Genomic DNA, 57,671 nt, shown 5'->3' on the forward strand with positions numbered 1-57,671 from the left:
AATAGCAATGGGCCTGCCCCGAAGACATCATCAATGATTCGGTCAGCTTCAGTTTTCCCTGTCCAATGAAATGGAGATGAAGCCAAAGCGAATAGTCTCCTACCTTAATAGTCGTGAAACCTGGTGTATCGATACCGTTTTCCTTGCATTCGATCCATACGAAGTCACTAGTCTGGAATATGCGCTGACTTGCCAGTGCTACGGGAAACAACTGTCGTTCGCCTTCGGGCAAAAATGCCAGATAGCCGTCGTATTGCCTATGGGTATTTGATCGTGTATATAGCGATTGAACAAAATTGGTTTTGAGCATGCTAATAATTGGTGTATTGTTTTAAAGTTAATAACTTTATTGCTAATAACAAAGCATGGACGCTCCTATTACGTCGCAACAATTCCCATTCTATTGGAAAGGAAAATTGCCCAACCTGAACTTTTTGCTGCTAAGGTATAACGGTGATCCTGAAAAATCTCATCTATATATCGATAGACCAGAAATCAACGGGAATACAAAATTGCAAACTGTCTTCTTTAAGCATCGGTTATATTGTGTTTCATTAAAACCGATGTATTTAACATTCTACCGAAATTCAATTACGACATCGATTGCGTAAGATTATCTCGTTATTGACAAATATTAGCCCTAAATTTAACATTCAAACAAAGAAAATAATATCAGTTATGAGCATCAATTTTGAATCCCGCTATGCTATCGGGCCTAAAGAATACAAAACCTTAGATACACAAGGGCTAAGAGATAATTTTCTCATTGAAAAAGTTTTTGAAACCGACAAAATCAACTTTGTCTACACGCACTATGACCGTTATATGGCCGGTGGTGCAATGCCAGTAAATACAAAAATCAAACTAGATACCATTCCGGAACTACTAAAAGAACCTTATTTCCTTTCGAGAAGAGAGTTGGGTATCATCAATGTCGGCGGCAATGGTCAGGTCGAAGTGGATGGTGTTACTTATGATCTAAATACCAAAGAAGCACTTTATATCGGACAGGGGGCTCAAGAAGTTTATTTTGAAAGCAAAGACGCCGCTAATCCGGCAAAATTTTATTTAAACTCAACCCCCGCTCACCATAGTTATCCGACTAAAAAGGTGACCAAGGAAGATGCCAATAAAATAGAATTAGGATCACTGGAAACAGCCAACCACCGTACCATCAACCAAATGCTGCTGAATAAAGTTGTACAAACCTGTCAATTACAAATGGGAATGACAGAACTAAAGCCAGGATCGGTATGGAACACCATGCCTTCGCATACACATGATCGTCGTATGGAGGTTTATTTTTACTTTGAATTGCCGGAAGGCCAGGCGGTATCTCATTTTATGGGACCAATAGATGAAACACGTCATCTCTGGATGCATAATGATCAAGCGGTCATTTCTCCGCCCTGGTCAATTCACTCGGGGGCAGGAACGTCCAATTATACATTTATCTGGGGTATGGCTGGTGAAAACCTGGACTACGATGACATGGATAAATGTGCTATCACTGAGCTTAAGTAGTATTTTGGAGATATGAGATTGGACTTTAACAAAAATACCAAATGAAAAAAACATTCATATTAAGTATGACGCTCGGGCTTTCAAGTATCGCCTTTGCCCAAAACAATAAGACGATCACAATAAATAATCCCTCAGCGGTAACTAGAACAGAGCTAATCAGTATTCCTTATACAACGTTCGAAAAACATTTCGAACTGAAGAAAAATGTCTTTACGATTGTCAGTAGCAAGGATAAGGCTGAACTGGCTTACCAATTGGAGAAATTGGGACAGCCGGCACCGCAAAATGTACTGATACAGGTATCGATTGCCCCTAAAAGCTCGCTAACTTTTGGCATAACCGGAAATACCCCACAAGCCGTTGCTCCAAAGGCTTATGCACGTTATGTCCCCGAACGTAAGGATGACTTTGCCTGGGAAAATGACATTGCCGCATTCAGAGCTTATGGAAAAGCTTTGGAAGGTAGCTCCGAGGACGCCCAGGGATTTGATTTTTGGGCTAAACGTAGTAACGACCTTGTTATTGACGAATGGTATAAAACAGGAGATTACCACGCCGATCACGGTAAAGGTTTAGATTATTATTCTGTAGGTCAGACCCTAGGAGTGGGCGATGCAACTCCATTTATTGACCAGCAAGTAGTCTATCATAAACATTATCGTCAATATGAAGTATTGGACAATGGGCCTTTACGCACTACATTTAAACTTACTTATGAACCGGAAAATGTAAAAGGACAACAGTTACAAGTCGAAAAAACAATTTCTCTGGATGCTGGAAGTCAGCTCAACAAAATAAGTTATGCAGTCAAAAATACAAGTTCAGGCAGTACCCCAATAGTCGTTGGTCTTGCCAAACGAAAAGAGGATCAACCACAATTCTTAAACGATCCCAAAAATGGTATTTTGGCATATTGGGAGCCTGCTGAAGGAGATAAAATCACCGGAACAGCCCTGATCTTACCGAAAGTAAACTATGTATTTAAAGATAGTCCAAAACAGTTTTTATTGGCGACTACGGTAAAAAACAACCAACCTTTGGTCTATTTTGCCGGAGCAGCATTTAATAAGGCGGGTAAAATAACCAGTTTTGATCAATGGCAATCCTACATCAAAGAATTCAGAAATAATTTAAATCAACCATTAACGATAAAATACGCAAAATAATGTCTATACTGCAATCTTTTGATCTGACCGGAAAGGTCGCTTTGGTAACCGGCTGTAAAAGGGGAATAGGTAAGGCTATAGCGGAAGCATTAGCGGAAGCCGGAGCGGACATCATCGGTGTGTCGGCATCGTTGGAGGCCACGGGCTCCGCAGTGGAAAGATCTATCCGGGCATCGGGCCGCAACTTTTATGCGTATCAATGTGATTTTTCAAAAAGAACAGAATTATATAAGTTTATTGAAAAAGTAAAATCGGAGCATCCAACAATAGACATCCTATTCAACAATGCCGGGAATATCCTTCGTAAACCGGCCGCGGAACACCCTGACGAATATTGGGACGAAATCATCGAAATCAATCAGAATGCTCAATTCATTCTGACAAGGGAAATTGGAAAAGATATGATTTCACGTGGAACTGGCAAAATCGTATTCACGGCATCCCTATTGACTTTTCAAGGCGGTATCAATGTTCCGGGATATGCTGCATCCAAAGGTGCAATAGGATCGTTGGTCAAGGCTTTTGCCAACGAATGGGCCTCCAAAGGAGTCAATGTAAATGGTTTTGCGCCAGGTTATATCGCAACGGATAATACGGAAGCACTGAGAGATGATCCCGAACGCTCGAAATCCATCTTGGACCGTATCCCCGCAGGACGCTGGGGTACTCCGGAAGACTTTAAAGGACCGGCAGTGTTCCTTGCCTCAAAAGCAGCAGATTATGTACACGGTACCATTCTTACTGTCGACGGTGGATGGATGGGAAGATAAAAAATCAACCTTTTTGGATTTTTTGTTTTAAAAGTCTTTATCCTGAGTGGTAAAGGCTTTTTTTACGACCCTAAACCCAAGATTGCTGAATGAGGCGTTCGGACTAACAGAGCCAATATAAACCGTGTTGAAGGCCGAACAGCTCCTTTTGCTGCACCACCATGAACCACCTCTAGCATGAGCCACATCGCGCTCCCCATCTCTATTTAGCTTGCCCGAACAGAATTCAAATACATTACCAAATACATCGTAAAGCCCCCATGGATTCGGTTTAAAAGTCCCTACAGGAGAAGTATACATATAGCCATCCGAGTAGTCTGCTTTAAGATGATCGCTACCATGCCATATATTCGCATATTGCCCAATATTTTCTTTATTCACCCCTTCAAAATAACGACCGTCATTTCCGGCTCGCGCAGCGACTTCCCACTCCTCAAAAGTAGGTAATCTGCAATCAGCCCAAGCACAATAAGCCAATACATCTTTAAAAGATATGCAGGTAACGGGATGATCCATTTTGTCCTGTATACCGCCACGGCTTATTCCATTTGGAAAACGCCAATAAGCGGTGCTGTCCTGCAGCCACCTGAACTCCGCAAGACCGGGCTCAAATACCATGGCATTATGATAGCGTTCGGCCAAAGTCCGGTAGTTCGTTGCCAGGACAAATTTTTCAAATTCAGCATTCGTCAGTTCATAGGAAGCAATCCAAAACGACGTTATATGTACCGTTCTTCTCGGGTTATCCAGACTCATTGTGTCACCCAATTGATAGTCTCCCCCCGGAATTAAAATATATCCCTTATCCTGCCCCGCTAACGTTAAACAGTTTAATAAAAAAATAAGCAGTATGTATAACGCTTTTCTCACTGACTTGACGTTTTCTATAGCAAGCTCCAAATTTTATTTACCTTTTTTCTCATTGTAGTATCCCATTGCTCTACGATATATTAAAGTTTCATTCTCCTTATTATAGTCTAAATAGGAGTAGTAATTACTCGTCTCTCCATATAGCTTTTTGAAAGATGTGGACTTCATAAATTCACTATACTCGCCACGTTTCATCAGTAACAGCAATAAAGTCAATGCATCCTTATCTTTCGGGGTTTTCTTTGCATATTCAATGATAAATGGAATCATTTGCCAGCCATTGATCTGTTCGATCGCCTCCTTATAATTCACCCCCATTCGTTTGCTTCTCAAAACAGATTCCTGGATCAGTTTCATAACCGAATCTCTGTTTTCCTGCAAAAAATCAGTCTGTCTTTCCGACCACCAAGCTTCATTAAAACCACCGAGCAACTTACCAAATATTTTCTTGTCGATAGCTTTCTGGTTTTCTGGTATATCGCAATTCTGGGCGTACACCTCCGCATGAATCATGGTATACGTAAATTTTTCACGTAGACTTAAATTCTTAAAATCCGTTGCAGAAAGAGCAAGCACGCCAGTATCTGTCCCATCGTTATCCGCTACAGGAGATAATTTAGCAATCAAAGCTTTCACCTTTGCCAAACCATATGGAGGTATTGTCATCTTAGTCCTGAATTCAATGGCGGCAGGATCCATAATATAATCACTTTCTGTCTCATTTTCTGTCTGTGCAAAGCCATGAGTCCAGCTAATTAAGCAAATAAATAATAAAATTAAACTTCTCATAAAGTATACATAATGCTATTTAAAAGTAAGGAAATTATTCCTACCAAAAACAATTCCATTTGTTAAATCTAATACCATAAATTTTATTTCCTTCTGCGCTATAAGTGTATCACTTTTGATATATCTACATTTTCCAACGCTATATGCTACACAATTAGCTTTCTTACGACATAGAAAACAAAAATCCCCAGACTTCCTAAGAGATCCGGGGATTCGCTTTGTATATTTTGCAGTCCTTATGAATAAAGGCCCTTTTTGTCTATAAAATCAATAACTTTTTGCGGTGTAAAAAACTGAATATTCTTATTTTCTTTGATTGCCTTTCGTAAAAACGTTGAAGAAAGCTCCATTAATGGCGTATCAGTCATGGTTATAGCCGGATGATCCTTTAGTTTTCCTCCATCGTAGCCTGGCCGGGGATACACATAAATGTGATAGTCACGCAAAATAATATCGGCATTCTTCCATTTTTCCAATGATTCCAAGATATCCTCCCCCATCAGAAGCACAAATTCTCGCGTTGGATATTTTTCCTTCAGATGCGTTAAGGTATCTATGGTATAGGATGGTACGGGCAAATGGAATTCAATATCGCTCACGCGCAAATGTTCGCAATCCTCCACTGCTAGATTGAGCATTTCCAAACGATCATAAGGATCCGCTAAAGTTGACTTTTTCTTAAATGGATTTTGTGGAGATACCACAAACCAGACTTCATCCAGCCCGGTAAAATTGGCCATGTAATTTGCTATAATCAAATGCCCGACATGCACCGGATTAAAAGAACCAAAAAACAAACCAATCTTTTTCATTTAGCGTTTTATTTATTGATAAAACCCATTACAATTTCTTCTGCCTCAGCACAAGCTGTCGCTAGATCAAAATTATTCAAGATCACATCAAACTTATTCGCATAGGTTAGCTCCAGTTCCGCTTTGGCAAATCTTTCCTGCAACTTTTCTTCCGAATCTGTGCCACGTCCGGTTAAACGTTCTTTCAGCACTTCTAATGAAGGTGGCTGTACAAATATAGAGATGGCCTGATCCGGAAATTTAGATTTCAGGCGTAATCCTCCGACGACATCAATATCGAAAATAACATTTTTACCCTCTTTCCAGATACGTTCGATTTCGGAACGTAACGTACCATAAAATGTACCCGAATAGACCTCTTCAAATTCGATAAACTCCTGTTTGGCAACTTTATGCAAAAATTCTTCTTTGGACATAAAGTAGTAGTCTTTTCCATCGACCTCCTGCCCCCTTGGATCGCGGGTACTCGCAGAAATAGAAAATTCTATTTTATCCCCATGTTTACTTAAAAGGTCTCTTACTATAGTTGTTTTTCCCGCTCCTGATGGTGCCGAGAAAATAATTAATTTACCGCTCATCCTTATAATACGTTGAGCAACTGCTCTTTTATTTTTTCTAATTCTTCTTTCATTCTAACCACGATCTGTTGTATACCGGCATGATTAGCTTTGGATCCCAAGGTATTGATTTCACGGCCCATCTCTTGAGAGATAAACCCTAATTTCTTACCATTGGAATCGGCAGAATCAAAGGCTTTCAGGAAATAGTTGCAGTGGGAACGCAACCTAACTTTCTCTTCAGTGACATCTAATTTGTCTATATAGTAAACGAGCTCCTGTTCAAAACGATTCTGATCCACGTTCTCTTTACCCACACTATCATTGAGAAATTGCTCTATACGCTGTCTGATCAATGGGATACGCTCAACTTCCAGCCCTTCGACCTCACTCAAATAAGTCAAGATCAGCTCAGCTCGCTTTTTTAGATCTTGAGCCAATACATTTCCTTCGTCCTCACGGAATATATTGAAATGTTGGACCGCATCATAAAAAGCATCCATCAATACGCTGGCTTCTTCATCATCAACGGTATCATCGTTGTTGGTGACAACTTCAGGCATATTTAACGCCAATTCAAATAGATTGACATGCGTATCATTTAGCTCATTTGCGATCTGCTGCAATTGACCGTAGTATTTTTTAAGTAAATCAGCGTTGATAGATGAAGCCTTGGCCGTTTGATCAGTATATTCTACAGTTACGTTCAGATTAACTTTGCCGCGTTCAAGCAGCTTACTGCACTCTGTACGTAAGGTCAGTTCTTTGTCCGAAACGACTTTGGGCAGACGAAGATTTAATTCAAGAAATTTTGAATTTAAGGACTTTATTTCGACACTATACTTGACTTTACCGTTTTCTTTGGAAGCCGTGCCATATCCTGTCATGGATTTTATCATATGCAAAGGTATGATTTTTCATTTTCTTTACCAATCATGCTTTGCAATAATAACAACGAGATAGCTTTCATAAGGTTTGGCCCCCTTACACTTTACATAACCGATTCCGATATCATACAGCGATGCGTTCCATTTATCCATCCCTAGCAGATGCGTACGATGATGATAACCGGGGGCTTCCTTTCCAATGATTAACGCTTTTATCGCATCAGTCGCACTGGCGCGATTAGCAGCAATGGATTCAAAGTTATTGGCATTCCTTTTTTTTACCCAAGACTGATTTAAATGATATCCCGCTTCTTCAATAAAATAATTGGGTCCATAGCCCTCAGGAGAAACATGATCAAAATAAGACCGTTTAGCCATATCCTTAGCTCGGTATTCTGCTACCTCGGCAAGCTGTTTATTCCAATTAAGCTTCGTTCGGGTAATCTTATGTAAATTAAAAAGTTTCAGTTCCTTTTTATATCTCTCTGGATTTGTTCGAATTTTATTCAGCAGATCAAAGGCTTCTTTTGCTTGATGACGATCGACTTTGACACGTTGTGCCAATGCAAGCTGTGCGACAAATAAGGTAAACGCTAAAATGAAATATTTCATACCAATCCTTTAACCTTAAAAGACTGATTTTAGTATTTAACGTTTAATCTTTTTTTGACCTTTTAACAGCTAAAAACTGTATCAGCATGGGTATTAGACTGATAAATATGACCGCTAATACAACCCAGGAAAAGTTATGCCTGAAAAAAGGAATCTGTCCAAAAAAGTAACCCGCTAGAATCAATAAGGATACCCACAATATGCCTCCTATTATATTATATTTACCGAAAATGCTGTATGGCATCTTGCCAATACCCGCTACAAAGGGGGCAAAGGTCCGGACAATGGGGACAAAACGCGCATAAACAATGGTCTTAGTGCCATATTTAGCATAGAAATCCTGCGTTTTTCGAAGATAGGATGGTTTAAAAATTTTTGAGTCAGGTTTAAAAACTCGAATTCCAAAATATTTGCCGATCTCATAATTAACAAAATCGCCAGAAATCGCTGCACATATAAGAATAAACAAGAAAAGGGACAGTGAAAGATTGCTTTCCGGTCGCGCAATAATGGCACCTAAAGCGAATAAAACCGAATCTCCCGGAAGGAACGGTGTAACCACAAATCCTGTTTCAGCAAAGATAATCAAGAATAGAATGAAATAAGTCCATCCAGCATAGCTATTAACTATCTGCAATAGGTGTTGATCAATATGTAGGATAAAATCAACCAGTTGAGAAACAAACTCCATATTCGATAAATAAAACCTTCATACTCTTATAAGCTCCACAGCTATGAAAATCAACTGTGGGTTCTTTCTGACTAATAGAAACCAGACGCTTTCAGAAAAAAAGGGAGTCCTAATGAACTCCCTTTTTAGTTTTTATTTTCTCTCTTATCAACTCAAATATAATAGGTAATACTGATAGGAAAATGATCAGCAGTACCACCTTAGAAAAGTTATCTCTAATAATTGGGATATTGCCCAAAAAATAGCCCGCTAATGTAATACCTCCTACCCATAATATTGCCCCAACGACATTGTAAGTAATGAAAGTACCATAATTCATTTTTCCGATACCACCAACAAATGGTGCTAACGTGCGTACAATAGGTACAAAACGAGCAATTACAATTGTTTTACTGCCATACTTTTCATAAAAAGCGTGTGTTTTGGCAATCTGCTCATCTTTGACAACCTGTTTGCCAAAAAGCTTGAATTTGGTCAATCGCATTCCAAAATGCTTTCCGATGGAGTAATTGAGCGAATCACCAGTTACCGCAGCAATCAATAAGATCAATATCATTAACCAGACATTCAATTCATTTGGCTGTGCAGCAAGCATTCCCGCAGCAAACAATAAGGAGTCTCCGGGTAAGAAGGGCATGACAACCACTCCCGTTTCAACAAAAATGATCAGAAACAGAATAAGGTATGTCCATAGCTGATAGTCATTGACAATCTCAACCAAATGTTTATCAATATGGAGAATAAAGTCAAGAAGATGTGTAATTAGTTCCAAAGCTGATCAGAAGATTAAGCGTTATTCAACATTACAGGCATAACCAGCATCAAAATATCTTCATGATCCTCAGAAGTAGCAGGAATCAACAAGCCTGCACGATTAGGCGTACTCATTTCAATAACGACCTCTTCACTTTCAAGGTTGTTTAACATCTCAACCAAAAACTTGGCATTAAAACCTATTTCCATATCATCCCCTTCGAACTGACAGGACAAACGCTCATGTGCTTCATTGGAGAAATCCAGATCCTCAGCCGAGATATTCAATTCACTACCTGATATCTTCAACCGTACCTGGTGTGTCGTTTTATTGGCGAAAATAACAACCCTTCTTAATGTATTTAAGAAAAGCAATCTATCAACCGTCAGTTTGTTGGGATTGAGCTGGGGAATCACCGCGGCATAATCAGGATAACGCTCATCGATCAAACGACAGATCAGATTGATATTGCCAAAGCTAAAAAATGCATTGGTCTGATTATACTCAATAGATACCTTTGTATCATCCGAAGGCAATGACGATTTTAGTAAAGAAAGTGCCTTCTTAGGTAAAATAAGTGAAGCCGGTTTTTCAGCACTGATATCCGATCTGGTGTAACGTACCAATTTATGTGCATCTGTAGAGACAAAAGTCACATTTTTCTCAGCCAATTGGACCAAAACCCCAGACATCGCCGGCCTTAATTCATCATTACTTACCGCAAAGATGGTCTTGCTGATCGCTTCGGAAAGTACTGGAGCTGGCATCTGGATAATTGATCCATTATCAATTGAAGGTATTTTAGGAAAATCATCTGCATTTTCTCCGCTCAATTTATATTTACCGTCACCTGCACTGATTTCAATAGCCAATGTATTCATGTCTACCGAAAAAGCAACGGGCTGATCGGGAAGAGTTTTTAATGTTTCTATCAAGATCTTTGAAGGCATAGCTACTCTTCCTTCTTCTTTCGCCTCAATCGGTAAAGAAGTAACCATACTTGTCTGTAGATCCGTAGCAGAAATAGTCAAGTTATTGTCTTTTATTTCAAAAAGAAAGTTTTCCAGAATTGGTAAAACAGTACTTGTACTAGATGCTCCATTGATAGCTTGTAACTGCTTTAATAAAATTGATGTTGATACAATGAATCTCATTTCCTAATTACTAATTATTATGTGCAATAATACACAAATTAATCAATATTTTTCCCTTTTGTAAACGCCTTTCTTTCCACAAACAAAGATTTAGAGCACTTAATTAAGCAATTGTATTTCAATTAATAAGCACGCTTTCAAAAGTATAGAAAACAAATACGCCCTGATAAATCACAATATTTATTACATTTGTATAATAGCAATAGTGTATGCAGTTTAAAGATATCATTGGGCATAAAGACATCAAAGAACATCTTGTTCATACGGTTCATGAAAACCGCGTGAGCCATGCGCAATTATTTTTAGGCCCAGAGGGTTCAGGAAGCCTTGCACTGGCCTATGCCTATGCTCAATTTTTAAACTGTGAAAATAAACACGCTACGGATAGTTGCGGTGAATGTCCATCTTGTCGAAAATATAGCAAGCTGATTCATCCGGATTTGCATATGTCTTATCCGTTTATTGCCAAACACAAAGAAGATACAGCAGCTGATTACGCTGAAAACTGGCGAAAGTCCTTTTTGACCAACCCTTATATGGGATTGGAATACTGGCGCAATCAGCTGGATGCAGACAATAAGCAGGTCAATATCAATATTGCCGAAGCACATGGTATCATCAAAAAACTGAGCCTTAAAGCATTTGAGGCTGAATATAAAGTTTTGATCATGTGGTTGCCTGAATACTTGGATACCCAAGGCAATGCCTTATTGAAATTGATTGAAGAACCGCCCGAAAAAACGTTGTTCATTCTGGTGGCTGAAAACCAGGATAAAATATTAAACACCATTATCTCACGGACACAACTGGTCAAAATAAAAAAACTGGACCATACCGAAGTCGCACAATATTTGAAAACAACGCATCACCTGTCCGATCAGGAGGCCTCCGAAATAGCTTTTATAGCAGATGGCAACTTGCAGGAAGCGCTTAACCAGTTGAATACACAAACCAATAATCATTTTGGTATTTTGGTAAACTGGCTGCGATTTATCGTCTCGGATGCTGGCACAAATATGATCTCTTTAGTGGAAGAGGATTTATCCAAAATGGGCCGTGAAAATCAGAAAAGCTTTCTTTTTTACGCAATCAACATGATGCGACAGATTATTCTGATTAAGGAAGGCCTCTCCAGTCTTGTATTTTTACCCGCAAAAGAATTGGATTTTGTCCAAAAATTTGCAGTACATTACACAGTCGAACAAATTGAAGCAACAATAAATCTATTTGAGGAAACGCACTATTTTGTAGAAAGAAATGCAAATCCCAAAATATTATTTTTAGATTTATCTTTGCAGTTAACATTAATATACAAATACAAAACGTTTCCGAAAGGAACTCAATATATATAAATAGAAAACTATGGGATGTGGCAGTTGCTCATCCGGCGGAGGTTGCGGTACTACCACGGCAAGTGGGACACCGGCAGGATGCCAAAATAATGGCTCTTGCATGACCAGCGGATGTAATAAATTAGATGTATATGACTGGCTTTCCGATATGGATATGCCATCAAACTATAAACCATTCAATATCGTAGAAATACGGTTTAAGGGATCTCGAAAAGATTTCTTTATTAATGTAGACAACTTATACCTCGAAATGGGAGAAATGGTCGTTGTAGAACCCTCAACGGGAGGATATGACGTTGGCCACGTTTCTTTGACGGGTGAATTAGTCCGGCTGCAATTGAAAAAGAACAATGTTACCGCAGAATCGGTTACAAAAAAAATCTATCGGAAGCCAAATGAAGTGGATGTAGAAAAGTATAATGCAGCAAAAGATCTTGAATGGGAAACCATGCATAAGGCACGTAAACTTGCTTTGGATCTGGGTTTATCCATGAAAATTTCTGATGTAGACTATCAGGGCGATAAAACAAAAGCGACGTTTTATTATACCGCCGAAGGCCGTGTGGATTTTCGTGAATTGATCAAAAAGATGGCCGAAGCATTCCGTATACGGATAGAAATGCGCCAGATCGGTATGCGCCAGGAGGCAAGCCGTCTCGGGGGTATCGGATCCTGTGGCCGTGAACTTTGCTGCTCTACCTGGCTGACGGATTTTAAAACCGTATCCACTTCAGCAGCGCGCTATCAGAATCTATCGTTGAATACGTTAAAGCTAGCCGGACAATGTGGTAAATTGAAATGCTGCCTCAATTATGAATTGGATAGCTACATGGATGCGCTGAAAGACATTCCTAACAATATTGATCGTATTGAAACACTAAAAGGTGTGGCTTATCTACAGAAAACCGATATCTTCAAAAAAATGATGTGGTTTTCTTTCCCGGGAGCAGAAAACTGGATTGCGATGCCAGTTCAACAGGTCAAAGAACTTGTCGAAATGAATAAGCAGGGTATTAAACCAGAGGCCATATCAAGCGCAATAGAGACTGAAGATATCCGGGAAGAAAAGATTGTCAATTACGATTATGAAAATGTCGTCGGCCAGGATAGCTTAACACGGCTGGATGACCGAAACAAAAGAAAGAAAAAGCGGAAAACTAAAAGCAATAATAACGCTAAACCGGAAAATAAGAATGGCCAGAAAAGCGATAAAGCTGAACAAAATCCACCAAAACAGGCAGTAGCTAAACAGCAGAACAATCCGGATAGTGCTGTTACGGCAACAGCTGGCAAAGAAAATAAAGAAGCGCAAAATAATAGGCCTAAAAAACGCTTTAATCGGCATAGAAATAAAAACAGAGGCAACAACAACACTTCCTCAAAAACAGAATAAAACAAATATGCCTAATGTTAAAATGTTAGGCATATTCTATTTTTATAGATTTAAAATGAAACTAAAGGCTTTTCTTTTTGGAATTTTAAGTATTGGTTTATGGGCATCTTGTGACCAAACTGCCATTATAAATGAAAATAAACCCATTGAAAATAAGACGTGGCTGTATACTTCACATCCTAGTTTTCAATTCCATATTAGTGACAATACGAAGAAATACGATGTATATATGAATGTACGCCATACACCAGAATATGCTTTCTCCAATCTCTTTGTTTTAATCTATCAACAGCATCCCAATAAAAAAACATATACCTTCCGTAAGGAAGTTAAATTGGCAAAATCCGATGGAAAGTGGACCGGAAAATCATCGGGTAGTCTTTACAATCAGCAAGCTATTCTCCATAAAGATTATATATTTCCGGACACCGGATTATATACGATATCCATTGAACAGAATATGCGAGACAATCCTTTAAAAGAAATTACAGATATTGGATTGACAGTAATACCAAAATAATGTGGCTTTTTCTACGATATCTTCTTCTTCCTTTTTCGCTGATCTATGGATTAGTCGTATGGTTACGAAATCGGCTCTATGATTTTCAGTTGCTACCGGCTCGATCTTTCCAAATTCCTACCATCGTAATCGGTAATTTAGCTGTTGGTGGTACCGGTAAAAGTCCCATGACCGAATTTGTTGTCTCCTATCTTAGCAAGCAGTACACTATAGCTATCCTCAGCAGAGGTTACGGTCGAAAGACAAAAGGATTCCGGACCGTACAAATAGATTCTTTGGCGACAGATGTAGGCGATGAACCTTTACAATTCAAAAACAAACTTCCAAATATCACTGTAGCAGTATGCGAAGACCGTTGTACGGGCATAGAAAAACTTCAGGGGGATCATCAGCTGATTATCTTGGATGATGCTTATCAACATCGAAAATTATCACCTTTATTTAATATACTCTTATTCGATTTCCGGTCCTTTTCGCAACCGATGTTTGTATTTCCCGCCGGAAATTTCAGAGACTTATTGATGGAATCTAAACGGGCTCAGATTATAGTCATTACTAAATGTCCCGCCAATATTTCTAGTGAAGACAAAATACGTATAGAAAAAAAACTGCGCCGTTATAATAGAGAAGCTCCGATCACATTTAGCCATATTACCTATTTTGAACCAGTGAATACCAATGGAAAACAGATTGATATCCAAAATAAAGATATTGTCTTGGTGACAGGTATTGCTAAAACACAACCCTTGATAGACCATATTACCCAAAAAGCGAAATCAGTCACTCATATTTCTTTTGGGGATCACCATACATTTGACGAGGCAGACATTGACCGCATCATTAAAACATTCCACTCCCTAAATAGCGACAATAAAATAGTATTGACCACGGAGAAGGACTATCAAAGGCTAAAACCATATAAAGCGCTATTTGATACGGTAGAACTCGTTTATCTGCCGATAGGGATTAAATTTAATGACTCCCGACAAAGCACCCATTTTTGTCATATTTTAAGTGATACAGTCGCCTCAAGTGTTAATCAACCTTAAATTTTGTTAAGGGCTAATATTTTAGTAAACTTTTTCGTCAAATTTATATTCAAAATAGAAGTAGACTTAAAATATAAAGCGATGAAAAAGAAAACTTTAATGGCAATAAGCGGCCTGCTTTTGGCGACAACAGTCGCTTTTGCGCAGCAACGCCAACAACGGAGCCCAGAAGAACTGGCGAAGATGCGTGTAGAACATCTGGACAAACTACTTACACTTAATCAAGTGCAAAAAGATTCCATCTATAATCTTACATTAGCCAATGCCCAACAGCGCGCAGCGAAAAAAAATGATGGAGGAGACCGCAAAGCCAATATGGAAAAAATCAAACAGCTCCAAGAAGCTCAGGCGACCAAAATAAAGTCTTGGCTTACTCCTGATCAAATCAAATTATTTGATGAGCAGCAAGAAAAAATGAAAGATAGGATGTCTAAACGTTCTTCAAACTAATTAGCATCGAAAGGTCGGTTATTTATAATCGACCTTTTTTATGGTGCGATTATATTACATAAACATAACTATTGTTTTCTGTTACTAAATTACCCTTAATATTTAGCCATAAATACCATTATAAAGCCTTCCAGCATTATTTATCTATCCAAGCAAGCATTTCCCCAAGTTTACACTGATCGTCATTCTCAGCCCTTTATTCAAACAAAACAATAACAGGTCTATATTATACAACGTGAAAAACATTTATCAAGCTGATAATAAGAAACATATATCCAAATCTAGCGTTAAAAATTTGTTAAAGTAACATACTTGATACAATATAAATTGACTTTGATAGTTTTTATAGCAAGACATCATAGTTGTAACTTTTTAAATACAATAGATATGAAAAAGCTAATTTTAACAGGTATGGGGCTGTGTCTGGCACTGAGCCTAACATTTGCCCAACAGGTCACACCGGAGGAAACTGCGGCAAAAGCCACTACCGAACTGGTACAAAAGCTGAATCTGAACGATGAGCAGAAGACTGCCATATCCTCCATTCTATTGGATCAAGCAAAAGCAGAAGAAACAATTTTAAAAGACAGTACTTCTACTACGGCTGCGAAAGGTGAAACCCTCAATAAACTTCAAACGGAAGTAGACGGCAAAGTGAGTCAATTACTGACGGAAGATCAAAAAACCATCTATCAGAAGGTAATTGCCGAACGCCCGGCAAAAGCTGTCCCTACACGTACTGAAGCTTCTAAAACAGAACCCGGTACTAATTAAACAACCAAAAACAGACGTTAATAAATTCATTGAATAATTTCATTTAAAATTAAACATCATGAAAAAGTTATTTTTAACCGGTCTAGGATTTTTCCTGGCGATGAGTCTAACCTTCGCACAGCAAGCGACTCCAGAAGAAAATGCAACCAAAATTGTGACCGAATTAGTCACAAAGCTTACGCTGAATGACGAACAAAAAACAGCCGTATCAACAATTGTGTTGGATCAGGAGAAGGCGGTAGCGGCGCTTATACAGGATTCTACCACCACTGCCGAGGTTAAAAAAGAGCGCATTACAAAACTCCAAGGTGAATCAGATAGCAAGATTGCGCTATTATTGACTGATGAGCAAAAAGCAGCCTTTCAAAAATATATTGAAGAGCGGCCAGCAATAGACATTCCCGCAACCCCAACACCACCAACAGAACAAAAGGAAAATAATAACGAAAACAGCAATCAACAACAATAATCATTCTACTCAATTAAGAGGAATGTATTAAACCTCTGGATACGTTTAGGCGTATTCAGAGGTTTTTTATTATATCGTCCTCCCTGGTTACAAAAAAAGGCTGTCTATCTGGACAGCCTTTTTACTTTAACTCGATATCAAGCTACATTAAGATTTCAATTTCTTCATAATGTCGCTGACATAAGTTTTAAATTTCTTGTCAGTTTCAATTAAATCCTCAACGGTTTGACAGGCATAGATGACTGTTGAATGATCTCTTCCTCCGAAGAATGCACCGATCGATTTAAGTGAAGATTTTGTGTGGGCTTTTGCTAAATACATCGAAATTTGCCTGGCCTGCACGATTTCACGCTTCCTGACCTTTGACTTTACCATATCCACAGGAACTTCAAAGTATTCACAAACTAATTTCTGAATAAAATCCATTGAAATTTCCTTATGTGTATTTTTCACAAAATTCTTCAACATCGATTTTGCCAGTCCCAAATCAATTTCCTTTTTGTTCAATGTTGATTGAGCCAATAGAGACACCATTGCCCCTTCCAATTCACGAACACTGTTATCGATCTGTGTGGCTACATACTCCACGACATTTTCAGGTAACTCAATGCCGTCAGAATACATTTTTTTCTTCAAAATCGCCATTCTTGTTTCAAGATCCGGAATTTGAATATCTGCAGATAATCCCCATTTAAAACGACTGAGCAAACGTTCCTCTAAACCAGCTAAATCTTTAGGTGCCTTATCGGAAGTTAAAATGATTTGCTTTCCAGATTGATGCAAATGATTGAATATATGGAAGAAGATATCCTGTGTTTTCTCTTTACCGGCAAAATTGTGTACATCATCCATAATGATAACATCCATTGCCTGATAAAAATTTACGAAATCATTGATGGTGTTATTTTTCAATGAATCCACAAACTGCTGACAGAATTTCTCACAGGACACATAAATGACCAACTTATCGGGAAGATTTCTTTTGATTTCATTACCGATAGCCTGGGCAAGGTGTGTCTTTCCCAAACCTACATCACCATAGATCATTAAAGGGTTGAATGAAGTACCTCCCGGTTTGTTTGCTACGGCATAACCTGCAGAACGAGCAAGACGGTTACATTCACCTTCAATAAAATTCTCAAATGTGTAGTTTTGATTCAATTGCGGGTCAACCTGCAATTTCTTTAATCCAGGAATAACAAATGGATTTTTGATATCTCTATTCAAAGATACCGGCACAGGAATAGATTGTCTCTTACCCTCTGCTCCATTGCCATTCGATGGAAGATTAGTCGTATAGGGATGAGAAGCCGATGACTTCTCCACTACAATATTGTATTCCAATCTACCTTGCTCTCCCAGAAACTTCTTTACGGTCTTGCGAAGAATACCTACATAGTGCTCTTCCAGCCACTCGTAAAAAAATAAGCTAGGAACTTGAATAGTCAAAACGTCACCCTCCAAACGGACTGCTTTCACAGGTTCAAACCAGGTCTTGAAACTTTGCGCCGGTATATTATCTTTGATAATCGAAAGACAATTATTCCAGACACTTGAATACGTTTTTTCCATTCTAAAATTGTTAATAAGTTGATTTACAATACGCGACAAAAAATATGTTGATAACTTTCTCTGAGAACGAAGATGACAAAAAAAAATCAGCTAAAAAACTAAAATATAAAATAATTAATAAAAATCTATATATCAGTTAGTTAACTTGTAAAATTGTGGAAAACTTGCGCTAAAATTGATCTCTAAAAATAATTATTAACATTCCAAATTTATTTCAAAAAAAAGAACAAAAAAAGTAGTAAACATACTACAGATCAGTCTTAAAGGTCTAGAACTAAATTAACCAAAATAAAAGCGAAATACAACCTTTAGTTCATATATTTTTAATATTAAATTTATAAGAATTTAAAGTCTACTTAACAACATTACCAAATATCTTTCTAACCAATTCTGGAGCCATTGGAAAATAAAAAAATCTCGTATCAACAAGTTATTGGAAAATCATTTTGTAACATAGCCGACGTGAAAATTTAAAAAAAGACTTGGTTTTATATCATAAAAAAAGGAAACCCTCTTAAAGAATTTCCTTTTTATGGTATAAATAAAAATACTCGTATCTATCCAACCATCGTATGGGTAAATTTTCCATCACACATTTTCTTTCCCTCTTGCACAATTGCAGCGGCATCGTAATGAGAATTTCGCCATTGGGCACTCTGCTCGGCATGCTCTACAACTCGGTCGGGAATACCTAACCGTACAATCTGACTGTTGTAACCATGATCTGCCATAAATTCCAATACAGCAGCACCTATCCCCCCCTGTAGACAGCCATCTTCAACTGTGATTATCTTTTTAAATTTTTTAAAGACAAGATGCAATAAGTCTTCATCCAAAGGCTTGGCAAATCGCAGATCATAATGTGCAGGATGTATTCCCAATTCATTCAATTGTTGTACGGCTTTGACGGCTTCATTACCAATAGCGCCGAAGCTTAGAATAGCAAGTTCTTCACCTTCGGTAATCACACGCCCTTTTCCGATTTCTATTTCCGTAAATGGACGGCGCCAATCCGGCATTACTCCATTTCCTCTCGGATAGCGAATGACGAAAGGCCCCTTATCAGGCAATTGTGCAGTATACATTAAGTTTCTGAGCTCCTCTTCGTTCATCGGAGCAGAAACGGTCATATTGGGGACACAACGCATAAATGCAATATCATAAGCTCCGTGATGTGTGGCTCCGTCCGCTCCAACTACCCCCGCACGATCCAGACAGAAAACAACATTCAAATTTTGTAACGCGACGTCATGGATAACCTGATCATAGGCACGTTGCATAAACGACGAATAAATATTACAAAAAGGTAATAGCCCCTGTGTCGCCAGACCGGCACTAAATGTGACGGCATGTTGTTCAGCAATACCGACATCAAAGGCCCGATCAGGCATTGCGTTCATCATGATATTCATTGAAGAGCCTGAAGGCATCGCCGGTGTGATACCAACAATTTTTTTGTTTGCTTCAGCAAGCTCGACCATCGTATGTCCAAAAACATCCTGGTATTTGGGTGCTACCGGTTTTTCACTGGAAGATTTTTTTATCTCTCCGGTAATTTTATCAAATAAGCCAGGCGCATGCCATTTCGTCTGATCCTTTTCAGCAAGTGCGAACCCTTTTCCCTTAATTGTTACAACATGTAGCAATTTGGGACCGGGTATATGTTTAAGATCTTCAAGCGTCTTAGCTAATTTCTTTACGTCATGTCCGTCAACCGGACCAAAATATCTAAAGTTCAATGACTCAAAAAGATTAGCATTCTTTAATAAAGTCCCTTTGATACTTTTCTCCAGTTTTTTAACAATACCGAGTGCATTTGGCCCTACCTCAGAAATTTTTGTCAGCACAGCAGCGATATCATCCCTAAATCTATTGTATCGTTTTGATGTCGTAATACTTGTCAAATATTCTTTCAGCGCGCCAACATTAGGATCTATCGACATACAATTGTCATTCAGAATAACCAATAGGTTAGATTTGGAGATACCAGCATGGTTTAATGCTTCAAAAGACATTCCACCGGTCAAAGCTCCGTCCCCAATAACCGCAATATGCTGACGATCCTTTTCTCCCTTTATTTGGGAAGCAACAGCCATCCCTAAAGCTGCTGAAATTGAGGTAGAAGAATGGCCTACCCCAAATGCGTCATATTCTGATTCAAAACGGTTCGGAAAACCCGAAATACCGTTTTCAATACGATTCGTATGAAATACCTCGCGACGTCCAGTCAGAATTTTATGACCATAAGCCTGATGGCCTACATCCCATATCAATTGATCATAGGGGGTATTCATTACGTAATGTAACGCCACCGTTAACTCAACGACTCCCAAACTTGCTGCAAAGTGACCACCATTCACCGAAACCTGATCAATAATAAATTGACGTAATTCCTGGCTTAGTTGTTCTAATTGGTCTTCCTTTAGCTTTTTTAGATCAGAGGGATCGTTTATTTTACTTAATAGTTCTCCAGCCTCCAATTGCATAGTACTGCTATTTACATTAAATGTTCACACAAAGTAACGACAATTTTATTTAATCTTTAAAATAAATCGCATTTCCATATTGAGCTACAACAAATAAAAACAGCAATAGTTTTCATATGAACAATTCCAACAGATTTTATTATGTAAATTTGTAATAAGATATGCAAGTAGAAGAAGGTTACGAAATCAAGCTTCCTCAATTTGAGGGACCTTTTGATTTATTACTATTTTTTATCGAGCGGGACGAACTGAACATTCATGATATCCCTATTTCGAAAATTACGGATGATTTTTTGTCTTACGTAAGTCAGATGCAGGCACTCAATATGGAGATGGCCAGCGAATTTATTTTTGTCGCCTCTACATTGATGCGTATCAAAGCAAAGATGTTACTGCCGAGACCGGATCTGGATGAAAATGAGAACGAAATAGATCTGAGGGAAGACCTCGTTCAGAAACTTATTCTCTATAAGCAGTTCAAAGAGGTCTGCGAAGGCCTCCGGGTGATGGAAGAAAACCGTCTCCAATTATATAGCAGAGGCAATATCCATTATGATATACGCCAACAGCTTCAATTGGATGCTACAGGTGAAAACCTGGATAGCTTTGATCTATATGGCCTGATGATGATCTATGAGCAAATGATGTATCAATTTCGCAATAGGCCACCCGAGGTAACGCATACCGTTGTGAAATATCCTTATACAATCGAACAACAAAAGAAAGCGATAGCTGAGCTTATTGAAATCAATAAGAAATTAGATTTTCAGGAACTATTGAAAAACTCCGAAAACAAGGTTCAATTTGTCTATAATTTCCTGGCAATTCTAGAAATGTTACAGCAGCGTCTTCTGCAGATTGAAGTAGGATTAGGCTACAACAATTTCAATGTCGAGGAGCGAGATCCCAAGCAAGAGGATCTGGTACTCGAAGAAGAACTAAAACAATAAAAAAGGTTGTCCAGCTGGACAACCTTTTTTATTATCGACTGAATATTTTAACATCAACTTCTTCAATATTCATTCATTGAAAACTTGGCTGTTTTCTTTAGCTATCTTAATTTAATCTTTCTTTTTAAAAGCATTCCAGCCCTGCGCCGTGATTGGATAAAGATTTCCGGACTTAGAAATCATTTCACAGCCTTCTGATGCTGCCGTCATGTAGCCTATAATACTGATATCAGGTAAATTCTTGATCTTATCGTGATCTGCCTGTGCTATTGTAAACAGCAGTTCATAATCTTCCCCCCCATTTAATGCTGCAACCGTCGGGTCAATACCGAATTCACGTCCGGTATCGTAGGTCATCTGGTCCAATGGAATTTTTTCTTCATACAATCTACAACCTTTATCAGATTGTCGACAGATGTGAAGTATTTCGGAAGCTAAACCGTCAGAAATATCCATCATTGATGTAGGTAGGATATCTAATTTTGCAAATAATTCAACAATATCCTTTCGTGCTTCCGGTTTTAACTGACGTTCAACAATATAGTCTTTACCCTCCAGATCAGGCTGCACATTAGGGTTTTCCAAATAAATATCTTTTTCTCTTTCCAATAGCTGCAGTCCCATGTATGCTGCTCCCAAATCTCCGGATACACACAATAAATCGCCTTCCTTTGCACCGTTGCGATAGACAATCTTATCTGCGTCGGCATAACCTATACTCGTAACGGATATAACAAGACCTTGGGCCGAAGCCGAAGTGTCCCCCCCAACCAAATCGACATTATACTTCTTACAGGCGATCAAAGCTCCCTGATAGATCTCTTCTACGGCTTCCAGTGGAAATTTGGAAGATAACCCGATAGAAAACGTAATCTGGGAAGCTATTCCGTTCATCGCATAGATATCGCTCAAATTGACCTGTACTGCCTTATATCCCAAATGCTTTAAAGGGACATACCGCAGATCAAAATGAATACCTTCCAAAAGCAAATCAGTAGAAATCAAGGTTTTCTTTCCTTCAAAATCCAATACCGCTGCATCATCACCAATTCCCTTAATGGTAGATTTTTCGGTCAGTTCCACTGCTTTACTGATATAGTCAATCAAACCGAACTCGCCCATTTCCTCCAGACTGGTGCGTTCAGTATTATCAAAATCGAACATGTTAAAAAATTTAAAATATTAAACTATCATATAATGCCCAAACAGGTATCTCATACCGCTATGATTTAGCTTCGTTAATAGCACTATAAAAATAATAATCGATATGAAAACCAACCTGTTATCATATCGATTATCATCAAAAATTATACAATTTATTACAATCCTAAACTTGCGGATATCTCCAACATACGCTCAATAGGGCGTTGTGCGCGAAGTATGACGTCTTCAGGAAGTAAAATTTCAGGCGATTCATATTTCAAACAATTATAAAGCTTCTCAAGCGTATTAAGCTTCATGTGAGGGCAATCATTACATGCACAGGCATTGTTCGGTGGCGCAGGAATAAAAGTTTTGCCAGGACTTGCTTTCTGCATCTGATAAAGAATCCCAGATTCTGTGGCTACAATATAAGCTTGTGCATTATCTGTTTGCGTAAACTTAAGCATACCTGATGTGGAACCCACATAATCCGCCTTCGCTAAAATATGATCTTCACATTCAGGATGCGCAATAAACTTCGCTTCAGGATATTCACTCTTCAGGCGATCAATTTTATCCTGAGAAAAAATTTCATGAACCATACAAGCACCGTTCCATAATACTAGATCACGACCGGTTTTTTTCTTTACATAAGCCCCAAGATTACGATCGGGTCCAAAAATGATCTTCTGATCTATCGGAAGGCTTTCCACAATTTGAACTGCATTGCTCGACGTACATACTATATCCGAAAGTGCCTTTAATTCGGCAGTACAATTGACATAAGTGATGACCAAATGATCCGGATACTGTTCCTTAAATTTAGCAAACAAGTGTGGTGGACATGAATCCGACAGCGAACAGCCTGCTTTAGCATCCGGCAAAATAACCTTTTTTGTTGGCGAAAGTATCTTCGCTGTCTCCGCCATAAAATGTACTCCGGCAAAAACAATTAAATCGGCATCTGTTTTTGCAGCTTCCTGGGACAGGCCTAAACTATCTCCAATATAGTCTGCAATATCTTGAATTTCAGATTCCTGATAGTAATGTGCCAAAATTACAGCATTCTTTTCTTTCTTTAATCGTTGGATTTCAGCTACCAAATCCAATGAGGGGTCAATCGGAGCATCATTATATCCTTTTGCCTGAAGCTCATAATTTACAATTTCCATGCGGGTACTTTCAACAGTTTATGAACAACAAAAATACGCATTGTTACATATATAAAAGTCAATAAAAAGCAAATTAATCAAATATGTAGTCGAGCAATTGGAAAAAGATAATATAAATTTAAAATTAAATAATTATCATTAAAATAAATAAACAAAGATATGATCCATTTTAAACCTTTTTTGAGTCAGATATACAGAAAACTGCCAGGTAATATATCATATATCAAAATCTCAGCGGGTTTGTACCAAAATCTTTCCAAGGTAGAAAATGACTTTCCTTCCATTTTCCGCTTATTGAACGTTCTTAGGCATAATACAAAACAAGCAAAAATATAGCACAAACGGAAGCTTTATTTATTAACATTTCTCCCGCTGTTATGGTTTTGTGCCCTCTAGAATCTAAAATTTACCAAGAAAAAAAGAAAGAAAAAATATATGAAAAGCTCAAAGGGTTTAGTAAAAAGTTACTCTATGCTGTTTCAAACGTCAAGTACCAGATATCATTCTGTCGTATCTAACGACAGAGAATGAAATGCGAGAAGATAAGGCTGCTTCCATTATAAACTCGTTTAGAATGGAATATTTTCGTACAATAGCCTAACGGGATGCATTTAAGAAAACCTAAAGGGCTTTATTTCGATAAAATCTAAAATTTAGGTCCATAAAATTGGAAGAAAATCCATTAGCTTTCTCTTTTCAATTACCAAATCGCTATTAAAGTCTATGAGAATCGGATATTTTCAATGAATTATAGTATCATATCGTACAATTGATTGTGAGAGCACTCAAATTGAAAAATTGTAAAGCATATACTTTAACCTATTAAAAGCGATAATATTCGCGATAATCGGGCAAAGACAGCTATCGGGGCCTAGATAGTTTTCGAGTAGCTTTGAATAGGCAGATCAGCTTTATAATTTATTCGATGCCATCGTACTTTAAGGTCATTTAGGATACGATTATCGCGTAAAGATTGATAACGAAAAATTACAGCGCAAACTGGCGGGCTTTATTTTATCTATGAGATCAAAAGAAGTAAGCTTAACGCCCTTAGAATGCAATATTTACGCTATTATTGAGTAAACAAAATTTTATAAAAATCTAAGCTGGTTTGTTTGAAGAGCCTTAAAAATATTATCTTTCCGGTTCAATAAATTTTGAAATGAAAAATTGAAGAAATCTCTACTATGAAATATTAGTAATATCCTACATTTATAGAGAATAGTTAATTTAATCCTTATTTTATTAATTTATAAAATAATAAAATTATAATAAGTTTATAAAAGTTTATTTTTAACAGCAAAATAGCGATTTACAATCCATTTAATCCTATAAAGCATTTAAAATAAAAATCTATCGCAATCACAAGGACTTTATTTTTAAAATAAAGCGCCTGACTTTCGTCTAAAAAATTTATTATATCTGATAATGGTAATTATCGAAATCTAAAAGACTAAATTATATTTTTTTTAGCTCCCCAATCATTACTGGGTCGCAAATATAGTAAGAATCTTCAATCCACAACAATTTTTTATAAATAATCTCCCAGAATTTGATCCATTTGCCATTTGCTAGTGGAGAGGATTCAAAGATCTGTCGTAAAACCTATCACTAAGCTTCTTAAAATCGAATAATTAATAAAAACAGCATTGACAAAAAAAATATTCAATTCTAATTGAGTTTAATTATGTTAAAGTTGGTGACAAACCCTTCAGAAATCGCATAATTACAAACAGATCTTGCAAAATGTAAAATATTGCAAGGAAATCGGCTAAAAACTGATCTCCGAACACATTTACCAGATTTTTTGCCAATAGACACTTTGAAATCTGCAATTGCGAAAATTAAATTAGATTGATCCAACGTCTCTCAAAATGCCATAAAATCACAAAAATTATAAAAAAAATCCTATACGTGAATCTAAATCGCTCCAGAGAAACGAAAAACTAGATATCGATAACATTCCAATTTGAAGATTCCATAAAAAATCAGCGAAAGCGCTCTCAGCATCGTATATTTTTATTTTTATCTAAAAAAAAAAGAAATATACAAACCTGAACGACTCCAGTTCCTATTTTTTTCAATTTCAAACGCTTTCAGACTTTCATAAAATTGAAATAAAGCCAGCAAAGCCTAAATAATTTAGTCTAAACGACTCAAAAACCGATTTCTGGGATAAGCGACATAAAAATACTGCTACAAACCTGTTTAAAATTCCATAAAAAATTGTTTAAAAAGTTTTAAAAAAAATATTCCATTCTAAAAAGGTCTAAAATACCTCAAGAATTCAGTTATCGAAAATAAAGCCGTTTAGAATTGAATATTTGAAAAGGGGAGTTTATCCCTTTTCAAATATCGCATCCTAAATAGGTTTGATTCGATGTTGACAAAGCTAAACAAAGATTCTCGAACGTATTCCACAATCTTTTTTTTCAATAAATACTAATATTTTAAATTAAAGATTCTCTTATTGTTTATTAGGGTGTGGAAAAGTGGTATAAATTGATCTGAATCGATTTTGATTTACCGTTTTTATAGAGTTTTCAACAATTTTTCAACAGATTTTTTGCATTAAAGAGCTGATTTTTAAAAATCTAATTTTTGTTGTTTTTTATTTTCCATAATTTTTTGTTGAATAGTTCATGTCTAGAAAATGTGGAAATCTATCAAATTTTGTGCGGAAAAATAATTGGAATTCGTGCTGTGAATAGGGGATCTGTGGAATGTTAAATACTTTTCATTTTTATTTAACCTTTTATTTACACGTTTTCCACATTTTTCGTTAATTTCAACCATCATTTTTGGGGATAGTTTGTGAAATTAATATATATGGCAGATAGAAAGGTAGATTTTTTGGTCATTGGATCAGGTATTGCCGGATTGAGCTTTGCATTAAAAGCTTCTAAATTTGGTAAAGTGTTGATAGTCACCAAGTCCAATGAGGATGAGTCTAATACGAAATATGCGCAGGGGGGAGTGGCTGCCGTTGTGGATAAGTCTGATAGCTTCGAAAAGCATATCATTGATACTCAGATAGCTGGGGATGGATTATGTGATGTGGAAATTGTGGAAAACGTCGTTAGGGAAGCACCGGACCGTATTGCTGAACTTATTTCCTACGGAACCTCATTTGACAAGGAAGAATCCGGGGTATATGACCTGGCTAAAGAGGGCGGGCATTCAGCTCACCGTATTCTTCATTATAAGGATATAACAGGTTACGAAATAGAAAGAGCGCTGTTGGAACAGGCCCATAGCGATCCCAATATTGAAATAGTAACACATTATTTTGCCATTGATCTGATTACCCAACATCATATGGGGGAATATGTCGATAAAAATAGGGAAGATATTACCTGTTATGGTATCTATGCTTTCAATACTTCATCGCACCTCGTGGACAAAATTTTAAGTAGGGTGACTGTCATGGCTTCCGGTGGAGCTGGCCATGTGTACTCGAGTACAACGAACCCGACTATTGCTACCGGTGATGGTATAGCCATGGTTTACCGGGCCAAGGGCAAGGTGCGTAATATGGAATTTATGCAGTTTCATCCCACTTCATTATATAATCCTAAAGATTCTCCGGCATTTTTGGTGTCTGAAGCCGTTCGCGGTTTCGGAGGAATTCTTAGACGTGTGAATGGAGAGTCTTTTATGGAGGAATATGATGAGCGAGCATCATTGGCTCCCAGGGATATTGTCGCACGGGCCATAGATGCCGAGATGAAAAAATCGGGTATAGATTATGTGTATTTGGATATTACCCATAGGGATAAGGAGGATATCATTAAGCATTTTCCAAATATTTATGAGAAGTGTCTCTCCATAGGATTGGATATGGCGACAGACTTTATACCGGTCACTCCGGCAGCACATTATCTATGCGGGGGAATTTATGTGGATGATTTCGGAAGAAGCAGTATACGCAACCTGTACGCTTGTGGTGAGTGTTCGTCAACCGGACTACATGGGGCAAATCGTTTAGCTTCGAATTCTTTGCTGGAAGCCCTTGTATATGCTCATCGCATCTTTTTGGATGGGACCAAAGCGATCGAGTCCATACATTACGTTACTGATGTTCCGGATTGGGATGACTCGAAAACTTCACTTTCTAATGAGGATATTTTGGTTAGTCATAACCTGCGTGAATGTCAGAAAATTATGAGTGACTATGTAGGTATTGTCCGATCAGATTTTAGATTGGAACGAGCCCTAAAGCGTCTACATTTATTATATGAGGAAACGGAGGATTTTTATCGTAACACAAGGCTCTCTGTGAAGCTTTGTGAGCTGCGTAATGTGATCCAGGTAGCTTATATTGTAACCAAGTCGGCTATGTTGAGGAAAGAGAGTAGGGGCCTGCATTATACGACGGATTATCCACAGCACTCAACTGTATTACAAGACACTATATTTTAGGAGCTATGGCACTTATTTTACCTGTTCTGGACAAGTCTCCACTGATCGCGGAAGAATGCTTTTTAGCACCCAATTCGACGATTGTTGGCGATGTGGAGATTGGGCACCATTGTTCGGTTTGGTTCAATGCAGTGATCCGCGGAGACGTTAATTATATTCGTATAGGTCATTATACAAATATCCAGGATGGCGCTGTTATTCACTGTACCTATCAAAAGTGCGGGACTACCATTGGTAGTTACGTGAATATTGGGCATCAGGCAATGGTGCACGGATGTATCGTGGAAGATTATGTGTTGATCGGGATGGGAGCTATCGTAATGGATAATGCTGTAGTAGAATCCAATGTAATTATCGCGGCTGGCGCTGTTGTTTTGGAGAATACGCGTTGTGAGTCCGGTTTTTTATATGCCGGCGTTCCGGCTAAAAAGATAAAAGCGCTGACTGAGGAGCAGAAAGCGCTTTTGCAGCAATTGCCGCACAACTACGTATTATATAGTTCCTGGTTTTAGCTTAAACGTATTAGCAAATACATTTTTTGTCTTTTCTTTAGCAGTGACCTTGACTTTATTCCTTTTTGAGCGCACTTATTGAAAAGCTATCTTTTTGTTCCCAGTTTGCACGTATCGTGAAAACCTTGTTTAAATACACAACGGGTTCTGGAAAAGTCTTCTTTTCAACATCTCCGGTATCCCATATGCCGTTGTCATTGTCATCCCGAATGACACGTATGGTATATTTTCCCCCCGGAAATTGTTTATAAGCTACAGAAGCATTATTGCTGGTAATTTTATCAATTCTATATATTTTATCTTTTTTCTCATTGATCAGTTCGACCAGGTAGGTTGTGTTGCTATCCAGATCGGTGAAATCAAATGTTAGATCCCCATAGTTTTCGCTATCGTCGTATGTCAGATCGAATTTTTTCTCTTTATTTTGTTCCCCGAAATATCCTGTTATGGCACCTTCGGTAAATTCTATTTGATATTTTTTATCCTTTTTCCAATTATAACGGATGTGGTAAATATTGGCATCATTTGTATCCACTGCCAATTGATAATTTGTTCTTACAAGCGAGTCTTCTTTGAATTTTAACTTTGCCTTGTCTATATTTTTTATTGGTGTAAAGGCTGATACCTGAAGGTGATTGATTCTGTCCACTTTTCCATTATTTGGTGTAAATTGAGGGTCAATTACCTGTTCGATTTTTACATTTCCCTTTCTGACGAGAATGGTATCCAACGGTTTTTCATTTTCCGTTAGAACGAGTTTTAAAGAGTCTATTTTCAGGTTTGGCAGAAATAAAGTTGCGGAATCAGAACTCTTCGAGAACCGTACTATTTTATCCTTGTTGTTGACTTCGTCATTCAGAATATGGAGTTTGGGTTTGTCCACTCTTCTATTGAAAATGAGGAGTACACTACCATTTTTTTCAAACTTCTTTTCCTGGGTACGGAATTTCTTTGGAATTGCTTTAAATATTTCGAGATTGATATTGGTAAGATCTTGCCCCAATACGATGGAATCTTTTAGAAAACCTATTTCTTCATCAGGTGCATTATAGATCCGGTCATTGTTCTTTTCCTGGAGTGCATAGATACGATATGTCCCTTCCCGGAGATTATTAAGTTTATAATTTCCGGCAGTATCCGTTGTTGTAAAAATATTCGCTTTCTTTTTTCCGAAAATTGAATCTTGACTGATGGGGATTAGAAGAACTTTAACCTCTTTCAGGACTTCTTTTGTGATTGCGCTCTTTACATTGCCCGATATGCTGAGTGAGTCAATTTTATCGCCCGTTGCAAATACATAAGCATAATTTACCAATGCATTTCCTGCATTATAATCGACAAGACCTTTACCAAAATAAATGCTATAGGTTGTATTTTTTTCCAGGGAATCGGGTAAAGTGATTTCCAGATTTTTTTTCTTGACTTTGAATTGGGGAGCAGTCCCCATATCGGGTGTGACACTAAATTCCTTTTGTTGATTGGCCAACTTGACATACTCATCAAATGTAATGAGTATTTTTTTCTCCGTAAAACTCTTCGAAAAGTTCGTAGGACTTTCCTGTAGTATTTTTGGTGGAATAGAATCTTTGGGCCCTCCTGTCGGCTGTTGTATGCTCGCACATTGTATTGACAAGCCAATGAGCATTATAAACATGCTTAAAATAAGTAATCTCGTTTTTAAGCTACTTTTTAGCCGTTCTGAACTACTTTTATTATTTTTTAAAGAAGTTGTCATAAAAAATAGAATATTGTCTTAAATCGCTTATTTTAAGCTTGTTTATTTTTATTTATAATAATCTGATAATCAGTTAATTAACTCATGTGTACCATCAAAACGCTGATATCTGACGGTGATACGCCTGAAATTCGGGAAGCCTGCCCTAATGTTCTCGGTTTTACTTTCGCTAATTTCTGCCTGGCTTCTATGGACAGTGAAGTTAACAAACTATAATCGAAATCAGGATTTATTTCTCTATCTTCCATCTTCTTCATGCGATTGACGATTTCGATTTCCTTTTCGAAATAGCTTTCGTATTTGAGATTAATTTCAGCCTGCTCTATGGTTTCTTTATCAAATTGGGAAACGTATTGAGCGAAGCCTTCGTCCCCTTTGACGATGTCCTGTATATTAACCTGCGGTCTGGCAAGAACGTTACTTAAACGTGTTTTCTGTGGAAGCGCACTTGAACCAACCTCGGCCATTACAGTATTCATCTTTTCGAGATCTGTCGAATTCTGCTTGAGGTATTCAATGATGTTATTCGAGTTTTCTATTTTATCCTGCACTTTCCTTAGTCTTTCCTCACTGACCAACCCTAGTTTGTAAGCTAAAGGCGTAAGGCGGATATCGGCATTATCCTGACGTAATAACAGCCTGTGTTCTGCTCTTGAAGTGAACATACGGTAGGGTTCTTCGGTTCCTTTTGTGACGAGGTCATCCACCAGTACCCCGATATAGGACTCAGATCTTTTTAGAATAAGTTCTTTATCGTCATTGACACGTTGATGTGCATTTATACCAGCAAGGAAACCTTGTGCTGCTGCTTCTTCGTACCCTGTGGTTCCATTGATCTGTCCGGCGAAGAAGAGATGTTTTACCAATTGAGTTTCCAATGTTAGGTCAAGCTGCATTGGCGGAAAGTAATCGTATTCTATTGCATATCCCGGGCGGTACATCTTTGCATTTTCAAAACCCGGGATGAGTTGAAGTGCTTTTAGCTGTACATCTTCGGGAAGAGAGGTAGAGAAACCATTTACATATATTTCCACTGTTTTGAATCCTTCCGGTTCCACAAAAATCTGATGTCGCTCACGTTCTGCAAAACGGTTGATCTTGTCTTCTATGGAAGGACAATAGCGTGGTCCCAATCCTTTGATCCGTCCAGTAAACATGGGTGATTTTTCAAATCCGGTGCGGAGCATTTCGTGTACCTTTTCATTAGTATATGTAATCCAGCAACAGCGTTGTTCGGTAGGCATCTCTACATTTGTATAAGAGAATCGTCCCTTCTTTTCATCGCCCCACTGTTCTTCCATGAGCGCATAGTTTAGACTGCGACCATCAATTCTCGGTGGAGTACCGGTTTTCATTCTGCCCGATTCGAAGCCCAGTGAAACGAGCTGTTCGGTTAGTCCTGTAGCCGCCTTCTCTCCTGTCCTGCCGCCGCCAAATTTTTTATCACCAATGTGTATCACCCCGTTTAAGAATGTTCCATTTGTTAAGACAACAGTATCCGATTCAATTTCTATTCCCATAGAAGTGATTACTCCGCATGCTTTTCCGTTTTTAACAATGACCTCTTTTACGGTGTCTTGCCACATGTCCAGGTTAGGTAAAGATTCCAATTGTAATCTCCACTCCTCTGCAAATCGCATCCGGTCATTTTGTGTACGTGGACTCCACATTGCTGGGCCTTTTGAAAGATTAAGCATGCGGAATTGAATCGTTGATTTATCTGCAATGATCCCGGTGTATCCACCCATAGCATCTATCTCTCTTACGATTTGTCCTTTGGCTACCCCACCTATAGCTGGGTTGCAACTCATCTGAGCTATCACACCCATATTCATTGTAATAAGTAATGTGGAAGAACCCAGGTTGGCTGCTGCTGCTGCTGCTTCACATCCGGCATGTCCGGCACCTACTACAATTACATTATATTTTTTAAACATTTTTATTTCCTTGTTCCACGTGAAACGTGGCTTTTTATTTATCTACAAATTTACTCTTTTCTTTACGTTCCACGTGAAACCTAATGGAAAATTTTACATAAAATCGGCAAGATATAACCACCGCTCGGACTTTTGATCTATTTGTTCTTGCATCGTTTTTATCTCTTCTGCGACTATTGAAAGCTTGGTATGATCTGTCAGTTGGTTTAGTTCTTCAGTCTTGGCTTTCACCTGTAGTTCGAGGTTTTGTATTTCTGTTTCGAGTTTGTTGTATTCGAGTTGCTCCTTATAAGAAAGCTTTTTCTTTTCCTCTTTAATCTGAGGCTTGGCTATTTCCTGAACATTCTTTTTTTGCTTTTCCTTTTCTAACTTTTGAAGTTCGTCTTGTTCTATTTTAAAGTCGGCATAGTTTCCGTTATAGATACGGATCTTGCCTGTTCCTTCAAATATAAAAAGTTGGTCAGTCAACTTATCCAATAGATATCTATCGTGAGATACCAATATCAGTACGCCTCTGTAGTTGTCGAGAAACTCTTCAAGTACATTTAGGGTATCGATGTCCAAATCATTGGAAGGTTCATCCAGTATAAGAAAATTTGGATTCTTCATCAATACCCGCATCAGCTGGAGACGTTTTCGCTCTCCGCCGCTCAGTTTGTTGACAAAGCCAAACTGCTTCTCCGGAGGAAACAAAAAGTGCGTGAGTAATTGAGATGCCGTAATTACCTCTCCGTTTGCCATCTCAATATAGTCCGCAATATTTTTCACAACATCAAGTACGCGGTCATTTTCGTTTACTTCGAGTCCCCCTTGTTTATAGTATCCGTATACGGTGGTCTCTCCTACTGCTATGGTTCCGGCATCCGGGGTTTCTTCTTTTGTGATAAGATTTAGAAAGGTCGATTTACCCGTGCCATTCTTTCCTGCTAGACCTATGCGGTCTCCTTTTTTGAATGTGTAAGAAAAATCCGTAATGATTTCTTTTGGTCCATAATGTTTAGAGATCTTTTCCAACTCAAGAATTTTAGTTCCCTGTCTACTTACTTTTACACTAAGCTGAACAGAGTCGTTTCCCTTGATTGATTTTGATTTTTCCTCAAGATCGTAAAACGCTTCGATACGGGATTTCGATTTGGTACCCCGAGCCTGGGGCTGGCGCCGCATCCATTCCAACTCTTTACGTAGTAGATTTCTGCTCTTTTCAACCATGACTGCATCTATAGTTTCGCGATCTGACTTCTTCTCCAAAAAATAGGAATAGTTACCTTTATATATATATAGATTGCCCCTATCCAGTTCCCGGATTTCCGTACAGATATTATCGAGAAAGTAGCGGTCGTGTGTGACCAAAAGTACAGTTTTATTTCCTGTTGTGAGCAGCTTCTCTAACCATTCAATGGTCTCTATATCCAGGTGGTTGGTTGGTTCATCGAGGATATATACATCCGGCTCATCGATCAAAAGCTTGGCTAGTGCCAGTCTTTTGCGCTGCCCTCCGGAGAGACTTTTTATATCCTGTTGAAAGTCCATAATGTTTAGGCGATTTAAAATCGTCTTTATATTATGCTCATATTCCCAGGCATTCAGTGAACTTATTTTTTCCGTAAGGTCTTCTAATTTTTTTTGATCGATATCACTGCTTTCAAGAAGTTCTTCATATTCCCTGATTAGACGTTGCTGATCGTTGTCCGCACTATATATAAAATCATTGATTGATTTTAATCCTGTGAAATCAGGATCTTGTTCGAGAAAACCTATTTTTATACCTTTTTCTTTGACAACTTTTCCTGCTGTTGGCAAGGTACGGTCTGCTAAAATAGAAAGCAATGTTGATTTGCCCGTACCATTTATTCCGACCAAAGCCACCCGCTCTCCTTTTTGAAGTCCGAAGTGTAAATCTCTAAAAAGCCACCTATCGTGGAAGGAATGGCTTACTTGTTCTGTAGCTAAAATACTCACGTTATATCACCCAAAAATTAATTTTAGTCATTTTAATACAATAAAATTTCCTTCAAGAATTCATTACCCTTGATAGTTTTTAATGTTCTGAAAATCAAATAGTTGTGTTGTTTCTTTTTGATTTTCAATTATTTATATAGTGAATCAATAATCTGTTTTGATTGCTGACTAATTAAATCTTTTGGGTGGCTTTCTATATGATGTTAACCGGTGCATGAGGCGTAAATTGTCGCCGTGTAGCATGGTCTCAGTAACAAGTTGATTTAGAATGCACGCAAAAATAAAGAAATAGTTTCTTATTCGATGCGAAAAAAGCGTCGTTGTGTGATAAATCGGCAATAATGATATTACCTTGATAAATTTAATTCAATGCATAATCCGCAATCAGATTGAAACGTGGTATTTCAACCTGAAAACTGCTATTATCCAAAGAACGGATCATGTTGTAATGGCCTTCCATGAAACCAAATTCACTGTTAAGATTACATCCCGAAGTATATTGATGTATCTGGCCCGGTTCGATGACGGGCTGCTCGCCTACAACACCTTCACCTGATACTTCCCTATAGTCGCCTTTTGCATCAAAAATTCTCCAGTAACGACTTATCAATTGTACCGTGTAATCGCTCAGATTTTCTATGCTGATGTGATAAGCAAACATAAAATGTTCACGGTCGGGATTAGAATACTCCGATTGATAGATGGTTTCAACCGAGATTTTTACGCCTTCTGTAATTTGTGTGATCATTTGGATGATGTTTATTGTTGCAACAAATACTTATGCTAAAATACTAATAATGAGTTTAAAATTTGCAAACTTAATCATTTTTAAAGGTTAAATTATGCTAAGTTTAAAATTACTACAATCAAATGATCGTTAATTAGTAGGTTTGTATATGGCAAATGGTATATTATATTTAATTCCCGTTCCTCTGAGCGATGATGCTGCATTCCAGTCTTTTACTCCCTATTTGGTCGAAACAATCAATGCATTGGACGAATATATCGTGGAAAATGAAAAGACTGCAAGAAAGTTTCTAAAGCTGGCTGGTTTAAAAATACCCCAAAGCGAATTGAAAATACATGATTATGGGAAGCATGCGCGGGACAAAGGAAATATCAACGATTTTTTTGAGGGCTTGAAGCAAGGTAAAAATGTCGGCTTAATGTCGGAGGCCGGCTGTCCGGGCGTAGCCGATCCCGGCGCTTCTGTTGTTGCCCGTGCTCATCAGCTCGGGATAAAAGTGGTGCCATTGGTTGGTCCCAGCTCGATCCTATTGGCACTTATGGCTTCAGGATTTAGTGGACAGAAGTTTGCTTTTCAAGGTTATTTACCTATTGATAAAAATGAACGCACGAAGAAGATCAAAGATCTTGAACTGCAATCCATGCGGGAAAAGCAAACCCAGATTTTTATTGAAACACCTTTCCGAAACAATCACCTGCTCGAGGATCTTCTGAAAACCTGTAAAGCGAATACCCAGCTCTGTGTAGCCTGTAATGTGACCTCTGCTGATGAATCTATACGGAGCCTGACCATTGCGGAATGGAAAAAACAGAAAGTGGATTATCATAAAAAGCCAACCATATTTTTATTATATGTCTGACTTTTTTTGTGGTGTTCTCCCCTACCCTGCTTAATTGTGATAACAGTTTTAATATGAAATCTGTATTTAAACCCGTTTAATTGAGGAAATGGATAATGAGTGAGTACTTACATTTAATGTTTTTGCTATTGAAATGGTAAATGCATATTGGAACATAGCAAATTGTTGAGTAGATTTAGAAATGGTGACATATTTATTTTACAGAAATATAATACAATGAAATTTAGTGTATTAAGTTATTTTATATTGTTTTTTTCATTAGTTGTGGGGTTAAAATCCGCTTATGCACAGCAAACTACTTATGTTATTGTGCACGGAGCATGGGGTGGCGCCTGGCAATTTAAAAAGACAGCAAATGAATTAGAGAAAGAAGGGCATAGAATATATCGTCCTACACTAACCGGTTTGGGAGAACGTTATCATTTAGCGGACACTTCTATTCGTTTACAGACTCATATCAACGATGTGATCAATACGATATTATTTGAAGATCTTACGGATATTGTATTGGTTGGACATAGCTATGGAGGCATGATCATAACGGGTGTAGCAGACAGTCTTCCGGACCGGATAAAAAAGTTGGTATATTTAGATGCTATCCTTCCGGATAATCAGGAGTCCGTTCTGAGTTTGATGGTAAAGCCTGATGGGGACAATGGTCTTTTAAAATTTGAGAAGGACGGTTTTATTATTCCATTTTGGGTAAAGGATGAACGCAAGTTTCCGCGGGATGTCCCCCACCCTTTGAAAACGATGACTGATAAAATCAGTTTAAGAAACTCAGAAAGGGAGAGAATTCCCGCTACTTATATCTTGACCTACGAAGAAGGTAAGACAATGGAAAAAGATGACTTCTATCCATTTTACGCAAAAGCTAAGCAACGTCATTTTAAAACCGTTGAATTGATCGGAGATCATAATCCGCAAATAAAAAAGCTGAAAGAATTAGTAGATTTGTTATTACAGGAAAAATAAATAAGAGCAAGATATTTCAATGACGCAAGAAGAATTAGTAAATGAATTAAGTAAACCCGAAATATTCTATCCGGCTTTAGGTCTAATCGTTATACGCACCATTATTTGGTTATTATTTGCGAATACGATTCGCAAAACTTTAAACTTGGTCGCGGTGGAAAATAGATTGATGACACCCAATCAATCTTGGTTGGTGGCGATTCCATTAGTCAATATTTATTGGAATTTTCAGGTCGCTTCCCGCCTGAGAGATTCCCTCATCAATGAGTTCTATGATCGTAAGATAGCTGTAGAGGAAAACCCAACTTATCGGAAAGGATCATTATATGCATGGGTTTATTTGGCTGCAAATATCCCCTTGCCGATTTCTATTCTAGGTGTTTTGGGTATTATGCACTTTGTCACATTGGCCAACTATTGGTTCAACATCAGTGCAAACCGTAGAATTTTAGAAGAACACGATAAATTTAGAGAAAAGGAGGTGATTATAAACGATGAAAATTAAAGCAGTTATTCAATACCTGGAGCAGCTGGCTCCATTGGATTTGCAGGAATCTTACGATAATGCCGGACTTATTGTCGGCAATGCAGATCAAGAGATTACCAAAGTATTAATTTCGTTGGATTGTACGGAGGAAGTTGTACAGGAAGCGGTCGACAAGGGCTGTAACTTAGTTATTTCACATCATCCCATTGTTTTCAAAGGATTAAAAAAGTTCAACGGAAAGAACTATGTGGAACGTACAGTCATAAAAGCTATAGAAAACAAAATTGCCCTGTATGCAATACATACCAATCTGGACAATGTTACCGGCGGAGTCAATTCAAAAATAGCGGATAAGCTTGGATTGGTTAATCAGGCGATACTGGAATCGAAACCCAATGTGCTGCGCAAGATGGTTGTATTTGTGCCAAGGAGTCATGTAGAAGAAGTCAGGACAGCCCTATTTGATGCCGGAGCGGGCCAGATCGGTAGGCATTATGACCAATGCAGTTTTAATACGGCTGGTTATGGAAGTTTCAGGCCCTTGGCTGGATCAGCACCTACTATCGGCGAAATAGGAACACAGGAGCGTGTCGAGGAAACGCGTATTGAAGTGATCTATACACGTTCAATTGAAAGAAAACTTCTTCTGTCACTTTATGAAGCACACCCCTACGAAGAGGTTGCGTATGATCTTTTTGATTTGCAGAATACAGCCACAGAAATTGGAGCCGGAATGATCGGTAATTTATCGGAGCCTATGGATGAACAGGATTTTTTGGCTTATCTGAAGGCGAATCTCAAACTAAATGTTATTCGTCATACGGCGCTTTTAGGCAAAAAGGTAAGCAGGGTTGCTGTTTGCGGTGGTGCTGGCGGTTTCTTATTAGGGGCGGCAAAGCGCTCTGGAGCTGATTTTTTTGTAACGGCTGATTATAAATACCATGAATTTTTTGATGCGGAGGGTGAAATTGTCATTGCGGATACGGGACATTTTGAGAGCGAACAATTTACGCAAGAATTATTGTACGACATTATTACGAAAAAATTTCCTAACTTTGCAACCTTAACAACAGAAATAGATACAAATCCTATAAAATACTACAGTTGATGGAACAAACCGTAGAACAAAAATTGAAAGCACTATGGCTTTTGCAAGCCATACATACTAAAATAGACAAAATTCGCCAGGTTCGTGGTGAGTTGCCTATGGAAGTTGCAGATCTTGAAGATGAGATTGCGGGTTTAGAAACTCGTATTGAGAAGATCAGAACAGACTTAGACGATTTAGAAGATTCGATCGTTAAGCGTAAAAACATGATTAAGGATGCCCAAGCTGCCATCAAAAAATATGAGTCGCAGTTAAATGAGGTAAAAAACAATCGTGAATACGACGCTATTTCGAAAGAAATTGAAATCCAGGGTCTTGAGATTCAGGTTTGTGAAAAAAGAATCAAAGAAGCAGAATTCGAGATTCGTAACAAAACAGAAAACTACGATGCAACTGTAGGTAACCTGGAATACAGCAAAAACGAACTTGAGGGTAAAAAGAAAGAATTGGAAACAATTACTTCAGAAACTCAAAAGGAAGAAGATGCTTTATTGGCTAAAGCTGCAGAAGCGGAAGCGAATATTGAAGAACGTTTGGTAAAAGTTTACTACCGTTTACGTAATTCTTTCAAAAATGGTTTGGCGGTCGTTTCTATCGATCGTGATAGCTGTTCAGGATGTCACAATAAAATCCCTGCTCAGATGCAATCTGAGATTCGTCAACGTAAAAAAATCATTATCTGCGAACATTGCGGTCGCGTTTTGGTCGACGAAGGTATCGTATTGGAAATTGAGCAAGAATACGGTTTTTAATCGTTAATAAAAGGATAAAGCCCTGCCCATAAAGCAGGGCTTTTTTTTTACAGTATTTTTTATGCAACTTTGTTGATATACGAAGTTATTTATTGGACAAAATAGTAGCTTTGTATGGTAAGTTTTAACCTTTATATTTTTATGAATAAAACTCCTTTTAAGTTTATTGTGTCATTTTTGATTGGTACTTCATTTCTACAGGTAAAAGCCCAGGAAACTTTATTACTCCGAAATCCAAGTATCAGCGCCAGTAATATTGCTTTTGTGTACGGTGGAGATATCTGGATAGCAGACAAAAATGGTGCTAATCCGAGACGTCTGACAACAAATCCGGGTGTCGAACAAAACCCGATGTTCTCTCCTGATGGAAAGAAAGTGGCTTTTACGGGCAATTATGACGGTAACACAGATGTTTATGTTCTTCCTATTGAAGGAGGGGAACCGCAACGCATTACTTATCATCCTTCTTCGGATGTATTACGTGGCTGGCTGAATAATGATGAAGTTTATTATACGACATCCCGTGATTTTACCTATGCACTAAGCCCACGATTATACAGTTCTAATATTCAGCGGCTTGGTATGGATAAGGCTTTACTGATGCCTGAAGCAACACAGGGTAGCCCCTCCGTGGATGGACGCTATTGGGCCTATATCAAAAATACCGATCCGACAGAGCGGGATCGCGTGGCTTTCAAGCGCTATAGAGGCGGTGGTACACCTACTATCTGGATTTTTGATACAAAAACCAAGGAAATAGAAGCAATTCCCCAGGTAAAAAGTAACGATGTTAAGCCCCTTTGGTTAGGTAATAAGGTTTATTTCCTGTCGGATCGCGATAAAATAGTCAACATCTTCAGTTACGATACCAAGTCGAAGAAAGTCGAAAAGCTAACTGATTTCAAGGATTACGATGTGCGCTCATTAAATGGAAACGGCAATGAACTGATTTTTGAATACGCAGGTGTATTGAATACATTAAACTTAACAAATAATAAGGTAACCGCCCTGCACATTCGTGTAAATACGGATGCCATGTTTAAGCGCCCTTTCTATAAAAATATCAAGGACGACATTCGTTATGCGGCCCTGTCTCCCACAGGGCAACGTGCCCTTTTTGAAGCCCGTGGAGAAATCTTTACTGTTCCCAAGGAGAAAGGTGAAGCACGCAATTTATCGAATTCTCCGGGTTCACACGAACGTTTTCCGGATTGGTCACCCAATGGAAAATGGGTTTCTTATATTTCGGATAAGAACGGTTCTTACCAGTTAGTTTTAGTGGATCAGTTTGGAAAGGACCAGCCGTTATATTTCAATCTGGGCGAAACCAATTTTTATTTTGAACCTACCTGGTCTCCAGATTCGAAAAAGTTGTTTTATAACGATGCTCACCTCAATCTGTACTACATTGATATAACATCTAAAGCCATCGTGAAGGTCGCGGATGATAAACTGAGTGGCCAAACCGGCAGAGTTTCGAATCATTTTCAACCGAGCTGGTCTCCGGATTCCAAATGGATTTCATTTACTCGTACCTTAGAAAACGGCGTACCGGCAGTCTTTATGTACAATCTGGATACCAAGAAAACGCAGCAGATTACAGATGGCATGAGTTCTGTTCGCAGCACTGCTTTTTCACAGGACGGGAAATATCTTTTCTTCACGGCAAGTACCAATACGGGATTGACCAATTCTGGTCTGCATATGTCGGCTACACAACGTAATGTTGATTATGCCGTATATGCCTTTATTTTGTCAAGTAAAACCCCTTCGTTCTTTAAGAATGAAAGTGACGAAGAGCAGATCCGTGAAGATAAAGCGGACAAACCGACGGATAAAGAAAGCAACAAAACAGCTCGCGTAAAAGAAAACGATAAAAAAGCACCGAAAAAGGATAAAAAGGAAGAAACTCCGGCCAGTAAGCCTGAAGACAAAAAAATTCAGGTCGATTTTGACGGTATTGAGAGTCGCATTGTCGCTTTACCTTTGCCGGTAGGTACTTATTGGAATCTGAACGGACTGGTTCCAAACCAGTTGACGTATCAGCGCGGAGGTACCATCGGAGCCTATGATTTCAAAGATCTGGAAAATAAAACATTGGTGGAGAATGCCCGTAGTTTTGTGATCAGTGCCGATGGGAAGAAGATGTTATATCAGACAGCTAACGGTTATAATATTGTGACTGCCGGACAGAAAGTAGCCTCCCCGACAGCAGGAGTTATCAAATTGGATGGTATTCAACAGTTGGTGGATCCTGTCGCAGAATGGAAACAGATCTTCAATGAAGTCTGGGCAATGCAGAAAGACTATTTCTATGTGGAGAATATGCATGGAGCAGACTGGAAAGCCATGAAAGCAAAATATGAGAAGTTTCTCCCTTTTGTTAGCCATCGTTCAGATTTGGGTTATTTATTGAATGAAATGATGGGTGAAATGGTTGTTGGACACAATTATATTTATCCGGGTGACCAGCCTTCTACCCCATCTGTGTCGGTGGGCGTATTAGGAGCCGACTATACGATCAAAAATGGCTATTACCAGATCGCGAAGGTATTTACACGCCTGGAATGGAATCCTTCCTTTAAGGCACCGTTGGCGGAACCGGGATTGAATATCAAAGAGGGCGATTACATTGTCGCTGTAAATGGTATTGAATTAACGGAAGACAAGGATATCTATAGTTTATTTGATAATACTGTAGACAGACAGGTGACGTTAAAAATTAATTCTAAACCATCGCTGGTTGGCGCGCGCGAAGTCATTGTGAAACCGATTTCTTTTGCAGACGAAATGAGTTTGCGCAGTATGGAGTGGGTGGAACGTAACCGCAAGAAAGTGGATCAGCTAAGCAATGGACAAATAGCTTACGTATACATGCCAAATACCGGTCCGGAGGGATACACCTACTTCAACCGTTATTACTTCTCCCAGATGGATAAAAAGGCCCTTCTGATGGATGAAAGAAACAATGGTGGTGGCTGGGTAGCCGACTATGTCATTGATTTACTATCCCGTGAATTAATTGCTGGGTGGGGGATCCGTGATGGTAGAGGGTTTACCACTCCTGGCAATGGTATTTACGGACCAAAAGCAATGATTATTAATGAGAATGCGGGTTCGGGAGGTGATATGATGCCATATATGTTCCGTTTCAAAGGTTTAGGTAAGCTGGTTGGCCGCACTACAATGGGTATTTTGGTCGGTATCAGCGGATATCCACCGTTGTTGGATGGTGGCCGCATTACCTCGCCAAACTTTGGGGTATACGACCTGAAAGGTAACTGGATTATAGAAAATGAAGGTGTTGCTCCAGATATCTTTGTGGAGCAATTGCCGAAGGATCTCTTAGAAGGACGTGATCCACAACTGGAAAGAACGGTGAAGATTTTATTGGAAGAAATGAAAACCTATCCTTACAAAAATCTACAAAAACCGGCAGATCCGATACGGGTAAATTAATAGATCAATATCGATAATGCATAAAAAAGGTTCCGGGAATTATTTCGGAACCTTTTTTATATACCATCTCAGCGCTTTTTACTAGATTTTGATAATTATTTCTATAGTTTCAAACAGATCCGGAGCATTTCATAATAACGTTTTTTCTACTGATCCGGTCTGGGATGTCTTATTGAATTGCCGCGAAATTTATAAAGTAGCATGCTTTTATTGTTATCTTTAAAACATATTTAAAATTTTATGTATCCCGAGCAAACTACTTCCCCATTTCAATCCTTATTGCGTCTGGTCCTGTTGGTCATCGGATTTACCTTTCTCTCACAGGTCATCGGTATCCTTATGCTCTTTTTCTATTACAAATTTACAGGACAAGTATTTTCATTGGCGACCCTCATGCAAGGTTCCGCAAATGAAATGCGTTTTTTGTTGTTGATGAGTAGTCTGGGGTCCTTTGTTGTACCGGCATATCTGATGCATACACGTGAGGGGTACGGAATCACTTATTTTAAACAGGAATATACACCACAGGCAAAGCAGTTTGCTTATATCTTTTTTGCGATGCTTGCCTTTATGCCGCTGATGAGTTTGATCGGACATTGGAACGAATCGTTACAGCTGCCGGACAATATGAGATCCGTGCAGTTATGGATGGAGCGCAGTGAGCGAGAATCAGGAGATCTGATCAAAGGAATTATCGTTGAAACAAGTTTTTTCGGATTTCTGTTTAATCTTGTGGTTCTGGCGCTGATACCGGCCATAGGCGAAGAACTTTTATTCCGCGGTGTCCTCCAGAATATCGTCGGCCGGTGGATTTCCAATCCTCATGTTATTATTTGGATTGTTGCAATCGTCTTCAGTGCAATACACCTGCAGTTTTTTGGTTTTATACCACGGATGCTGCTGGGGGCATTTTTCGGTTACCTCTATGTCTGGAGCAAAAATATTCTGTTGCCTATTTTTGGTCATTTTGTCAATAACGCCGGAGCGACAGTGATGTCTTTTTATTATACAAGAAATGGTAAAAGTTATGAAGAGATCAATGCATTCGAGCTGCAATCTTGGTGGATATATGTTGTAGGCTTCATTTTTACTGCTATTTTTGTATTCTTATTTTATCTGTCAACACAAAAAGGAAACCATGGAGAACGATTGGAGGAAAATTAAAACATATACAAATGCTATTCAGGCTGAAATAGTAAAACAGATGCTGGAAGAGAATGGTATCCCAACGGTGGTATTAAATAAACAGGATTCTTCCTATCTGTTTGGAAAAATAGAACTATATGTTAGTGAAAACTCGGTTGATACTGCCGAAAGATTGATTGAAGAAGCTGAGGGGGAGAATTAAAATGAAAACAAGAGCGATAACAGGTGCTATTTTTGTAGCTGTCATGGTGGCATCCACTTTATTCGGGCCATATCTATACAGTATCTTTTTCACACTGTTAAGTGCATGGTGTCTGTATGAGTTTTATGGTATTGTGTCTTCTGAAGATCGAGCGCCCAACAAGACTTTGGGGATCATTTTGGCGGTGACAGGATTTGCTATAGGCGCTATGGTGGCAATGGACCTTTTGGAACCTAAATTTCTATGGCTCATTACACCATTGGTCGGCCTGACCTATATCATTTCACTTTTTCAAAAGCGAAGTTTTCCCTTTAATGATATCGCCTATACTTTTTTGGGTATCTGTTATGTCACATTTCCTTTCTTTCTTTTTGCTAAACTGGGATTTATCAATGGGGTATATAATCATTATATTCCCCTTGGGTTTTTAATATTGCTCTGGACCAATGATACGGGGGCATATCTTGCCGGAAGGAGTTTTGGTAAACATAAATTGTTTGAGCGTATCTCTCCAAAAAAGACTTGGGAAGGTTTTTTTGGAGGTTTCATTTTGGCCATTGTTGTTGCTATAAATCTGGAAAAATATTTTGGAAGTTTGCCGTTGTGGCAATGGATTACTGTTGCCATGATTATCAGTATTATTGGAACATTGGGTGATCTGGTTGAATCTATGTTAAAGCGAAGCTTGCACGTCAAAGATTCGGGCAGTATTCTACCGGGACATGGAGGTTTCTTAGATCGTTTTGACGGCTTACTATTGGCAGCACCTATAGTTTATGTTTTCTTAATTTTAATCAGTTAATAGCATTATGAGTCACATTCAGAAATCTACCTTTGATTTTTTGACGGAATTAAAGGAAAATAATTCAAGGGAGTGGTTTGCGGAGAACCGCGAGAAATATGAGTCTGCATTAGCGGATGTACGGAGTTTTCTAACCGATTTAATAGCTGCGCTGAGTGAATTTGACCCCAAAATAAATACCTCCATTCAAGCCAATAAATGTCTGTTCCGTATCTATAGAGATACTCGTTTTTCAAATGATAAGACGCCTTATAAGACTTGGTTTGGGGCTGGGATATCTGTTGACGGAAGGAAGTTGCACGGTCCTGAATATTATATTCATATCGGTGCAGAAAATTCATTTATTGCCTGTGGTTATTGGCGGCCGGAGAAACCTCATCTGGAAGCGATAAGACAGGAAATTGACTATAGTGGTGAGCATTTGGCAAAAATTCTCAACGGAGCCTTGGATGATGGGAAAATAACGCTGTTCAAAGAAGATCTGCTTAAGCGTGCTCCTGCTGGTTATGGCGAGGACAATCCCCATATTGATTTTATCAAGCTAAAAAGCTTTGTTCTGGATCAGCCCCTGACCATTAAAGACCTGTCAAACAAAAATGCGCTGGATAATATTATCGCCTCTTATAAAAAGATGTTGCCGTTCAAGGAGTTTTTACAAGAGGCGATAGAAAGTGAGTAGTCTACTCTGGCAGGCTAATTTTGCCCATGCAAACCGCCGGAGAGTCTTTAATGTGTTCAACATTCGATCTTGTTCCAGCGAGGGTTTCATTGGCTAACAAAGCAAAGAGAACAGCTTCCTTGGCATCTGGGTCAATCCCCAGGCTTGCGAAGCTTTCTACTTTGCAGTCGGGCAGACTGGCTTTGATACCGTCGAAAAGCAAAGGGTTATGTAATCCTCCACCACTGATATATACCGAGACGTTCGGTAATCCGGCTGCTTGCCGGCGTATGCCGTTGATCATGGCCTGAGCCGAAAAGCGATTGAGTGTAGCCATGACATCCTCATCCGGAAGTGCTACTGTATCTGAACGTTTTTGAGCCTCTTTTAGGTAAGTTAGGTTGAACAGTTCCGGTCCTGTTGTTTTGGGAAAGGGCAAGGCTAAGAATTCTTCGGCCAGAAGCTGTTCCAACAAGTCCTTATTGACACTTCCTTTTTTTGCGGTCCCGGCGTCTCGATCCATCTCCAGGTCAAAATGTGCTTTCATATACTGGTTCATCATGGTATTTCCAGGTCCCAGATCCGTAGCGTAAGCCTCCAGTTGACTTTGATGACTCGGAATAAAGGTGAAATTCGAAATACCACCTATATTCAGTAAAAATCTGTTTTCAGTAGGATGAGAAAAAAGTAGGTAGTCGCCATAGGCTGCCAATGGCGCCCCTTCTCCCCCTGCGGCAATGTGTTTCTGCCTAAAATCTGACAGTGTAATTATGCCCGTATGCATGGCAATATGATCTCCATCACCGATCTGCAATGTGCTGTTAGGCCAATTAAGGTCTTTTGTCAATGACTGCGGTGCGTGGTAGACCGTTTGCCCATGACTGGCGATACAGTCTATTTCGGCAGCTGAAATACGCCAACTTTTGAGCGCTTGATTAATCAGATTTGCATGGGTGATACCTATGTATGCATTAAGGCCTGAAAGTAGCTGCTGGTCGATGGTTCTTTTTGCGAATATTTCGCGGACTTTGGTCCTAAAAATTTCCTCGTAGTCCATTGTGATAAACTTTTCCAAACTGATTTTGGTCGTCTTTCCGGCATTTTCAATACGGCATAATGCGATATCAAGGCCGTCTAATGAGGTTCCGGACATCAGACCAATAATAAAGCGCTCTTTTTTTAGGCCGATCTGATAAAGTTTTTCGATTTGAGGATTCATAGCTTAAAAATAAACACAAAAATGATATTCATTATAACATTTTTGACAATTGAAGATATTTTGTAACTTCACGGCATTAAAAATCAAAAAATTAGATACAATGAATTTTCCAGCAGAATTGAAATACACCAAAGATCACGAATGGATTCGTGTTGAAGGTGATGAAGCAGTTGTAGGGATTACCGATTTCGCTCAACGTGAATTGGGTGACATCGTTTTTGTTGACATTAACACTGTAGGTGAAGAAGTTGCCGCAAATGAAGTTTTCGGTACAATCGAAGCTGTAAAAACGGTTTCTGATCTGTTTTTACCTGTAGCAGCTACAATTTTATCGGTTAATGATGCAATTGATGCTTCTCCTGAATTGGTGAATTCTGATCCTTATGGTGAAGGCTGGATTGTTCGTATTAAATTGAATAATGCAGCTGATGTAGATGCATTGTTATCTGCGGATCAATACAAAGAAGAAATCAACGCTTAATATCTGCGTGACAAAAAAGGGACTTAATTTTAAAATTAAGCCCCTTTTTTGTTGCCATCTACTGGCATTTTATGACCGTCTTGATCTTTGCCTCGGGCATATCGACATCACTTGTCATCTCTGTTATTTTGGTCAGACAGCTCTGTTTATCCAACACATAGAATCCCTGAATACTACCCACCTGCTTTGCGTCCGATCCAAACATTTTTCCTTCCACATTTACTTTATATCCCTGCTCATTCACTTCGGCGAGTGTCATTTTATTTTCGATGAGTAGGCCTGATTCTTCCGATTCGGTTTTTGAACTCCATGATTCGCCGACAGCAATGGCTTGTTCAGGCAATACTGTGCTAATATTTTCAAACATACTTCGATCAAAAGGCAGATTGACCCCTTCTGGCAATTGTATATCGGAAGATTTTCCCAATTGATCTATTGAAAAGCTGATCTTACTATCTACTAGCTTGCCTACTGTAGCATGCATCTGTTTTGAAAATTCATTTGCTTCCGGATTTTTGGAATCATAGGTCATTTCCATAGCTTCTCCGCTCATTTTCATATTGATACCAGTGTATTTAAGCTCAAATAGAAAGGAGTTGTCTTTCTTGGCAGTGTTTGTAATATCAAACCCCATCGTCAAATCGGTTACAATTTTCTGTTCCCCGGTTTCGATGTCCATTGCCATGATCACATTTTGCGCTATTTTCTTTCCTTCGTCGGGATTTACCCGTAGGGTGTATTTTTTTTGTGCGGATACAGATAGGACTATAAATGCAAATAGAGCAGTCAAAGCCATTGTTTTTAGTGTTTTCATCTATTGGATTTTTTGTTGTTAATAACAGGACAAATAAATATATAAAAAAAACCCTTTTACTGATGTAAAAGGGTTTTTTTTATTTGCTTCGAAAAGTAACTGAATTACTTTTTGATATAAGATACTTCTTTCACGGCTTTGACCACTTTCTCTACACTCGGTAAAGCAGCTTCGATCAAGGTTGGTGCATAAGGAAGAGGTACGTCAGCACAGTTCACACGGATAACAGGAGCATCCAAATAATCAAACGCATTGCGTTGCACATTAAATGCCAAATCCGTAGAGATTGATGCCAAAGGCCAAGCTTCTTCTACGATAACCAGACGGTTTGTTTTCTTAACAGATTCGATAAGTGTAGGGTAATCAATTGGGCGCACAGAACGCAAATCGATCAATTCTACACTAATACCTTCTTTCTTCAATTCTTCAACAGCAGGAATTACAACACGAGGAAGCATTTTACCGAAAGAAACAACAGTAACATCAGTACCTTCCTGAATGATATTTGCTTTTCCGATTTCGAGGTAGTATTCTTCTTCAGGCACTTCACCTTTATCACCGTACATAACCTCGGATTCCATGAAAATAACTGGATCTGGGTCAATAATGGCAGATTTCAATAAACCTTTAGCTTCGTAAGGATTTGAAGGAACAACCACTTTTAAACCCGGTGTATTTGCAAACCAGTTTTCAAAGTTTTGAGAGTGTTGTGCTGCTAGCTGACCTGCATTTCCTGTCGGGCCACGGAATACTATAGGGATAGAAAATTGTCCACCGCTCATGGAGTGGATTTTTGCAGCAGCATTGATAACTTGGTCAATCGCAACAAGTGAAAAGTTAAATGTCATGAACTCAACGATCGGTTTTAGACCGTTCATTGCTGCACCAACAGCGATACCAGCAAAACCAAGTTCAGCAATAGGTGTATCAATGATACGTTTTGCACCGAATTCATCAAGCATACCTTGGCTTACTTTATAAGCACCGTTATACTCAGCAACTTCTTCACCTAATAAAAATATTTTGTCGTCTTTACGCATTTCTTCGTTCATTGCTTCACGAAGTGCTTCTCTGAATTGTATTTCTCTCATCAGTTGTAAAATAGTGTCAATTTTTAGATTACAAATCTACTATTTAAAATTGATATTTTGAAGATTTGACCAGCCTAATTGTATAGTTTTATGTCATTTTTTAATAAGTAAATGACTTTTGTATTAAATTTTGGAAAATAAGTCCGGCAGGAAATCCAATGTTTGTATAAGTGCTTTATTACTATTCATTATTGCCAGCGGAATGTTCCACGTGGCACGGTTTCTTTTTTCGACATAATTGGAGATACCACGAAGCTCGATCACCGGAAGATCCATTTTATCCGCCGCAAAGAAAACTGCAGCGCCTTCCATGCTCTCGATACAGCTGTCAGGGTGGAGCTGTTTAAGTTTTTCAATAGTATTTGCATTCCCGTGTACCTTATTCACTGTGATGCCTTGTCCTTGGGGTAAAAACGGAAGCACTATATTTTCGCCATGAAGCAAAGACGATTGAAATTTGGATTTTCCATAACCCAATTGTTCGATCGGAATGAATTGTTGGTCATCCTCCGCCCCCAATTCGACCAACGATTCTGAGACGACCTGTACAACCGCTCCTATTTTCAGGTTGCGGTCAAAGCAGCCCGCAATACCTATATTGATAAGGAGATCATATTTATTCTCGTGCAACACCCTTCCTAATTCAAATGCTGTTGCCACCATTCCTACGCCTGTGATTATTGTGTCACAGTCGGGGTAATTTGCGGCAACCTCCAGAAAAGGCTGAATTTCGAACTGCGTGGCGGAAACAATTAATATTTTCATGATGAACTTTCTTTTATAGTGTGCGAAAATTACGAATTATCGAGCAGGTCTCAGGTACTTTAAAGTAAAAATCAGCGGATGATCTTTCTCCCTTAATTATATTACCATATTCTGACGGCATTCCTAAAATAGAAATGTTAAAATTGGCCTTAAAGCCGTATCTTTGTATTATTATGATATTTATAACTCGTCGTGAACGTTTTTGTGCAGCACATAAGCTGTATCGTGAAGATTGGAGCAATGAACAAAACGAACAGGTGTTTGGGCTTTGTTCTAATCCAAATTGGCATGGGCACAATTATGACCTTTTTGTCACGGTCAAGGGGGAAGTAAATCCCGAAACTGGTTTTTTGATCGATTTAAAGATCATGAAAGAAATTATCAACCGCAGCATTATTGACAAAGTGGATCATCGTAATTTCAATTTGGATGTTGATTTTATGAAAGACGTCATGGCTTCTACAGAAAATATCGCTATTGAGATATTCAAAATCCTCAAACCGCTTTTTGAGGAAGAAGGAGTTGCATTGCATAGTGTACGTTTGCATGAAACCGAAAATAACTACGTCGAATATTTTGGCGATTAATCTTTAATACATTTAAATAGTAGAAACTATGAGTCAACACTCATTTGACAGCGAAGAGTTGGATGGATATATTAAGATCGACAAATACAATACTGAAAAAGTAGATCGCATCGCTTCTCATTATACAGATATATTGGAATGTTTGGGCGAAGATCCCAAGCGTGAAGGTCTGGTAAAGACTCCTGAGCGTGTCGCTAAAGCCCTGCAATTTTTAACACATGGATATGATATTGATGCTGCAGAAGTGCTTAAAGGAGCCATGTTTGAGGAAGATTATAGCCAGATGGTGGTTGTAAAGGATATTGAAGTATACTCCTTGTGTGAGCATCATATGTTACCTTTCTTTGGCAAGGCACACATCGCCTATATTCCAAATGGACATATTGTAGGCTTGAGTAAAATTCCTCGTGTCGTGGATATCTTTGCCCGTCGTCTGCAGGTACAGGAACGCCTTACCAATGAGATCAGAGATTGTATCCAGGAAACCTTGGGCGCCCGTGGAGTCGCTGTGGTGATGGAGTGCAAGCACATGTGTATGGCGATGCGTGGGGTACAAAAGCAGAACTCCGTTACAACGACCTCCGCATTTACAGGTGCATTTCAAAATGACGTAACCCGATCCGAATTTTTACGCCTGATCACGGCCGATCTTGCTTAGTATTTTTATCGCTAAATAATAAAAATAAGCCCTCGAGAAGCATGTCTTCAAGAGGGCTTATTTTTTGATGAATTCGGGAAATAAATGCAAAAATCAAAAAATGGGGATAGTGCGTTTTTGGGCTTTTAGGGCAAGTCGCTCAAAAATCTCTTTACAAACTGATAAATATATCGTTCTGTTTATCAGTTTTTTATAAAAAAATATTTTTATCATAAAAATGTTTTTTGGTACCTTTGTGGTTATGGAAATTGTTGCCAACGATTTAGAGTCCTATTTGGAACATACTACAGACGAAGAAAATTCGTTACTGAAAAGGGTAAATCGGGAGACATATTTGAAGGAAACAATGCCCCATATGTTATCTGGTCATTACCAGGGAAGAGTTCTTTCTTTATTGAGTAAATTGGTTGCTCCGAAACGCATTTTGGAGATTGGAACTTTTACGGGATATGCCACATTATGTCTCGCAGAAGGTCTTCAGCAAAATGGGATTTTACATACCATTGATATCAATGAAGAGCAACAGGAAAGAGTCCAAGGGTATTTTGATGCATCTGAATTTGCGGATAAAATCAAGTACCATATTGGTGACGCAGCGGAGATCATACCCACATTGAATGAAACATTTGATCTGGTATTTATTGACGCTGATAAAAAGAGAAATTTATATTATTTCGAAACGATAATAAATCAAGTCCCGTCTGGGGGACTCATTTTGATTGACAACGTCTTATGGAAAGGTAAGGTGTTAGATTCAAAACCAGACAACCAAACAAAGCAGATCATTGATTTGAATGCACGTTTAGCTCAGGACAAGCGCGTAGAGAAGGTAATATTACCGATTCGAGACGGACTTTTTGCGTTGCGCAAGAAGTAATTTGTGAACTAAAACATTCTTCATGAATTTAAAACAATTAAAAAGCTTTGTACTGTTACTGGCTTTAGCAACTTTTGGAATATCAAAGGTTTCAGCTCAAAGTGCGGCATATGTCGATAAGTACAGTCCAATTGCAAAAGAAATGATGGAGGAACATGGAGTTCCGGCATCGGTTATCTTAGCCATCGCCATGCATGAAAGTGGAAATGGTGGTAGCAGGGTAGCAAAGAATTTGAACAACCATTTTGGTGTCAAAGGAAAAAACAACAGTACCGTTATTCGGTCAGCTTACAAAGGTTATCGGTCTGTATTGGACTCGTACGATGACTTTGTAGGGATAGTAAAAAGAAAAAAGACTACCCAAAGCCTTTTTGAAAAACATCCGGGAGAAAAATATGAAGCTTGGGTCAAGGCGATAGCTCGTTCGGGATACTCCACGAGTAAAGGTTGGACAGCAAAAGTAATCGCTACCATAAAACGGTATCACCTTGATATGTTTGATAACGATTCTAAGCAAAATAAATTCTCGTCAACAAAAAAATAAGCACGACATTACTGCATGAAGAAGTTTTTTTATGGCATGTTTGTATTCATGATGTTGATTACATCCTGTTCAAGCCGGAGAGGCACATTATCATCAGCTAAATCCGGTTCCAATTCAAAAACTTCTTCATCTTCTACTACAGGTCGGCCCTCCATGGCTGGAAATGACTACATTGCGCATTATAAAGATATCGCAATTGCGGAAATGAACAAGTATGGTATTCCGGCCAGTATAAAACTTGCTCAGGCGCTTTTAGAGTCAGGTAATGGCAATAGTTATCTAGCGCGTGAAGCAAATAATCATTTTGGCATAAAGTGCGGAGGCGTATGGAAAGGTAAGTCTGTAACTCGCCCTGACGATAATATCAACGATTGTTTTCGCGTATATGAAAACCCCGAACAATCGTTTAGGGATCATTCCGAATTCCTGTTGCGTCCCCGATATTCCGCATTGTTTAAATTAGATAAGAACGATTACAAAGGCTGGGCCAAAGGGCTTAAAGCCGCAGGATACGCAACCAACCCCCGTTATCCGGATTTATTGATAGAAATGATCGAACGGTATCAGCTCGACCAATATGACCGTAAAGAAACGCCGAAGGAGAAAGTGGTACGTGAAGAGACTGTGAAAGAGGAAATCGTTCAGCATGTTCAGGAGGCTCCTCCTACTGCCGTCAAGACCGAAGAAATCAAAAGCCCCGTGGCGATGCGTATTCACGAGGTAAAAGCACAAGATACCCTTTATTCGCTGAGCAAACGCTATAATGTCTCTGTCGAACAGATCAAATCATTAAATGACCTAACAGATGAAGCATTGTCCTTAGGACAGCTATTGGTTATATCTAAATAGTTACGCTTTAAAAGATGTTAAATATTTCAGTTTTGTATGGCGATATAGTAGTTTTACGAAAGTGAAGCTATTACGATATATTTTTCTATTTTCGGCCATACTTGGCTGTATCCCGCTACTTTTTTGTCAGGAAAAAAGAGTTGAAGGTATCGTATTTGACAAAAATACCAAACAACGTATCGGAAATGTGAGACTTGCGAACCTCCGTACAGGTGAAGTAATCTATAATAATATCAAAGGCGAATTTGACTTTTCTGCCCGGATAGGTGATCAGGTTGTCGCGATGAGCAAAGGCTATTTTTCAGATACCCTATCTGTTGACAATAAGGGATTGCTATTGTTTCATTTATTGCGTGAATCCATTTATATTGATGAAGTTCAGGTGTCCGCACGAAAGAGCCCCGAGGAAATTCTGAAAAAAGCAAAAGAAGATTATGAAAAGGCCTATCGGTTGGGAGGATATGGTGATGTTTTTTCCGTTGGCCCTACCGGAGCAGGACTGAGTATAAACTCCATTTACAGTTTATTTAGCAAAGAGGCTAAGAGAGCGCGTAGGCTGACTAAAACCATTGAAAACGATTATAAGGAGAATGTGATTGATTATAAATTTACGAAGGAACTCATCAGTAAAGTGACAGGACTCAGTTTTGAGGAAGCCGAAAAATTTAGGCGAATATTTAGACCGTCCTATTTTTTCATTCTGGCAGCAAGCGATTACGAAGTAACAAATTACATCAAAGACTGCTATTCACGCTACCGATTGAACCCTTCGCAATATTTTATAGAGCCTTTTCCAACAATTAATTATAAATTAGTACCGTAAACAAAAAAATAGACGTTTTCAGAATGAAATTATTCAATGTTGTGGGCATGGCTATGCTTTGCCTTTCTTTTACGAACATAAGGGCACAGGATCTGAAGGATCTTAGAGCAAAACCAGATACCATAATTTCTGTACAAAAAGAGCAACCTTTAAATATCAAAACTATTCGTCCGGTGGTACCCAAGCTCAATCTTGAAGTAGATTACTGGAAGCATTGGACCAAGTTTGGTATCAATTTAAACCAGGCATCCTTTAATGATAACTGGAAAGGTGGTGGAGTCGGTTCCATCGCTGTTGGCCTCAACGCCAATCATAAATCAGACTATACGCGGGACAACTTTAATTTTGTGACCGAAGTAGACCTTCGTTACGGTAAGATCAAGAATACAAATAATATCGCCAAAAAGAATAATGACCGGATATTTTGGGATAACAAGTTATCTTATAAATTATCGGCAAACTGGGCCCTGTTTACATCTGTTACCTTCGAGTCACAATTCGATGCGGGTTATAAATATAAAACGGTGAATGGTAAGGACACCATTGATTATATTGAAAATGCCTTTATGGCGCCCGCCTATCTAACGGAATCATTCGGTCTTGAATATAAGCCAAGCAATGAGTTTTCGTTGCGTTTTGGTACGGGTACCGCACGGCAGACCTTTATTTTGGATGAGCGTGTAAAACCTCGTTCGGGAGAAGGCTTTTTTCAGAAATACGGTTATTATAGAGACCCTAACAACCCTACGGTAGGAACAGGGGAACGCTTTGGGGTGAAAGAAGACCGTACTTTTGCGAATGCACTCGCTTTTCAGCTTACGGGCAACCTGGACAAGAACTTTACGGATAAATTGAATGTGAAGGCACGTTACAATCTATTCGCTGACTATGAGAAGATTTCGGATCCGACCCATCGTTTGGATGTTACCGTAACAGCAAAAGTGACCCGGGTGATCAACGTCAATTTAAACGGCATTATGATCTATGATCCGGATGTTATTTCAAAAGTTCAGTTAAGCCAGTCGTTGGCCATGGGAATTGTCTATAGTTTACCAAAATAATGTTTAGACCAGTGTCAATTGGGATCATACTTGCTGTGTTGATGTCCTTGGCGAGCTGTAAGTCCAAGGGACATGCCGCTGTGTCCAGACCATTGGTCGCTTCTTTTGCGCCTGCAGTTGTATTGGAAGAAAAGGTTGTTGCCAAGCCCGATACGAATCTATTGACACCCCAGGAGAGAAAGGTAATCTTCCTGCAGAAAACCGGAGTTCACCCCGAATGGCGTCAAGCAGAAGCTATTCACTATGATGTTCGCAAGCCAAACTTTGTGATCATCCACCATACGGCACAAGATAGCGTCGCTCAGACCATCAAGACATTCCAGATTCCACGGACCAAGGTGAGTTCACATTATGTGATCGGCCGCAACGGTGAGATTATCCAGATGCTGAATGACTATGTCCGCTCGTGGCATGCCGGTGTTGCAAAGTGGGGATCCATTGTAGACATGAATTCCTGCTCTATTGGAATAGAATTGGACAATAATGGCAGGGAGCCTTTTCCAGATGCCCAGATCAATTCACTGATGACGGTGTTGGATACTTTAAAATCACGCTATCTGATCCCTGACAATAATTTTATCGGTCACGCAGATATCGCTCCGTCGCGCAAGAATGACCCCAGTGTATTCTTCCCCTGGAAGAAGCTTGCGGAAAGAGGATTTGGTATCTGGTATGATGAAGGCCAACTAATTACCCCTCCTGATAGTTTTAATGCCAGAGATGCGCTTAAAATCATCGGGTATGACACCTCTAACCTAAAGGCAGCGATCGTCGCATTTAAGCGGAAATTTATCGTGCGCGACACAACACCCGAGCTGACGGTGTATGATAAGAGCGTACTTTACAATATTTATAAAAAATACGAATAGGCTTTCTAAAAGCGAATCATGAGCCGTGAAGCCAAATAAGACGTTGGTATCTCGGTTTATTACATGAAAAGTCCGGGTGAGCCATGAATCCGGACTTTTCATGTAATATTCGCGGGGCGATTAAAATCCCCTCTTCAAATAAAACTCCGATTCGTAATCAGATTTTCTGTTTACGGGCCATCTACCGCTACCCTATTTTTATGGATTACTGCTCCTGTTTGATGCCGCAGTATTATTTCCGAGCGAAAGCTGTATAAGATACCCGATTATCATTACCGCCACACAACCAATGAGATTTAGCCATAGAAAAGGAATCTTATCGAGATACCAGATGCCAATGACCATGATTTCAGAGAGGACCGCAGCGATAAAAACGGCTTTCCCCTGAATTTTGTGTAGATAGAAAGCGACGATAAATATACCGAGGATCGTGCCGTAGAATAAAGAACCTAGGATATTTACCGCTTCCAAAAGATTGCCCAGTCTGTTTGCATAAAGTGCGATAACGACGGTAAAAATACCCCAGATCAAGGTAAATATTCGTGACCAGAAGAGATCCTGCTTTTCGGTTGCGTTGCGGTTTATAAAACGTTTGTAGATATCTATGGTTGTGGTTGAGGCCAGGGAATTAATGGCACTGGCCGTGGAACCCATGGATGCCAGAAAAATAACGGCGATCAGTAAACCGATCAGGCCTTTCGGAAATGCTTTGGTTACAAACGAAAGGAATACATAATTATTATCGTTTGTTTCGGCTGCCGGATTGTTTTTCTTGATTAGTGTCAGTGTACTGTCTTTCACTTGCTGCATCTGTGCATTCAGTTGATGCAATGCCGAGCGTGAGGCCTCGATGTCATCCCGATCTTCCTGATCCAGCGCAGTACTTAGGCCATTGACGAGCGATTCACGCTGTTGGAATAGCTGTGTATGTTTTTGTTCAAGCTCTTGATAGGACGCAGCATACTGACTTTCTTTCAACTTCTGTACTTCGACCTGGTTAAAGAAAATCGGTGGTTGATGGTATTGATAGTACGTAAATACCAGGACACCGATCAGCAGGATGGCAAATTGCATGGGGATTTTCAAAAGCCCGTTCATAATTAGTCCCATTCTACTCTCTTTTATGGATGAACCGGTGAGATAACGGCCTACTTGGCTCTGGTCAGTTCCGAAATAAGAAAGCTGCAGGAAAAAACCTCCGATCAGCCCCGTCCACAGCGTATAGTTGTTATTCAGGTCAAAAGTAAAGTCCAGTGCATTGGTTTTACCCGATTTACCGGCTATATGAAGCGCTTTGGAAAGACCGATATCCTCCGGGAGCAAATGGATGACGAGCATACCTGCGATAAGTAGTGA

55 protein-coding genes (2 of these 55 running past the window's edge) are annotated in these 57,671 nt (G+C 38.9%); 32 read left to right on the forward strand and 23 right to left on the reverse strand.

Going from position 1 to position 57,671, the window contains the following annotated elements:
• Positions 1-310: the start of an AraC family transcriptional regulator gene (locus D7322_RS16540; protein ID WP_121125386.1), read on the reverse strand. It extends 683 nt beyond the left edge of the window; only the first 310 of its 993 coding nucleotides appear in the window; its start codon is at positions 308-310; the stop codon falls past the left edge of the window.
• 368 nt (positions 311-678) lie between these two features.
• Here D7322_RS16540 and kduI point away from each other — a divergent pair, with 368 nt between their 5' ends.
• Genes kduI through D7322_RS16555 form a run of 3 tightly spaced genes read left to right on the forward strand, consistent with a single transcriptional unit; the run spans position 679 to position 3,460 of the window.
• Entirely contained in the window at positions 679-1,524 is an 846-nt protein-coding gene (gene kduI, locus D7322_RS16545) for a 5-dehydro-4-deoxy-D-glucuronate isomerase (RefSeq protein WP_121125387.1), read from the forward strand.
• Between the two features lie 41 nt (positions 1,525-1,565).
• Entirely contained in the window at positions 1,566-2,690 is a 1,125-nt protein-coding gene (locus D7322_RS16550; RefSeq protein WP_121125388.1) for a DUF4861 family protein, read from the forward strand.
• 5 nt (positions 2,691-2,695) lie between these two features.
• Positions 2,696-3,460: an SDR family NAD(P)-dependent oxidoreductase gene (locus D7322_RS16555; RefSeq protein ID WP_183078735.1), complete on the forward strand. Its 765-nt coding sequence runs from the start codon at positions 2,696-2,698 to the stop codon at positions 3,458-3,460.
• 27 nt (positions 3,461-3,487) lie between these two features.
• Here D7322_RS16555 and D7322_RS16560 read toward each other — a convergent pair whose 3' ends face one another.
• The 9 genes from D7322_RS16560 to dnaN form a co-directional block, all read right to left on the reverse strand.
• Positions 3,488-4,330, reverse strand: coding sequence for a formylglycine-generating enzyme family protein (locus D7322_RS16560; RefSeq protein WP_220700096.1), 843 nt, complete (start codon positions 4,328-4,330; stop codon positions 3,488-3,490).
• Positions 4,331-4,363: 33 nt separating this feature from the next.
• A complete protein-coding gene (locus tag D7322_RS16565; RefSeq protein WP_121125390.1) occupies positions 4,364-5,119 on the reverse strand; it encodes a hypothetical protein in 756 nt (251 codons plus the stop codon).
• Between the two features lie 236 nt (positions 5,120-5,355).
• Positions 5,356-5,931, reverse strand: coding sequence for a nicotinate (nicotinamide) nucleotide adenylyltransferase (gene nadD / locus D7322_RS16570; RefSeq protein WP_121125391.1), 576 nt, complete (start codon positions 5,929-5,931; stop codon positions 5,356-5,358).
• Between the two features lie 8 nt (positions 5,932-5,939).
• Positions 5,940-6,509 (reverse strand): guanylate kinase, encoded by a 570-nt coding sequence (gene gmk / locus D7322_RS16575; protein ID WP_108635404.1) that lies wholly within the window; start codon positions 6,507-6,509, stop codon positions 5,940-5,942.
• A gap of 2 nt (positions 6,510-6,511) precedes the next feature.
• On the reverse strand, positions 6,512-7,387 hold the full coding sequence (locus tag D7322_RS16580) for a YicC/YloC family endoribonuclease (RefSeq protein ID WP_121125392.1): 876 nt from the start codon (positions 7,385-7,387) through the stop codon (positions 6,512-6,514).
• 27 nt (positions 7,388-7,414) lie between these two features.
• Complete coding sequence (locus D7322_RS16585; protein ID WP_121125393.1) at positions 7,415-7,987, reverse strand: CAP domain-containing protein; 573 nt, start codon at positions 7,985-7,987, stop codon at positions 7,415-7,417.
• Positions 7,988-8,030: 43 nt separating this feature from the next.
• Entirely contained in the window at positions 8,031-8,678 is a 648-nt protein-coding gene (locus D7322_RS16590; protein ID WP_121125394.1) for a DedA family protein, read from the reverse strand.
• A gap of 109 nt (positions 8,679-8,787) precedes the next feature.
• A complete protein-coding gene (locus D7322_RS16595; protein WP_121125395.1) occupies positions 8,788-9,450 on the reverse strand; it encodes a DedA family protein in 663 nt (220 codons plus the stop codon).
• A 14-nt stretch (positions 9,451-9,464) separates the two neighbouring features.
• Positions 9,465-10,586, reverse strand: coding sequence for a DNA polymerase III subunit beta (dnaN, locus tag D7322_RS16600; protein ID WP_108635409.1), 1,122 nt, complete (start codon positions 10,584-10,586; stop codon positions 9,465-9,467).
• A gap of 209 nt (positions 10,587-10,795) precedes the next feature.
• Between dnaN and D7322_RS16605 the strand changes: the two genes are divergently transcribed.
• The 7 genes from D7322_RS16605 to D7322_RS16635 all read left to right on the forward strand — a co-directional run bounded on the left by D7322_RS16605 (position 10,796) and on the right by D7322_RS16635 (position 16,593).
• Positions 10,796-11,938, forward strand: a complete 1,143-nt coding sequence (locus D7322_RS16605) for a DNA polymerase III subunit (protein WP_121125396.1) — start codon at positions 10,796-10,798, stop codon at positions 11,936-11,938.
• Between the two features lie 10 nt (positions 11,939-11,948).
• The gene (locus D7322_RS16610) at positions 11,949-13,331 is read left to right on the forward strand and encodes a PSP1 domain-containing protein (RefSeq protein ID WP_183078731.1); all 1,383 of its coding nucleotides are present in this window, start codon (positions 11,949-11,951) and stop codon (positions 13,329-13,331) included.
• Positions 13,332-13,386: 55 nt separating this feature from the next.
• Positions 13,387-13,851 carry a gliding motility lipoprotein GldH gene (locus D7322_RS16615; RefSeq protein WP_183078732.1) on the forward strand — a complete coding sequence of 155 codons (465 nt, stop codon included), beginning with the start codon at positions 13,387-13,389 and terminating at the stop codon, positions 13,849-13,851.
• Positions 13,851-14,900, forward strand: coding sequence for a tetraacyldisaccharide 4'-kinase (gene lpxK, locus D7322_RS16620; RefSeq protein ID WP_121125399.1), 1,050 nt, complete (start codon positions 13,851-13,853; stop codon positions 14,898-14,900). The genes D7322_RS16615 and lpxK overlap by 1 nt, the downstream gene beginning before the upstream one ends.
• Before the next feature lie 81 nt (positions 14,901-14,981).
• Entirely contained in the window at positions 14,982-15,350 is a 369-nt protein-coding gene (locus D7322_RS16625; protein WP_121125400.1) for a hypothetical protein, read from the forward strand.
• Between the two features lie 387 nt (positions 15,351-15,737).
• The gene (locus tag D7322_RS16630; protein WP_121125401.1) at positions 15,738-16,124 is read left to right on the forward strand and encodes a hypothetical protein; all 387 of its coding nucleotides are present in this window, start codon (positions 15,738-15,740) and stop codon (positions 16,122-16,124) included.
• 58 nt (positions 16,125-16,182) lie between these two features.
• Positions 16,183-16,593 carry a hypothetical protein gene (locus D7322_RS16635; RefSeq protein WP_121125402.1) on the forward strand — a complete coding sequence of 137 codons (411 nt, stop codon included), beginning with the start codon at positions 16,183-16,185 and terminating at the stop codon, positions 16,591-16,593.
• Positions 16,594-16,740: 147 nt separating this feature from the next.
• Here D7322_RS16635 and dnaA read toward each other — a convergent pair whose 3' ends face one another.
• Together dnaA and dxs are read right to left on the reverse strand one after the other, a co-directional pair.
• On the reverse strand, positions 16,741-18,165 hold the full coding sequence (gene dnaA / locus D7322_RS16640; protein WP_104384755.1) for a chromosomal replication initiator protein DnaA: 1,425 nt from the start codon (positions 18,163-18,165) through the stop codon (positions 16,741-16,743).
• Between the two features lie 557 nt (positions 18,166-18,722).
• Positions 18,723-20,651 (reverse strand): 1-deoxy-D-xylulose-5-phosphate synthase, encoded by a 1,929-nt coding sequence (dxs, locus tag D7322_RS16645; protein ID WP_121125403.1) that lies wholly within the window; start codon positions 20,649-20,651, stop codon positions 18,723-18,725.
• A 161-nt stretch (positions 20,652-20,812) separates the two neighbouring features.
• On the opposite strand from dxs, the gene D7322_RS16650 reads away from it, so the two are divergent.
• Entirely contained in the window at positions 20,813-21,601 is a 789-nt protein-coding gene (locus D7322_RS16650) for a segregation and condensation protein A (protein WP_121125404.1), read from the forward strand.
• Between the two features lie 111 nt (positions 21,602-21,712).
• On the opposite strand, the gene thiL is transcribed toward D7322_RS16650, so the two are convergent.
• Together thiL and nadA are read right to left on the reverse strand one after the other, a co-directional pair.
• Positions 21,713-22,765: a thiamine-phosphate kinase gene (gene thiL / locus D7322_RS16655; protein WP_121125405.1), complete on the reverse strand. Its 1,053-nt coding sequence runs from the start codon at positions 22,763-22,765 to the stop codon at positions 21,713-21,715.
• A 155-nt stretch (positions 22,766-22,920) separates the two neighbouring features.
• Positions 22,921-23,916, reverse strand: coding sequence for a quinolinate synthase NadA (gene nadA, locus D7322_RS16660; protein WP_121125406.1), 996 nt, complete (start codon positions 23,914-23,916; stop codon positions 22,921-22,923).
• Positions 23,917-26,745: 2,829 nt separating this feature from the next.
• On the opposite strand from nadA, the gene nadB reads away from it, so the two are divergent.
• Positions 26,746-28,338, forward strand: coding sequence for an L-aspartate oxidase (gene nadB / locus D7322_RS16665; protein ID WP_121125407.1), 1,593 nt, complete (start codon positions 26,746-26,748; stop codon positions 28,336-28,338).
• A gap of 5 nt (positions 28,339-28,343) precedes the next feature.
• Positions 28,344-28,850, forward strand: coding sequence for a gamma carbonic anhydrase family protein (locus tag D7322_RS16670; protein WP_121125408.1), 507 nt, complete (start codon positions 28,344-28,346; stop codon positions 28,848-28,850).
• A 55-nt stretch (positions 28,851-28,905) separates the two neighbouring features.
• Here the strand turns inward: D7322_RS16670 and D7322_RS16675 are convergent, their stop codons facing one another.
• The 4 genes from D7322_RS16675 to apaG all read right to left on the reverse strand — a co-directional run bounded on the left by D7322_RS16675 (position 28,906) and on the right by apaG (position 35,229).
• The gene (locus tag D7322_RS16675) at positions 28,906-30,504 is read right to left on the reverse strand and encodes an Ig-like domain-containing protein (protein ID WP_245971357.1); all 1,599 of its coding nucleotides are present in this window, start codon (positions 30,502-30,504) and stop codon (positions 28,906-28,908) included.
• A 158-nt stretch (positions 30,505-30,662) separates the two neighbouring features.
• Positions 30,663-32,522: a tRNA uridine-5-carboxymethylaminomethyl(34) synthesis enzyme MnmG gene (gene mnmG / locus D7322_RS16680; protein ID WP_121125410.1), complete on the reverse strand. Its 1,860-nt coding sequence runs from the start codon at positions 32,520-32,522 to the stop codon at positions 30,663-30,665.
• A 93-nt stretch (positions 32,523-32,615) separates the two neighbouring features.
• Complete coding sequence (locus D7322_RS16685; protein ID WP_121125411.1) at positions 32,616-34,481, reverse strand: ABC-F family ATP-binding cassette domain-containing protein; 1,866 nt, start codon at positions 34,479-34,481, stop codon at positions 32,616-32,618.
• 361 nt (positions 34,482-34,842) lie between these two features.
• Positions 34,843-35,229, reverse strand: coding sequence for a Co2+/Mg2+ efflux protein ApaG (gene apaG, locus D7322_RS16690; RefSeq protein WP_121125412.1), 387 nt, complete (start codon positions 35,227-35,229; stop codon positions 34,843-34,845).
• A gap of 148 nt (positions 35,230-35,377) precedes the next feature.
• Between apaG and D7322_RS16695 the strand changes: the two genes are divergently transcribed.
• From D7322_RS16695 to D7322_RS16740, 10 genes are all read left to right on the forward strand, one after another.
• Positions 35,378-36,088, forward strand: a complete 711-nt coding sequence (locus D7322_RS16695) for an SAM-dependent methyltransferase (RefSeq protein ID WP_121125413.1) — start codon at positions 35,378-35,380, stop codon at positions 36,086-36,088.
• Positions 36,089-36,304: 216 nt separating this feature from the next.
• Positions 36,305-37,063: an alpha/beta hydrolase gene (locus tag D7322_RS16700; protein WP_121125414.1), complete on the forward strand. Its 759-nt coding sequence runs from the start codon at positions 36,305-36,307 to the stop codon at positions 37,061-37,063.
• Positions 37,064-37,082: 19 nt separating this feature from the next.
• Positions 37,083-37,568 (forward strand): hypothetical protein, encoded by a 486-nt coding sequence (locus D7322_RS16705; RefSeq protein WP_121125415.1) that lies wholly within the window; start codon positions 37,083-37,085, stop codon positions 37,566-37,568.
• Positions 37,558-38,658 carry a Nif3-like dinuclear metal center hexameric protein gene (locus tag D7322_RS16710; RefSeq protein ID WP_121125416.1) on the forward strand — a complete coding sequence of 367 codons (1,101 nt, stop codon included), beginning with the start codon at positions 37,558-37,560 and terminating at the stop codon, positions 38,656-38,658. The genes D7322_RS16705 and D7322_RS16710 overlap by 11 nt, the downstream gene beginning before the upstream one ends.
• Complete coding sequence (locus D7322_RS16715; protein ID WP_077436898.1) at positions 38,658-39,410, forward strand: zinc ribbon domain-containing protein; 753 nt, start codon at positions 38,658-38,660, stop codon at positions 39,408-39,410. The genes D7322_RS16710 and D7322_RS16715 overlap by 1 nt, the downstream gene beginning before the upstream one ends.
• Positions 39,411-39,551: 141 nt before the next feature.
• On the forward strand, positions 39,552-42,869 hold the full coding sequence (locus D7322_RS16720) for a S41 family peptidase (protein ID WP_121125468.1): 3,318 nt from the start codon (positions 39,552-39,554) through the stop codon (positions 42,867-42,869).
• A gap of 240 nt (positions 42,870-43,109) precedes the next feature.
• Positions 43,110-44,033 (forward strand): CPBP family intramembrane glutamic endopeptidase, encoded by a 924-nt coding sequence (locus D7322_RS16725; RefSeq protein WP_121125417.1) that lies wholly within the window; start codon positions 43,110-43,112, stop codon positions 44,031-44,033.
• On the forward strand, positions 44,008-44,217 hold the full coding sequence (locus tag D7322_RS16730) for a putative signal transducing protein (protein ID WP_121125418.1): 210 nt from the start codon (positions 44,008-44,010) through the stop codon (positions 44,215-44,217). The genes D7322_RS16725 and D7322_RS16730 overlap by 26 nt, the downstream gene beginning before the upstream one ends.
• A 1-nt stretch (position 44,218) precedes the next feature.
• Positions 44,219-45,019 carry a phosphatidate cytidylyltransferase gene (locus tag D7322_RS16735; RefSeq protein ID WP_121125419.1) on the forward strand — a complete coding sequence of 267 codons (801 nt, stop codon included), beginning with the start codon at positions 44,219-44,221 and terminating at the stop codon, positions 45,017-45,019.
• Between the two features lie 7 nt (positions 45,020-45,026).
• Entirely contained in the window at positions 45,027-45,698 is a 672-nt protein-coding gene (locus tag D7322_RS16740) for a DUF2461 domain-containing protein (RefSeq protein WP_121125420.1), read from the forward strand.
• 1 nt (position 45,699) lies between these two features.
• On the opposite strand, the gene D7322_RS16745 is transcribed toward D7322_RS16740, so the two are convergent.
• Complete coding sequence (locus D7322_RS16745) at positions 45,700-46,896, reverse strand: anhydro-N-acetylmuramic acid kinase (protein WP_121125421.1); 1,197 nt, start codon at positions 46,894-46,896, stop codon at positions 45,700-45,702.
• A 100-nt stretch (positions 46,897-46,996) separates the two neighbouring features.
• On the opposite strand from D7322_RS16745, the gene gcvH reads away from it, so the two are divergent.
• A complete protein-coding gene (gcvH, locus tag D7322_RS16750) occupies positions 46,997-47,377 on the forward strand; it encodes a glycine cleavage system protein GcvH (RefSeq protein ID WP_104384777.1) in 381 nt (126 codons plus the stop codon).
• Positions 47,378-47,435: 58 nt separating this feature from the next.
• Here the strand turns inward: gcvH and D7322_RS16755 are convergent, their stop codons facing one another.
• The 3 genes from D7322_RS16755 to mqnB form a co-directional block, all read right to left on the reverse strand.
• Positions 47,436-48,191, reverse strand: a complete 756-nt coding sequence (locus tag D7322_RS16755; RefSeq protein WP_121125422.1) for a DUF6263 family protein — start codon at positions 48,189-48,191, stop codon at positions 47,436-47,438.
• A gap of 104 nt (positions 48,192-48,295) precedes the next feature.
• Positions 48,296-49,282 carry a pyruvate dehydrogenase complex E1 component subunit beta gene (locus D7322_RS16760; protein WP_104384779.1) on the reverse strand — a complete coding sequence of 329 codons (987 nt, stop codon included), beginning with the start codon at positions 49,280-49,282 and terminating at the stop codon, positions 48,296-48,298.
• A 123-nt stretch (positions 49,283-49,405) separates the two neighbouring features.
• Positions 49,406-50,047: a futalosine hydrolase gene (gene mqnB, locus D7322_RS16765; protein ID WP_121125423.1), complete on the reverse strand. Its 642-nt coding sequence runs from the start codon at positions 50,045-50,047 to the stop codon at positions 49,406-49,408.
• A gap of 173 nt (positions 50,048-50,220) precedes the next feature.
• Between mqnB and D7322_RS16770 the strand changes: the two genes are divergently transcribed.
• The 8 genes from D7322_RS16770 (at position 50,221) to D7322_RS16805 (ending at position 56,315) form a co-directional block, all read left to right on the forward strand.
• On the forward strand, positions 50,221-50,634 hold the full coding sequence (locus tag D7322_RS16770; protein ID WP_104384781.1) for a 6-pyruvoyl trahydropterin synthase family protein: 414 nt from the start codon (positions 50,221-50,223) through the stop codon (positions 50,632-50,634).
• A gap of 28 nt (positions 50,635-50,662) precedes the next feature.
• On the forward strand, positions 50,663-51,292 hold the full coding sequence (gene folE / locus D7322_RS16775; protein ID WP_121125424.1) for a GTP cyclohydrolase I FolE: 630 nt from the start codon (positions 50,663-50,665) through the stop codon (positions 51,290-51,292).
• A 241-nt stretch (positions 51,293-51,533) separates the two neighbouring features.
• Positions 51,534-52,169, forward strand: coding sequence for an O-methyltransferase (locus D7322_RS16780; RefSeq protein WP_121125469.1), 636 nt, complete (start codon positions 51,534-51,536; stop codon positions 52,167-52,169).
• Between the two features lie 22 nt (positions 52,170-52,191).
• Positions 52,192-52,713: a glucosaminidase domain-containing protein gene (locus tag D7322_RS16785; protein WP_121125425.1), complete on the forward strand. Its 522-nt coding sequence runs from the start codon at positions 52,192-52,194 to the stop codon at positions 52,711-52,713.
• Between the two features lie 15 nt (positions 52,714-52,728).
• Complete coding sequence (locus D7322_RS16790; RefSeq protein ID WP_121125426.1) at positions 52,729-53,562, forward strand: glucosaminidase domain-containing protein; 834 nt, start codon at positions 52,729-52,731, stop codon at positions 53,560-53,562.
• 61 nt (positions 53,563-53,623) lie between these two features.
• Entirely contained in the window at positions 53,624-54,385 is a 762-nt protein-coding gene (locus D7322_RS16795) for a hypothetical protein (protein ID WP_121125427.1), read from the forward strand.
• Positions 54,386-54,408: 23 nt separating this feature from the next.
• Positions 54,409-55,446 (forward strand): DUF3078 domain-containing protein, encoded by a 1,038-nt coding sequence (locus D7322_RS16800; protein WP_121125428.1) that lies wholly within the window; start codon positions 54,409-54,411, stop codon positions 55,444-55,446.
• Positions 55,446-56,315 carry an N-acetylmuramoyl-L-alanine amidase gene (locus tag D7322_RS16805; protein WP_121125429.1) on the forward strand — a complete coding sequence of 290 codons (870 nt, stop codon included), beginning with the start codon at positions 55,446-55,448 and terminating at the stop codon, positions 56,313-56,315. Before D7322_RS16800 ends, D7322_RS16805 begins: the two co-directional genes overlap by 1 nt.
• A gap of 198 nt (positions 56,316-56,513) precedes the next feature.
• Here the strand turns inward: D7322_RS16805 and D7322_RS16810 are convergent, their stop codons facing one another.
• Positions 56,514-57,671, reverse strand: partial view of a sodium:solute symporter gene (locus D7322_RS16810; protein ID WP_121125430.1) — the 3' portion only. Its footprint extends 558 nt past the window's final position; only the last 1,158 of its 1,716 coding nucleotides appear in the window; its start codon lies off the right edge, out of view; it ends in the stop codon at positions 56,514-56,516.

Source organism: Sphingobacterium puteale (assembly GCF_003627955.1).
Taxonomy (GTDB): domain Bacteria; phylum Bacteroidota; class Bacteroidia; order Sphingobacteriales; family Sphingobacteriaceae; genus Sphingobacterium; species Sphingobacterium puteale.

Bases quoted from the DNA above. Each gene is read 5' to 3' on its own strand.
- D7322_RS16650 (WP_121125404.1), top strand. From the start codon at position 20,813: ATGCAAGTAGAAGAAGGTTACGAAATCAAGCTTCCTCAATTTGAGGGA.
- folE (WP_121125424.1), top strand. From the start codon at position 50,663: ATGAGTCAACACTCATTTGACAGCGAAGAGTTGGATGGATATATTAAG.
- D7322_RS16585 (WP_121125393.1), bottom strand. From the start codon at position 7,987: ATGAAATATTTCATTTTAGCGTTTACCTTATTTGTCGCACAGCTTGCA.
- D7322_RS16715 (WP_077436898.1), top strand. From the start codon at position 38,658: ATGGAACAAACCGTAGAACAAAAATTGAAAGCACTATGGCTTTTGCAA.
- kduI (WP_121125387.1), top strand. From the start codon at position 679: ATGAGCATCAATTTTGAATCCCGCTATGCTATCGGGCCTAAAGAATAC.
- mnmG (WP_121125410.1), bottom strand. From the start codon at position 32,522: ATGTTTAAAAAATATAATGTAATTGTAGTAGGTGCCGGACATGCCGGA.
- thiL (WP_121125405.1), bottom strand. From the start codon at position 22,765: ATGTTCGATTTTGATAATACTGAACGCACCAGTCTGGAGGAAATGGGC.
- dnaN (WP_108635409.1), bottom strand. From the start codon at position 10,586: ATGAGATTCATTGTATCAACATCAATTTTATTAAAGCAGTTACAAGCT.
- D7322_RS16565 (WP_121125390.1), bottom strand. From the start codon at position 5,119: ATGAGAAGTTTAATTTTATTATTTATTTGCTTAATTAGCTGGACTCAT.
- dxs (WP_121125403.1), bottom strand. From the start codon at position 20,651: ATGCAATTGGAGGCTGGAGAACTATTAAGTAAAATAAACGATCCCTCT.
- D7322_RS16725 (WP_121125417.1), top strand. From the start codon at position 43,110: ATGTATCCCGAGCAAACTACTTCCCCATTTCAATCCTTATTGCGTCTG.
- D7322_RS16800 (WP_121125428.1), top strand. From the start codon at position 54,409: ATGAAATTATTCAATGTTGTGGGCATGGCTATGCTTTGCCTTTCTTTT.
- D7322_RS16790 (WP_121125426.1), top strand. From the start codon at position 52,729: ATGAAGAAGTTTTTTTATGGCATGTTTGTATTCATGATGTTGATTACA.
- D7322_RS16740 (WP_121125420.1), top strand. From the start codon at position 45,027: ATGAGTCACATTCAGAAATCTACCTTTGATTTTTTGACGGAATTAAAG.
- D7322_RS16625 (WP_121125400.1), top strand. From the start codon at position 14,982: ATGAAAAAGAAAACTTTAATGGCAATAAGCGGCCTGCTTTTGGCGACA.
- D7322_RS16710 (WP_121125416.1), top strand. From the start codon at position 37,558: ATGAAAATTAAAGCAGTTATTCAATACCTGGAGCAGCTGGCTCCATTG.
- D7322_RS16550 (WP_121125388.1), top strand. From the start codon at position 1,566: ATGAAAAAAACATTCATATTAAGTATGACGCTCGGGCTTTCAAGTATC.
- D7322_RS16720 (WP_121125468.1), top strand. From the start codon at position 39,552: ATGAATAAAACTCCTTTTAAGTTTATTGTGTCATTTTTGATTGGTACT.
- D7322_RS16605 (WP_121125396.1), top strand. From the start codon at position 10,796: ATGCAGTTTAAAGATATCATTGGGCATAAAGACATCAAAGAACATCTT.
- nadB (WP_121125407.1), top strand. From the start codon at position 26,746: ATGGCAGATAGAAAGGTAGATTTTTTGGTCATTGGATCAGGTATTGCC.
- nadD (WP_121125391.1), bottom strand. From the start codon at position 5,931: ATGAAAAAGATTGGTTTGTTTTTTGGTTCTTTTAATCCGGTGCATGTC.
- D7322_RS16745 (WP_121125421.1), bottom strand. From the start codon at position 46,896: ATGAATCCTCAAATCGAAAAACTTTATCAGATCGGCCTAAAAAAAGAG.
- mqnB (WP_121125423.1), bottom strand. From the start codon at position 50,047: ATGAAAATATTAATTGTTTCCGCCACGCAGTTCGAAATTCAGCCTTTT.
- D7322_RS16580 (WP_121125392.1), bottom strand. From the start codon at position 7,387: ATGATAAAATCCATGACAGGATATGGCACGGCTTCCAAAGAAAACGGT.
- D7322_RS16630 (WP_121125401.1), top strand. From the start codon at position 15,738: ATGAAAAAGCTAATTTTAACAGGTATGGGGCTGTGTCTGGCACTGAGC.
- nadA (WP_121125406.1), bottom strand. From the start codon at position 23,916: ATGGAAATTGTAAATTATGAGCTTCAGGCAAAAGGATATAATGATGCT.
- D7322_RS16785 (WP_121125425.1), top strand. From the start codon at position 52,192: ATGAATTTAAAACAATTAAAAAGCTTTGTACTGTTACTGGCTTTAGCA.
- D7322_RS16770 (WP_104384781.1), top strand. From the start codon at position 50,221: ATGATATTTATAACTCGTCGTGAACGTTTTTGTGCAGCACATAAGCTG.
- D7322_RS16635 (WP_121125402.1), top strand. From the start codon at position 16,183: ATGAAAAAGTTATTTTTAACCGGTCTAGGATTTTTCCTGGCGATGAGT.
- gcvH (WP_104384777.1), top strand. From the start codon at position 46,997: ATGAATTTTCCAGCAGAATTGAAATACACCAAAGATCACGAATGGATT.
- D7322_RS16705 (WP_121125415.1), top strand. From the start codon at position 37,083: ATGACGCAAGAAGAATTAGTAAATGAATTAAGTAAACCCGAAATATTC.
- apaG (WP_121125412.1), bottom strand. From the start codon at position 35,229: ATGATCACACAAATTACAGAAGGCGTAAAAATCTCGGTTGAAACCATC.
- gmk (WP_108635404.1), bottom strand. From the start codon at position 6,509: ATGAGCGGTAAATTAATTATTTTCTCGGCACCATCAGGAGCGGGAAAA.
- D7322_RS16700 (WP_121125414.1), top strand. From the start codon at position 36,305: ATGAAATTTAGTGTATTAAGTTATTTTATATTGTTTTTTTCATTAGTT.
- D7322_RS16780 (WP_121125469.1), top strand. From the start codon at position 51,534: ATGGAAATTGTTGCCAACGATTTAGAGTCCTATTTGGAACATACTACA.
- lpxK (WP_121125399.1), top strand. From the start codon at position 13,851: ATGTGGCTTTTTCTACGATATCTTCTTCTTCCTTTTTCGCTGATCTAT.
- D7322_RS16805 (WP_121125429.1), top strand. From the start codon at position 55,446: ATGTTTAGACCAGTGTCAATTGGGATCATACTTGCTGTGTTGATGTCC.
- D7322_RS16610 (WP_183078731.1), top strand. From the start codon at position 11,949: ATGGGATGTGGCAGTTGCTCATCCGGCGGAGGTTGCGGTACTACCACG.
- D7322_RS16735 (WP_121125419.1), top strand. From the start codon at position 44,219: ATGAAAACAAGAGCGATAACAGGTGCTATTTTTGTAGCTGTCATGGTG.
- D7322_RS16760 (WP_104384779.1), bottom strand. From the start codon at position 49,282: ATGAGAGAAATACAATTCAGAGAAGCACTTCGTGAAGCAATGAACGAA.
- D7322_RS16670 (WP_121125408.1), top strand. From the start codon at position 28,344: ATGGCACTTATTTTACCTGTTCTGGACAAGTCTCCACTGATCGCGGAA.
- D7322_RS16730 (WP_121125418.1), top strand. From the start codon at position 44,008: ATGGAGAACGATTGGAGGAAAATTAAAACATATACAAATGCTATTCAG.
- D7322_RS16695 (WP_121125413.1), top strand. From the start codon at position 35,378: ATGGCAAATGGTATATTATATTTAATTCCCGTTCCTCTGAGCGATGAT.
- D7322_RS16590 (WP_121125394.1), bottom strand. From the start codon at position 8,678: ATGGAGTTTGTTTCTCAACTGGTTGATTTTATCCTACATATTGATCAA.
- D7322_RS16615 (WP_183078732.1), top strand. From the start codon at position 13,387: ATGAAACTAAAGGCTTTTCTTTTTGGAATTTTAAGTATTGGTTTATGG.
- dnaA (WP_104384755.1), bottom strand. From the start codon at position 18,165: ATGGAAAAAACGTATTCAAGTGTCTGGAATAATTGTCTTTCGATTATC.
- D7322_RS16755 (WP_121125422.1), bottom strand. From the start codon at position 48,191: ATGAAAACACTAAAAACAATGGCTTTGACTGCTCTATTTGCATTTATA.
- D7322_RS16675 (WP_245971357.1), bottom strand. From the start codon at position 30,504: ATGTTTATAATGCTCATTGGCTTGTCAATACAATGTGCGAGCATACAA.